Origin of the sequence: Paraburkholderia sp. J7, assembly GCF_905220155.1 — a bacterium.
In the GTDB taxonomy this organism is placed as follows: Bacteria; Pseudomonadota; Gammaproteobacteria; order Burkholderiales; family Burkholderiaceae; genus Paraburkholderia.
The window spans coordinates 114,219-170,550 of record NZ_CAJMYZ010000003.1; the positions used below are offsets into that span (position 1 = coordinate 114,219).

Genomic DNA, 56,332 nt, shown 5'->3' on the forward strand with positions numbered 1-56,332 from the left:
CCGCGGGCAACGGCATGCCGGGCAGCTTCGCCATGCCGGTGGGCGTGGCGTGGATGAGACCCGTGGCGTGCTGGAGCACTTCGCGCAAGTCGCCGCCCGCGCTTACGCGGGCCGCCGGGAAGCGCGCCTGCAGTTCGCTGGCGAGCGATTCGGCGCGCGATGCATCCACGTCGAACAGCGTGAGCGCCTGAGCGCCCATCTGCAGCGCTGCGTGCGCGACCGCCGCGCCCGCGCCGCCTGCGCCCAGTTGCACCACCGCTTCGAGCGAGACATCGGGCAGGCCGCGCTGGAACGCGCGCGCGAAACCCGACCAGTCGGTGTTGTGGCCGATGCGCTTGCCGTCGCGGAACAACACCGTGTTCACAGCGCCAAGCGCGCGGGCGTCGTCGGAGAGTTCGTCGAGCAGTTCGATCACGGCCTGCTTGCACGGATACGTGATGTTCAGGCCGTCGAAGCCCATGCGCTCGGCGGCGAGCAACAGCTCGGGGAGCGCGGCGGGCGTGAGCTTCAGCGCTTCGAGGTCGATGCGCCGGTACACATAGTTGATGCCGAGTTCGCGGCCTTCCTGCTCCTGCATTGCGGGCGTGAGCGAGCCGCTAATGCCGGAGCCGATCAGCCCGCAGAGAAATGAATGGGCGGTTGCGCGCGCGCCCAGCGCGTTCGTTTTGCCTGGGTTCTGAGCGCTCATTTCGCCACCTTTTTCGCGAGCAGCGCGGCCATGCGCTCCAGCGCGAGCACATACCCCTGCGTGCCACAGCCGACGATGATCGCCTCTGCAATCGGCGAAACGAAGGAATGGTGCCGGAACGCCTCGCGCTTGTGCACGTTCGAAATATGGACCTCGATCACGGGCTTTGCGATCGCGGAAAGCGCATCGGCGATCGCCACCGACGTATGCGTATAAGCCGCCGGATTGATCACAATGCCATCTACGCGTGTGCGCGCTTCATGAATCCAGTCGATCAACTGATGCTCGGCATTCGACTGGCGAAAATCGATCTCGAGCCCAAGACGCCCCGCCGCCTCGCGGCACAGGTTGGCAACGTCATCTAACGTTTCAGCGCCGTAGATCGCGGGCTCCCGCGTTCCCAGCAGATTCAGGTTCGGCCCGTTCAGGACCAGCACCGAAGGCATTCCCATTACACATACTCCCAAACAGCTGACGACGGGTACGGCGCATACTGAGCAACCGACGCATGCTTCACCGCATGGTCGCAAGTGTGCCGCGAAGCGGTCCAGCGGTCACCTGGGGTTTGCCAGAATTTGTACTAACTAGTTAGTTTGGCGTATCCTTCGGACACTCCAGCGGCAAGTGTGCCTGCGGTGCGCCAGTGAGTTAAACGCCCGCCCCACGCCGCCGCGCCGGACCCTTGTTCAACACCGCAGTTGCAGTCAGCCCGTTCGCCATGCCCATGTCCAAGCCGCTCCACACCCCCTCTCGCGCGCTGCGCCGCTCGATCGCCACGGTGTCGATCAGCGGCACACTCGCCGAAAAGCTCGCCGCCATCCGCGCCGCGGGTTTCGATGCCGTCGAGATCTTCGAAAACGATCTGCTCTATTTCGAAGGCTCCCCCGCCGACGTGCGCCGCATGGCTAGCGACCTCGGGCTCGATATCGTGCTGTACCAGCCGTTCCGCGATTTCGAGGGCGTCGCGCCCGAGCGCCTCGCACGCAACATCGAACGCGTGAAGCGCAAGTTCGACGTGATGCACCAACTGGGCACGGATCGTTTGCTGGTGTGCAGCAATGTCTCGCCCGAAACGATCTGCGACGACGGCCTCGCCGCCGAGCAACTCGGCGCGCTCGCGCAAGCCGCCGGTGAGGCGGGCGTGACGATCTGCTATGAAGCGCTCGCGTGGGGGCGCCACGTGCGCACCTATGGCCACGCGTGGCGGCTCGTCAACACGGTGAATCACGCGAACCTCACGCTCGCGCTGGACAGCTTCCACACGCTTTCTCTCGACGACACGCCCGACGGTATCGCCGCGATTCCGGGCGAACGTATCGGCTTCGTGCAGATCGCCGATGCGCCGAGAATGCAGATGGACGTGCTCGAATGGAGCCGGCACTATCGTTGCTTCCCGGGCCAGGGCGACTTCGCGCTTGCGGATTTCACGGCGCAGGTGGTGAAAAGCGGCTATACGGGCCCGCTCTCGCTCGAAATCTTCAACGACGGCTTTCGCGGTGCGCCGCCCGCCGCCACGGCCGCCGACGGTCATCGCTCGCTGCTGCTGCTCGAATCGCTCACGCGCGAGACGCTGCAAGCGGAGCATGTCGAAGCAAGCGCGCTCTACCATCCGAGCGCCGCGCCCGCGCACGCGCAGTGGCAGTTCCTCGAATTCGCCGTGGACGACACGGCGCGCGCGCACGTGGCGAACTGGCTCGAAACGCTGCATTTCCGCCGCGCGGGCCAGCATCGCTCAAAGGATGTGACGCTCTATCAGCACGGCTCGGCCGCGATCGTGCTGAACGCCGAACCCGACTCGTTCGCCGACGCCTTTTTCCAGCGTCATGGGCTCTCGCTGTGCGCCTCGGCGTTTCGCGTGGACGATGCACGCCAGGCGCTCGAACGCGCCGCGGGCTTCGGCTATCAGCCATTCTCGGGCCGCGTGGGTCCGAACGAACGCGTGGTGCCCGCCGTCCAGGGGCCGGACGGCAGTCTTAACTATTTCGTTAACGAGGAGCCGGGTCAGCCCACGCTCTTCGAAGCCGATTTCGCGCTCACCGATATCGATGGCCCGGTCGAGGTAGGCCCGATCTCGGGCATCGATCATGTGAGCCTTTCGCTGCCGGCCGGCTCGTTCGACTCCTGGGTGTTGTTCCTGAAGTCGGTGTTCGGGCTCGAAGCCACGCCCGCCGTGCTGCTGCCCGATCCGTACGGGCTCGTGCGCAGCCGCGCGCTCATGAGCCGCGACCGCGGGCTGCGCGTCGTGCTCAACGCCTCGGTCGACCAGCACACGGCCGCGGCGGAAACCGTGCGCGCCTACCACGGCACGGGCCTGAACCATGTGGCGTTCAACACGGGCGACATCTTCCGCGCGGTGACCGAGTTCGAGGCGGCCGGCGTGCCGCTCTTGCGCGTGCCCGCGAACTACTACGACGATCTCGACGCGCGCCACGCCCTCGACCCCGAGTTTCTCGACGCGCTGCGCGAGCACAACCTGCTCTACGACCGCGACGAACGCGGCGGCGAGTTCCTGCACGCCTACACGGAAACGCTCGACCAGCGCTTCTTCCTGGAGATCGTGGAGCGGCGCGGCGGCTACGACGGCTACGGCGCGCCCAACGCCGCTGTGCGCCTCGCGGCGCAAGCGCGCCAGCGTGCGCTTGCCGCAAAGGGGGCGCACGAACCGCAAGATTGATGTACACGCAGTCGATTTAGTCACTTCCCGCAGCAGTACGCACGCCGCATCGACCTGCAAACCGGGCGGCGTAGCAAAGAAAACAATAAGCAGTCCAAATCTCACCGGAGACACACGACGATGAAGAAAGCAGGCCTTGGTCTTGGTACGCTTGTCGCGACTGGCGCAGCCCTTGTGGCGAGCCCCGCATTTTCGCAAAGCAGCGTCACACTCTACGGCGCCGTCGACGACGCCATCACTTACGTCAACAACCAGAACGGTCACTCGAACGTCTATCTGCGCCAGGGCAACCTGTATGCGTCGAAGTTCGGCTTGCAGGGCAAGGAGGATCTCGGCGGCGGCACGTTCGCGATCTTCGACCTGCAAAACGGCTTCGACCTCAACAGCGGCGCCCTTTCGTCGAGCGGACTGATCTTCAATCGCCAGGCCTACGTCGGCCTGCAAAACCAGAATCTGGGCACGTTCACGGCCGGCCGACAGTACACGCCGTATTACCTGTTCGTCGGCCCGCTCACGGGTAGCGCCTGGCTCACCGGCGCGACCGGCGCGCACCCCGGCGACATCGACGGTCTCGACACGACCGTGCGCATCAACAATTCGGCCACCTACACCTCGCCGACCTTTTACGGCGTGCAGGCAAGCGCCATGTACGCGCTCGGCGGCATTGCGGGCAGCACCGGCAAGGGTCAGACGTGGAGCGCCGCGCTGCGCTATTCCGCCGGCCCGTTGAGCCTCGCGGCAGCCATCCTGCGCATGGACAACGCGCAGCTGACGAGCGGCTTCGACAGCTCGTCCACCGGCAGCTTCGGCAAGTCCTCACTGAACACGGGCTATGTCTCGGCAAGCGCGGTCCAGCACATCGCGGCGGCCGGCAACTACACGATCGGCAACCTGATCGTCGGCGCCTCGTATTCGAACGTTCAATACATTGCGGGCGGCAAATCGATCTTCCACGACACGGCCATCTTCAACACCTGGGCGGCGCTCGCGGTGTATCGCTTCACGCCGGCCTTCGACGTGGGCGGCGGCTTCGCTTACACGCTGGCCTCGCAGGCCAACGGCATCACGAGCGCGGCGCGCTACCAGCAGTACTCGCTCAAGGAGGCATACCACCTCTCGAAGCGCACCACGCTCTACGCCCTGCAGGCCTACCAGCACGCGGGCGGCCAGACGCTCGGCGCGAACGGCGCGGGCAACATTGTCAACGCGAGCCCGGCCGTGGGCGACTCGCAGAACGCCACGCCCTCGTCCACGCGCTCGCAGTTCGTCGGCATGGCGGGTATCGCGCTGTTGTTCTGATCGGTGTTCCGATGCGTCGCCGGGGGCCGCCCTGCCGCCCCCTCGACGCAGCGGCACGGCGCTGAGTACACTCGCGGGTATCGCCTAAACGAATCCGCGCGAATCTCGCGAACTCACCGTGCCGCCCCTCGTTCCCGCCATCAGCCCACGCCTGCGCAGCAAGCTGCGCACGCTCGCCAAAACCCAGCCCAAGGCCGTTCAGCGCACCTACGACACGCTGCTCTCGCTCGAAGGCTATAGCACGCTCTCAGCGGCGGCGCGCAAGGATATCTTCTCGTCGATCGCGTTTTCCGCGGGCCTATGGTTCCAGTGCCTGCTCGACGGCACGCCGCCCTCCGCCGAAGTCATGGACCAGACTGCGGCGTTCGCGCGCCGCCGCGTGCACCAGAACGTGCCGCTGCGCTCGCTGCTGCGCGCGTTTCGTCTCGGCGCGCGCGAACTTTGGCGCACCTGCACGGAGCTTGCCGAAGCGGACCCGGCGCTCGCGCACGAGTTGCTGTTCGATATTTCGCCTTATCTGCTCGATTACTTCGATGCAATGGCCGAGCACATTGCCGAAGCCTATCTCGACGAGCAGCACCAGCAGGCGCGCTGGCGCGGTTCGCTGCTGCAGCAGCTCTACGACCTCGTGTTCCACGCCCCGGACGACGCCGCGCGCTTTCGCGAGACCGTCGAGGCACTCGGTCTCGACGCCACGCTGCCTCGCATTGCGCTCGCCGTCGATCTGGACTTGCGCGACCACGCACCCTCGGTGCGCGAGGATGCGCTCGATCGTTTCGCGCTCAGCGCCGCGCGTCACTTCGAACTGAAGCCCGACGCGCTCGTGCGCGTGTGGCATCGCGAGCGGCTGGTGTTCTGGCTGCCGTGCGTACGCGGTGATTCGATGACGCGCAACGATCAGCGCGCGGCCGAGCATGCGGCCGCGCTCTCGCGTGCCGAGCCGCGCGTGCGCAGTATCGGCATCGGGCTCATGAATGAAGGGGCGCGCGGCTGGGCGGCCTCGGTGGAAGAAGCGCTGAAGGCCGTGGACTTCGCGCCGCGAGGCAGCAGCGCGAATGACGACAACGACATTGGCGACGAATTCGGCAACGTCCTTCGCGTGCACCGTTTTTCGTCTATCGCCATCGAGGAGAGTGTGCGCAGCAGCGCCAACGTTCTGCGCTACCTCGTTTCGCTGGCCGAGCAACTGGCGACGGAAGCGGACCTGCTCGCCACGCTCGAAGCGTGGTTCGCAAGCGGCCAGCGCCGCAGGCAGACGGCTGAAACATTAGGTGTGCATCCGAATACGCTCGATTACCGGCTTGAGCGTATTGAAACGCTGCTGGGCGCGAAGCTCGACGACGCGCAATGGATTGCCAGGCTCGATATCGCGCTCAAGCTGCGTTCAGCGACGCAAGGATCGGAGCGCGACGGAAAAAAGAAGGAAAAGAAGGGACGATTGGGCGTGAAAAAGGCGAAGAGCGCAGCGCGTTGATTGTCGCGGCGCGCTCCTTTCGCTTTCACACGTTTCACGCCGCCGCGTCGCGCAGCTCCCGCCGCAAGATCTTCCCGACCGTCGACTTCGGCAGCGCCTCCACGAAGCTCACCACGCGCGGCACCTTGTACGCCGCGAGTTGCGCGCGGCAATGCGCGATCACCGCTTCCTCGCTCAGCACCGCTTCACGCGCGGGCACCACGAACACACGTACGGCCTCGCCGCTTCGCTCGTCGGCCACACCCACGCACGCGCATTCGGCCACGCCCGGCATTGCGGTCACGACCGCCTCGATTTCATTCGGATACACGTTGAAGCCCGAGACGAGGATCATGTCCTTCGAGCGATCGACGATGCGCAGGAAGCCTTGCGCGTCGAACACGCCCACGTCGCCGGTGCGAAAGTAGCCATCGTCCGTGAATGCAGCGCGCGTGGCCTCGGGCTGGTTCCAGTAGCCCTGCATCACCTGGGGGCCTTTCGCGCAAATCTCGCCAGGCTCTCCCGGCACTGCCTCGACGCCGTCGTTCATCAGCTTGACGTCGGTGGACGGCACCGGCAGCCCCGTCGTGCCCGTGAAGCGGTCGACGCTCCCCGGGTTGAACGACACCACGGGGCTCGTCTCCGAAAGCCCATAGCCTTCGCGGATGAACCCGCCGGTAATCGCCTGCCAGCGCTCGGACACGGTGGAAATGACCGCCGCGCCGCCGCCGCCCGCGAGCCGCAGCCGCGAAAAATCGACCTCGCCGATGCGCGGATGCGCAACGAGCCCCGCATAGAGCGTATTCACGCCCATGAAGCTCGTGGGCCGCGCGGCCTTGAACACGTCGATCAAGCCATCGAGATTGCGCGCATTCGCAACGAGCCAGTTCTGCGCGCCAATCGAGAAGTAGACGATGAGATTCACCGTCAGCGCGAAGATGTGATAAAGCGGCAGCGCCGTCACGACGACCTCTTCGCCTGGGTTCATGAAGCCCGGCATGAAGGTCTTGAACTGCTCGACATTGGCGACCAGGTTGCGATGCGTGAGCAGCGCGCCCTTGGAAAGCCCGGTCGTGCCGCCCGTGTATTGCAGGAAGAGCGCGTCGTCGCCGCACAGCGTGGGGGCTTCGAACGGCAAGGTTGCACCTTGCTCGAGCGCCGCGGCGAACGAGCCGGGCTGCGGTTCGCGCTCGCTGCCCGCGCAATCGCTTGCGGCCACGCTCAACACGGTTTGCACGGCCGTATTCGCCTTGATCGCCTCGAAGGTCGGCAGCGCGCCGTCGAACACCACGAGCGTTTGCGCGCCGGAATCCACGAGCTGATGCTGAAGCTCGCGCGGCGTATAGAGCGGATTCACGTTCACCTGCACCGCTCCGGCTCGCACGATGCCGATCAGCGCAATGGGGAAAGCGAGCAGGTTTGGCAACATCACGGCGACGCGGTCGCCCTTCTTCACGCCCGCGTGCTGCAAGTACGCCGCGAAATTGCGCGAGAGACGATCGACGTCGGCGTAGCTGAGCGTGGCGTCTCCCGCGCGCAATGCCGGCCGGTGCGCGTGTTCGCGCATCGCTTCGTCGAACATGTGCGCGAGCGACGGATGCAGATCGGGATTGATAGTAGCGGGAATCTCGCCGTAGCTGGCGAGCCAGGGGGCTTTCGACACGTTCGTCTCCATGAATTCGGATCGCGGCTTGTTTGCAGGGTGCCGCGTTTCATGCCCATGCTACGGACTTGCCCGCGCCTGGAGAACTGGGAAAGCGGATAACGTGATTGTGAAAAGTCACAAAAGCGCTCACGAGGGCGCCCCGCGCCGGCACGTGCGACGTCACGTCCGTGTCTGATCTTTGTCAATTGTGCGACACTGCACCGTCTCGTCCGAATCGCCGTTCTGGCGTGCCGGCGCGGCATCGCGCCACGCGCGTTTGCTAACACGCATACGCTGCGTCGAGGCGCTTCCCGAAGCGGATTGACCAGAGCATCGCTTTCATGCCGGACATACCCTTGTCCCCCTCCCGCGCGCCAAGCGCACGCCGCCGCGGCATCGGCGTCGCCGTATTTCTCGCCATCATCGCGGCCGGAGCGATCTATGTCATCGATCATCTCGTCGTCGATTTGCGCGCCGTTCGCGAGAGTTCGGCGCTGCCCTTCGTTCTACTCGGGCTCGCGCTCATCATCGCGCTCGGCTTCGAGTTCGTGAACGGCTTTCACGACACCGCCAACGCCGTCGCCACCGTCATCTATACGAACTCACTCGACCCGCATCTCGCCGTGGTGTGGTCGGGCGCGTGGAATTTCATCGGCGTGCTCGTTTCGAGCGGCGCCGTCGCGTTCGGCATCCTGCAACTGCTGCCGGTGGAGCTCATCCTTCAGGTGGGCAGCGGTGCGGGCTTCGCCATGGTGTTCGCACTCCTGATCGCTGCCATCGTCTGGAATCTCGGCACGTGGTATTTCGGGCTGCCTTCATCCAGTTCGCATACGCTCGTGGGCTCGATCATCGGCGTGGGCATCATGAACCAGTTCATCAGCGGGCCGTCCGGCACGAGCGGCGTGGACTGGGACCAGGCGCTGGGCGTAGGCAAGGCGCTGCTGTTCTCGCCCGTGGCCGGCTTCGTCATGGCCGCGCTGCTGCTCCTCGCGCTCAAGCTCCTCGTGCGCGTGCCCGCGCTGTATGCCGAGCCTAAGTCCAACCAGCCGCCGCCGCTCTGGATCCGCACGCTGCTCATCCTCACCTGCACCGGCGTTTCGTTCGCCCACGGGTCGAACGACGGCCAGAAAGGCATGGGCCTCATCATGTTGATCCTGATCGGCGTCGTGCCTACCGCCTATGCGCTCAACAAGGCCGTTACGCCCGAGGAAACCGCGGCGTTCGTGGTCGTGGCGCGTGAGGCGTCCGCCACGCTCGGCCGCTACGCTAACGGCGCGCCGCCCGACAACCCCCGCGCCGAGGTCGAAGCGTTCGTGCGCACACGCAAGCTCACGCCCGCCACGCTGCCCGCGCTGCGCCAGCTCACCGACACCATCGGCGACCAGGTGGCGCTGTCCGGCTCGATGGCGACGGTGCCCGACACGATCGTCGACAACGTGCGCAACAACATGTATGTCGCGAGCGAAGCGATCCGGCTGATGCAGAAGGCGAAGGCGCCGCCGATGTCACCCGCTGACGCAAAGGTGCTCGAAACCTTCCGCCAGCAGATGGACCACTCGACCAAGTTCATTCCAACATGGGTGAAGGTGGCTGTGGCCGTGGCGCTCGGTCTCGGCACGATGGTGGGCTGGAAGCGCATTGTCGTGACGGTGGGCGAAAAGATCGGCAAGCAGCATCTCACCTACGGCCAGGGCGCCTCGGCGGAGGCCGTGGCCATGATCACCATAGGCATGGCCGACCTCTACGGAATGCCCGTGTCGACCACGCACGTGCTCGCCTCGGGCGTAGCGGGCACGATGGCCGCGAACGGCTCGGGCCTGCAGTGGGGGACCGTGTGCAATCTCGTGCTTGCGTGGGTGCTCACGTTGCCGGCTTCCATTGCGCTGGCTGCTGGCCTTTACTGGATGTTCCGGCAGTTTCTCTGACGTCGGCTTCACGCAGCATTTCGCGCAAACGGAACTTTTGCACCTTGCCTGCGGGCGTGGTCGGCATGGCATCGAGCAGCAATAGCCGTTCGGGCAAATACTGCACGGCGACCTTGTGCGACTTGAGGAATGCGACGAGCGAGGGCAGATCGACAGCCGCGCCAGGCCGCGCCACCACCACGGCACACGCGCGCTCGCCCAGCCGCTCGTCCGCATACGCGACGATCGCCACCTGCGCAACCGCGGGATGACGGTAAAGCAGCGACTCGATCTCGACCACGGGAATGTTCTCGCCGCCGCGAATGATCACGTCCTTGCTGCGCCCGCTGATACGGATATAGCCGCGCTCGTCGATCATCGCGAGGTCGCCGGTGTCGAACCAGCCTTCGGCATCCGTAGCATTCAGGTGCGCGCGCTTGAGATAGCCGCCGAAACCCGAGCATGCGCGCACGAAAAGCCGGCCCGCTACGTTCGGCGGCAGCGCGCGGTCGTTCTCGTCCACGACCTTCACTTCCACGCCAGGCAGCGGCACGCCGTCGGTCGTGGATGCGCGTTCATCGTCGTCGTCCAGACCGGTAAGCGTCACCGCACCGAGTTCCGTCATGCCCCATGCGGAGACGATCTTCGCCCCCAGCGCCAGGCGCGCGCGCTCGACCAGTGCACCAGGTATCGGCGCGCCCGCGCACAAAAACGTGCGCAGCGTCGGCGCACGCGTTCCCGCCTTGATAGCCGCGTTTGCGAGATCTCCGAGGAACGCCGTGGAAGCCATCGTGAACGTCGCTCGCTCCTGTGCGATCAGCGCGAGCGCTGCCTCCGGCTGCCATACGTCCTGCAGGACGGCGCTCGCCCGCAATGCGATCGGCATCATCAGGCCGTACATGAAGCCGGTTTGATGCGCCATCGGCGAAGCCATCAGCACGGCGTCTTCGTGACCGAGACGCATGGCCTGCGCATAAGGCAGGATGTTCGAAAACAGCGTGTTCGCCGTGTGCATCACCCCCTTGGGCTCGCCCGTCGTGCCGGAGGTGTAAAGCAGTTGCGTCACGTCGTCGGGGCCTGGGCGATTGCGCGTGAGGATGGCTTCGGCGTCGCTCGCCTCTTCCCAGCGCGGGCCGCTCAGGAGCGCTTCGAAGCTGTGCCGTGCAGGCTTTCCTTGATCTGTTGCGCCCACAACCACAATGTGCTGCAAGGCCGGCAACTCAGGCTGCAGCGCGTGCAGCATGGCCTCGTAGTCGAAGCCTCGATAGCGCTGCGGAACGATCATCACCCGGCTGGCGCCATGCTTGAGCATGAACGACAGCTCGCGCTCGCGAAAGATCGGCATGAGCGGATTGAGCACTGCGCCGATGCGCGAGCACGCCAGATAGAGCAGCGTGAACTGCCAGCAATTGGGCAGTTGCATGGAGACCACGTCGCCCTTCGTGACGCCAAGCCGCACTAGACCCACGGCAATGCGATCCGCCATGCGCGCCATCTGCGCGTAGGTGAAGCGCGTGGTCTCCCCATCGTCGATTCGCACGGCAGTCAGCGCGATCTTCGCCGGACATACGGCCACACAGGCGTCCAGTTCGTCGTTGATGGTGCGCCCGGGCCACCAGCGCCGTGCCACCTCCCGCGCGCGGCGCGGCCCGATCAGTACCGCGTCGAACTCCATGTACTGCCTCCCGTGGCGTTGAAGGGAACGTCGCAGGCGGCGCGCATCATGCCGGCACCGCGTCGCGGCCCGCGTTCGAGCGCGCGATGATGGTCTTCATGATCTGCGCCGTGCCGTCGCCGATCTGGAAGCCCAGCACGTCGCGCAGACGCTGCTCGAGCGGCCCGCGGTCGTAGCCGCCGTGCCCGAACGAAAGCAGGCATTGGTGCACGACGTCGTAGGCGAGCTTCGGCCCCCACCACTTGCACATGGCGGCCTCCGCCGTGTGGGGCAAACCGCGGTCCTTGAGCCACAGCGTTTGCAGGCACAACAGGCGCGCAGCCTCCACCTGGGTTGCGTATTCGGCAAGCGGATGCGAAACGCCCTGGAACGCAGAAAGCGGCTTGCCGAAAGCTTCGCGCTGCGCAACGTACGCCCAGGTTTCCTCGAGGCTCACGTTCGCCACGGCGAGCACCTGCAGGCCAATGAGCGCGCGCGAAAAGTCGAAACCCTGCATGACCTGAACAAAGCCCTTGCCCTCTTCGCCGAGCAGATGATCCACCGGCACGCGCACGTTCTCGAAGAAGATCGAACCGCGTCCGATCGCGCGCTGCCCGTGACAGTCGAAGCGGTTGCGCGTGACACCCGGCAGATCCATCGGCACGAGAATGGCCGACACGCCGCGCGCGCCGTCTTCCACGCTGCCGGTGCGCGCGAACACCACAGCGGCATCGGCCTGGTCGGCGGCGGAAATCGAGGTTTTCTCGCCGTTGAGAACGTAGTGGTCGCCCACGCGCTCCATCTTCAGGCGCAGGTTCGCGGCGTCGGAGCCGCCGCGCGGCTCCGTGAGCGCGATGGCGAGCAGCGCGTGGCCCTGCGTGAGCCGCTCGAGCCACGGGCGGGCAATTTCGGGCGCGGCGTGCTTCGTGAGAATCTGCCCGTTGAGCGAGGCAAGCAGGTTGACGTACGAGAGGCTCAGGTCGGCCCGCGCAATCTCTTCGTGGATGACACCCGCTGCGAGGCACCCCATGCCCTGGCCGCCATACTGCTCGGGCAATTCCGGCGCGATGAAGCCCATTTCGCCCATTTCGCGCATGAGGCCGCGATCGAGCACGCGCGTAGCGTCGCGTTCGATGAAGCCGGGCGCCACGCGTCCCTGCGCGAAGCGCCGTGCGTGCTCGCCCAGCGCGGCGAGGTCTTCGTCGATATACGGATTCATGGTGTCTCCCGGAAGCAGCTAATTCGATTCGCAATCCTGATCGTCATGAAGACGCCTTTATTTGACGTACTTGCGGAACTCGGGCTTGCGCTTTTCCTGGAATGCACGCACGCCCTCGCGCGATTCTTCCGTGTCGTAGTAGAGCTTCAGTGCGTACATGCCCATGCCCGCTATGCCAGCCTGATGCGCCGTGTCCATATTGAACGAGCGCTTGGCGATCGCAATCGCTGTGGGGCTCTTTTCCATGATCTCGTCGCACCACTTCTGCACTTCCGCGTCGAGCTGATCGTGCGGCACGACCGCATTCACGAGGCCCATGGCCAGCGCTTCGGCAGCGGGATAGCGGCGGCACAGATACCAGATTTCACGCGCTTTTTTCTCGCCCACCACGCGCGCGAGGAACGCGGTGCCGTAGCCCGGATCGACCGAGCCGACCTTCGGGCCCACCTGTCCGAACACGGCCTTTTCCGAAGCAATCGTGAAATCGCAGATCGTGCACAATACGTTGCCGCCGCCCACCGCATAGCCCTGCACGCGGGCGATCACGGGTTTGGGGACGTCGCGAATCACGGCGTGCAGTTCCTCCATCGGCAGGCCGATCGTGCCGCGGCCGTCGTACTGCCCCGAGTGCGCGGACTGGTCGCCGCCCGTGCAGAACGCCTTGTCGCCCGCGCCGGCCAGGACGATCGCACCGATCTCGCGGTCGTAGCCCGCCTTGTTGATCGCGTGAATCAGTTCGTCGCAGGTGCGGCCGCGAAACGCGTTCATCTTCTCGGGCCGGTTGATGGTGATCCATGCCGCGCCGTTGCGCACTTCGTAGAGAATGTCTTCGTAGTTCATGATCGATGTCTTTGCTGATTCGTAGTCGATAGAGAGAGCGTTCGCCGGCATCAGCCCGCCATGGTCAGACCGCCCGATACGCTCAGCACCTGTCCCGTGATGTAGTTCGCGTCGTCGCTCGCAAAGAACACGATCGCGCCGGGCAAATCCTCAGGCTGGCCAATGCGGCCGAGCGGAATGGAACGCTGGAACGCTTCGAGCAGCTTGTCGGGGTTGCCCGCGCCTTCCTTGTATTCGGCGAAGAGCGCGGTGTCGGTCGGACCGGGGCACACCACGTTCACGGTGATGCCGTGGCGCGCATGCTCACGCGCGATGGTCTTCGAAAACGCCACGAGGCCGCCCTTGCATGCCGCATAGACCGCTTCGCCCGACGAACCCACACGCGCGGCGTCCGAGGCGATGTTGATAATGCGCCCGCGCTTGCGCTCGACCATGCCGGGCAGCACCGCGTGATGCATGTGCAGCGCACCCGTGAGATTGATGGCGATGAGCTTTTCCCACTGCACGGGTTCGGTCTTCGTGAACGGGCGGAACACGTCCCAGCCCGCGTTGTTCACGAGCACATCCACGGGGCCGAGCTGCGCTTGCACTTGCTGGAGCGCCGCATCCACTTCCTCGCGGTTCGTGATGTCGCAACGCAGCGCCAGCGCCTCGCCGCTTTTTTCGCGAATCTCCTCCGCTACCTTCAGCGCCGCTTCGAGCGACAGATCCAGCACCGCCACACGCGCGCCCTCGGCGGCAAAGCGCCGGCAGGTCGCCCCGCCGATGCCGCCCCCGCCGCCCGTCACTACGACCGTCTTGCCTTCGAGTTTTCGCACCGCGATCCTCCATTCGGTTGAGCAGTACCATAGACGCCTTCGAAGCCAGCCCTCTTTGAGCCCCGCATCGAATTACGTCAATATGTTGACGTATACTAGGTAACACCCAGATCGAAGACAAGCGCGGAAACACCAGGAGAAACCCTTGCCAAAAACATCAAAAATTCAGAATTCGAGCCGCTTCGATCTTGCCAACCGGCTGTTCTTCCGGCTCTATCAATGCGCAAACATGTTGCACAAAACCGGTACGCGCGCCGTGGAGGCCGAGGGCTTGACCACGCAGCAATGGGCTGTGCTCGGCGCGCTTTCGCGCAAGGAGGCTCAACCCGGCATGAGCGTGGGCGATCTCGCGCGATACTTGATGGTGAGCCGCCAGAATCTCTCGGGCCTGATCAGCCGGATGGAACGCGACGGTCATGTGACGACCCAGGCGGATGCGCGCGATCGCCGCTCGCGCCTCGTCTGCATGACCGAGCCGGGACGCAAGCTATGGGTTGCGCAGGCCACGCCGAAAATCGAGGCGTACTACGAAGCCGTGCTGGACAATTTTTCGTCCGACGACATGACGCACACGCTGCACTATCTGCTGAAGCTGCTCGACAACATGAAGCGCGTTGACGAACGGGAGCGCGCGGCGGACGACGACGAAACGTGAGCCTGCTCCGCTACAATCAGACGACACGCGCAAGGAGAAAGCCACATGAAAATGGACGCATTTCGCTTCGGCACCACCGACTGGTCGAGCGTCGAGCCCACGCAACACAAAGGGGAAACGGGCATGGCCAGCTGGCGCACGCGCTTTTTCGGCGACGAAGCCAACCCGATCCGCGTGCGCATGGTCGAATACTCGCCCGGCTACCTCGCGGACCACTGGTGCAAGAAGGGGCACATTCTGTTCTGCCTCGAAGGCGAACTCGAAACGACGCTCGACGACGGGCGCAAGTTCGTCCTCACGCACGGCATGAGCTATCAGGTGGGGGACAACGCCGAGGCGCACCAGTCGTACACGCGCACGGGCGCGAAGCTTTTCGTCGTCGATTGAAAGCGGCCGGCGCGCGCCGCTTCAGCGCGGCGCGCCGAGATCGGCATCGAGCCGCTTGCGCAGGTCGCGCACCACGCGTGCGGCCGGCACGAGCCACCACGTAGGAGCCGCCACGGAGAAGTCATACGCGAGCGCCGTTTGCGCGGCGCCAGTCGTGTGCGCCCGGCACCGGAACGCCACCACCTGGCGGCGCGTGCCGGTTTGCGAGCCAGGCGAGAAACGCATGACCGCACGCAGCGCGAATTGCGTATCGTCGGGCGCGGCGTCGTACGATTCGATGCTCCACTCGGCGCCGTAGTGCGCCTCGTGACGCAACGCCGCGCTCACGCGGCGGCGCGTTTCGTCGCCGGGCAGCGCCACGGGGTGCTCGCACCCGGCACGCCCCGCGCGGTACAGCGTGCGCTGCGACCAGCCCCAGCCGAACGTGAGCACCACGCCGCCCGCCACGAGCGCCCAACGCAGAACATGGGCAAGCCAGCGGCCAAGCTCGAAGCGCGCGATGGGCGCGAGCAGCAAGCCCACGATCCAATGCGCGATCACGAAGATCACAATGCACGCGAACACGCTCGCGGCGAGCGTCAGCAGCCAGCCTCGCGAAGGGTCGTCGAGTTTCGCAAACAGGAAATCGCGCACGCCTGAACGCGCCTGCACGTCAACGGCTTGAGGCTCGGCTGCGTCCTGCGGCTCGCCTGGTTGCCCAGCCTCCGCTTCGTCGCGCAATGCCGTGAGCTCACCGTGCAACGAGTCGCGTTCGGTGCGCATGCGCTGGATCTCGTCGAGGGTACGCGTGCGCTCGGCGCGCAGCCCGTCCAGCTCGGCGCGCACGCGTTCGCGCTGTGCCAGCAGTGCCTGCATCTGCGCGTGCAACTCTTCAGCCTGCGCGACGCTCAGCGCGGCGCGGCTCACCGGCGCCGCGTGATGCACGGACCAGTAGGCCTCAAGCAACTCGCGCGCCTCCTTGACGCGCTTGAACTGGTCGTCGGCCCAGCGCATCGAGGCGGCCGTGGGGTGCCGCCATTTGTCGGGATGCAGGATCTGCGCGAGATGGCGATAGTGATGCTTGATGTCCGCCTCGCTCGCCCCAGGCTCCAGATCGAGCCGATAGTAGAGGCGGTCGTAATCCACGGGTCGGTAATCGCGGCCTGGCATGACCTGTATGTATTCCTTAGTGGATGGGTTGGCAGGCGGCGCAACGCCTGCCTGTTCAAGTTAGCGTAATGCGCCCGGTCCGGCAAGGAAAGCGCTGCGGCGCGCGCCTGCACGGTTTCAGTGCGGCCGCCCCGCCAGCAGGCGGCTCAACGTAGCGAACGCGATGGCCGGCAGTTCGTGCAGCTTGCGCACGACCACGGCGTTCGGATAAAACGCCTCGACCGCGTCGTCCAGTATGCCGATGCCGACCAGCTCGATGCCCTGGTCCGTCACCGCCTGCACGCGCGCGAGCAGGTCGGTGCGCAACACGGCCGGGTCGCCGTCGCTGGTCGAAGGATAGCCGTCCGAGAGCACGAAAAGCAGCCGCCTGCGCGCCCTGCGCTGCGCGAGCCGCGCCGCCGCCCAGGCGAGCGCTTCGCCGTCGGGGTTCTCGTGGCCGCACTCGATGGCCGCGAGCCCGCTCAAGTCGCGCGAGTCGAAGCGCTTGAACACGCGCAGATCCAGCCGCTCGACGAAGCGGTTATAGACCCGCAGATTGGCGCCGGCCGCGCGCTCACGCTCATAGCGCGCGCGCATTGCCGGCGCTTCGATCGAACTGTAGCCGAGCACTTCCGAATCGAAAGCGAGTTGCGTGAGCGCGTCGGCGAGTGCCGCCGCGCACAGGCGCGCCAGTTCGATCTTGCGGCCCGCCATCGAGCCGCTCAGGTCGAGCAGCAGCGTGACCACCGTGTCGCGGCCACTCGCTTGTCGCGCCACGCGAAACGGCGTGCGGTAGCCGCGCGAGGCAGCGAGACGCGCGAGCGCGGCGCGGTCGATCTCGCCGCGCTCCTGCTCGCGCTTCCAGTGCGTGAGTTCGTCGGCCTTGAGCACGCGCTCGAGCTGCGCCTTGAGCGCGCCGGTCTCCGCGCGCGCCAAAGCGCGCAGCTTGCGCCAGGCGGTGGCGTCGCCGCGGCCCGTGAGGTCGGTGACGACGTCGAATGCGGTGGTCAGCGGGATCGACAGGCGTGGACGCATGTGCGCGGGGCCGCGATTGGCGGCGGCGTGCGGCGCGTCCGCCTCGGAAAGCGATGCACCGGCAGCGGAATCGGACTCCGTGCTCGCGCGCGCCGAAGCACCGCCGTCACGCTCGCGGGCGTTTTCTGGCTGCGCGGCGCCGCCCGGCGCTTCGACTTCGTCTTGCGCACCGAATTCATCCATCGCCTGCGCGAGCCGGGCCGCTTCGTCGTCGAGGCCTTCGGCCGACCCCGCCGTCTGCATCATGTTGTTCGCGCCGCGCGATGCGAGCGAACGCACACCCGCCACGATCGCCGCGGCTGCACGCAGGCTCGCTTGCGTCGACTGGCTCGCACGAGCCGCGTCGAGCGGACCGTCGATCGCGCGCAGCGCGGCGGCGAGCGCTGCGGCGTCGCGCTCCAGCACGCCCGGCGCTTCGCCCCACAGCGTGCGCTCGATCGCCCAAGCCAGGCGCTCGCGCCATGCCAGTTTCGGCCAGCGCCGCGCGATGTCGTCGCTGCGCTGCGCGCGCCAGCTTTGCGAGTAGCGTCGCGCGCCAGGGAACGTTCGCGCGAGCTGCGCGAGCACGCGACGGTCCTCGATCGCCTGCGCAATACGCCCCGTCACGCCGGCTTGCGGCGCGTCGAGACGCGCCGCCTGGCTGTAGCGATGGCGCGCAGCCAGCAAGTCGAGCGCGCCGAGCAGTGCGGCTTCATTTGCGGCTTCATTTGCGGCTTCATTTGCGGCTTCATTTGCGGCTTCATTTGCGGCTTCATTCGCGCCTTCGCTCGCGAGGCGCGCGGGCAGAACGAAGCGTTCGCCTTCCACGCGCGGCTCGCCCGCGCCGAACGTCACGCTCACGCGCGTGTCGCCGGTCAGCACGCGCGCAAGACGCCCGAGCGCGCCTTCGGGATCGGCGCCCGCCGTCAAGCCTTTCGTTTCGTCCCGCAAGCTGGACACAAACGCCTCCGCACTCACGCGTCGAAGATCACGTGATGACGAATGATGCTGCGTATGAGCGCTGCATCGTCCGCGCTCACCTTCGCGTAGATTGCCGGTCCCGCCGCGCGCTCTACATCGCCCGTGCGCAGCATGAGTTCGGCCCAGTCGATCAGGCGCCGCGTCGAAAACGCGCTCGCGAGGTCCTCGCGGGCGAACGCCGCGCGGCAGTCGGCGGCGACGGCAGCGAGTGTCTGCGCGAGCGGCCGCGTGAGCACCGGCAGCGTGCGCAGCAATACTTCGGTTTCCTCTTCAAGCGAGAGATAGTCGAACAGGTACACGCGCCAGCGGTCGAGAAACGCCTCGTTGAGCAGGTTCGCGCCCTGGTACAGATGGCGGTACGCGCTCATCGCGCCTGCGGCATTCGCGGTGGCGAAGAGGCGAAACGACGGATGCGGCTCGACAATCTCGTTGCCGCGCTCCTTGAGCAGCAGGCGGCCGTTCGGTTCCAGCACGGCGGTGAGCACGGCAAGAATGGACGGCTCGGCAAAGTCGAGTTCGTCGATGATGAGCCAGTAGCCCTCGCGCATGGCCACGGGCAGCACGCCGTCCACCCAGATCGTCTCGCCGCCCTTCACGGTCCAGAAACCCACGAAGTCGCCAATCGTGGTCTGGCCATTCATGTTCGCGCGCAGCACGCCATAATTCGCGCGCGCGGCCACCTGCTCGATGAAGCTCGTTTTGCCCGAGCCCGTGTGGCCGATCAGCATGACACGGCGATTTTCTACGATGTCCTGAACGATGTCGTCGCCGCGTCCGGTGAAAAGATAAGCCGCGTTCACGCGCGGCACCAATGCGTTCGGCTCGCCGCGCGGCAGATCAACGGTGCCGATGCGTACGGTGGGCGCTTCAACTTGTGCACGGGTTTGAGCGGCTCTCGCCTCACGCGCCGCTTCGACGGCTTGCCGCAAGGCTGCCGAAAACGTGCCGCCCGCTTGTGCGGCTCGCGCTTCATCGGCGCGCTGCGCTTCGGAAACGAAGCCCTCGCGACGCCACTTGAGCAGCTTCGCTTCGAGATTGTCGAGGTCGATTTCGGTGTCGATATCGACCTTGTCGTCCTCGCCCTGGCCGTGCTCGATGCGGTACATATGCGCGCGTGCGGAAGGCGAAACGCGCCACCATTCGCGCGCGCGGCCGGCGCCGCGGGTGTAGAAGCCGAGCGGGTCTTCTTCTTGCAGTGCGGGATCGGATGCGTTCATGGGCAGTCAATACAGGGCGCTGGCGCGCGGTCCGGAAATTCGTCTCATATTACCGGTGCGTGTCGCAGTGCGCAAAAGCGCGGCAATCAGGAACACGCGAGAACCACGCCCGTGCTTCCAGCACACGTCGAGCCATGCTAGCGTGACGACCGCCATACGAGGCAAGCACGCCTCCCCTGTCACCCGGAGACTCCCATGCCCCAAGCCGCGCCGCCCGAACTCGACGACGAGCCCGGACGCGGCCGTTCGCTCGCGCGCCACTACCCGCGCGGGCTGCAGATCGAGCCGCACACGCATACCTGGGCGCAGGTGCTCTACGCTGTCTCCGGCGTCATGTGGGTCGAGGTGGAGCGCGAAGCGCTCGTCGTGCCGCCGCAGCGCGCCGTGTGGCTGCCGCCCGGCACGCAGCACGCCATTCATATGCTGAGCGCCGTCGAGATGCGCAATCTCTATCTGCACGAGTGCGACAGCCGGCACCTGAGCGAGCGCTGCGAAGTGTTCGAGGTCAACGGCCTGCTGCGCGAACTCATCACGAGCCTCGCGGAACGCGCGCGCGAAGACGACGCCTGGCTCGACGCGGCCTATCGCCTCGCGTCGATCGAGCTTGCCCACGCGCCGCGCTCCACGCTGCGCATTCCGCTGCCCGACGCATCCGACCGCCGCCTCGCCACCCTGTGCCGCGCAGTAATCGACAACCCGTCGGCCGATATCGGCTTCGAGCAACATGCGGCGTGGGTGGGCGCAAGCGTGCGCACGCTCTCGCGGCTCTTCACGCGCGAGCTAGGCATGGGGTTTGCGGAGTGGCGCCGCCAGGTGCAGCTCGCACTCGCGGTATCGCGCCTTGCGGAAGGCGAGCCTGTGAGCGCCGTGGCGCGCATGCTGGGCTATCTGCCCAGCAGCTTCAGCGACATGTTCCGCCGCGAACTGGGTGTGCCGCCCAGCGAGTTCCGGCCCACCGGCACACTGGGCGGCACGGCGGGCTTCGCAGAGGAAAGCGCGGCGCAGTGACGCGCGCGCGTGCGCATACCGCAGATCAATGCGGCGGCAGATCGCCCACTAGCGGAAACATGTCGGGCGTATAGCCCATATTGAAGTAACCGGCCCGTGCATACGTGGCGATGCGTTCGAGGTGCTCGGTTTCGCGCGAGGCATCGCGCGGTTCGGGCTCGTCGCCCTGCGGCGCGGGCGGGCTGTTCGCACGGCCGCGCCGCGCAAACCACGCCGGCATCGACAACTTCGACATTGCGGACTCCTTGCAAGGCGTTGACCCCTTCCAATCTAGACAGTCATCGGCGCACACGCAAACAAGCATTTCTGCGTTGCATTGCACACCGCGACCGGTGCTCCCCGATCACCGGATGCGCTCGCTGTAACCGCCTGAAAACCTTACAAATAACTAACGTTTCGAAATTGGCGCACGAGTTGGTTAGACTGCGAGTCTTGGCCTTCGCTGCATGGCAGGGCCTGGCTTCGACGGCATAACAATCATGAGAATGCGTATGCAGCAACTCGACAGTCACCGGCAGCAATTCGCGGCAGACAAGCCGTTGAACGCGCCGATACGGCTTCTCCACACCGCCTCGCGCGGTGGTCCGACCTCATGGAGGCAGGCATGAGCGACGTCCCGCAGACGCAACCCGCGCCCCAGCCACCCCCGCCGCCCGCCCCCCCGCCGCAGGCGCCGAAGCGCCGCCGGCTCGGCCCGCTCATTCTCGCGATTGTCGTGATCTTGCTGATCGTGCTCGTGGTCGTGCACATCATGCGCAACAAGAAGACGGAGCACGGCGCCGCGCCGCAGGTCGTGACCGTGGCCGCCGCCACGCTCGGGCCCATGCCCGTGACGCTCAACGCGCTCGGCACCGTCACGCCTGTCGCCACGGTCACGGTTTTGCCGCAAATCAGCGGCTACCTCACCGAGGTGGGCTACAAGGAAGGCCAGGATGTCGTGAAGGGGCAGTTCCTCGCGCAGATCGACCCGCGCCAGTACGAGATCAGCAAGGAACAAGCCATCGCGCAGCTCGCCAAGGACCACGCCCTGCTCGCCCAGGCGCGCGCCGACCTCGTGCGCTACACGCAGTTGAACGAGAAGCGCTCGATCGCTGAACAGACGTACAGCGACCAGCGGTTCCTCGTCATGCAGTACGAGGCCGCGGTAAAGGCCGATCAGGCCAACGTGAGGCTCTTCGAACTCGATCTGATCTATTGCCGCATCACCGCGCCGGTGTCGGGGCGCGTGGGCCTGCGGCTCGTCGATCCGGGCAACTACGTGACCTCGTCCAGTTCCACGGGCATTGCCGTCATCACGACGATGAAGCCCACCACCGTCCAGTTCGCGATTCCGCAAACCTCGCTTGGCAGCGTGCTCGAGCGCGTCAACGCTGGCGCGAAGCTGCCGATCAGCGTGTACAGCAGCGACAACACGCGGAAAATCGCCACCGGCACGCTCTTCGCGCTCAGCAACCAGATGGCCACGGCCACCGGCACGGTTACGCTGCGCGCAAGCGTACCCAACGACGACGAGGCGCTCTTTCCGAACGAGTTCGTCAATGTGAGGCTGCTCGTCGACACGCTGCAGAACGCCGTGCTCGTGCCCACGCCCGCCGTGCAGACCGGCGCGCCCGGCGACTATGTGTACCTCGTGAACGCCGACAACACCGTGTCGGTCCACAAGGTCACGCTCGGGCCGAGCGACGGCCGCTATACCGTGATCTCCGCGGGCCTGCAGCAGGGTCAGCACGTCGTGACCGACGGCCTCGACCGCCTCAACGACGGCGCGAAGATCCAGCCAGCAGGACCGCGGCCCGCCACGCACGCCGGCGCAGCAGGTGCTGCGAGCGGCGCGAGCGCGCCGCATCACGGCAGCGCACCCGCAGCATCGAGCGCCCCCGGCGCCACGGCGCCGAACGCCTCCGACGCGAGCGCCGCAGCCTCGCAAGCTGGTTAAGCCCCGGACCCAGCGCCGATGAATATTTCGCGTCTCTTCATCCTGCGGCCGGTCGCGACTTCGCTCCTGATGATCGCGATGGTGCTGATCGGCCTCGTCGCGATGAAGTTCCTGCCGGTTTCCTCGCTGCCCGCGGTGGACTACCCCACCATCCAGGTGCAGACGTTCTATCCGGGCGCGAGCCCGAACGTGATGGCGACCACCGTCACGGCGCCGCTCGAAGTGCAGCTCGGTGAGATCCCCGGCCTGCAGCAAATGATCTCGTACAGCTCCGAGGGCGCCTCGGTCATCACGCTGCAATTCGACCTCTCGCTGAGCCTGGACGTTGCCGAGCAGAACGTGCAGCAGGCCATCAATGCGGCGAACAGCTTCCTGCCGAGCGGTCTGCCCGCACCGCCGACCTACGCCAAGGTCAACCCGGCCGACCAGCCCATCCTCACGCTTGCGATCACGTCGAAGTCGATGTCGCTCACGCAGTTGCAGGACGCGGCCAACAACCGTCTTGCCACAAAAATTTCCGAAGTGCCGGGCGTGGGCCTCGTCACCACCGCGGGCGGCAACGTTCCCGCCGTGCGCGTGGAGGCCGACCCCCAAAAGCTCGCCGCCTACGGCCTGAATCTCGACGACCTGCGCACGCTGCTCGCCAACGTCAACGTGAGCAATCCGAAGGGCAACTTCGACGGCCCCGAGCTCAACTACACGATCAATTCGAACGACCAGATTTCGGACCCGAAGGACTACGAAGACACGGTCGTCGCCTATCAGAACGGCTCGCCCGTGTTCATGCGCGACGTGGCGCGCGTGTCCACGGCGGCGCAGGACGTGGAGCGCGGCGCCTGGTACAACAAGGCACCCGCCATCGTGCTGAACGTGCAGCGTCAGCCGGGCGCGAACGTGATCGCAACCGTCAACCAGATCATGCGGCAGTTGCCGCAGCTCGAAGCGTCGCTGCCCGCGGGCATGCAGGTCACGGTGGTGTCGAACAGCGTAGGCGTGATCCGCGCTTCAGTGAGCGACGCGGCCTTCGAACTCGTGCTCGCCGTGGCGCTCGTGGTGGCCGTGATCTTCGTGTTCCTGCGCAACCTGCCCGCCACCATCATTCCGAGCATTTCGGTGCCGGTCTCGCTGATCGGCACGCTCGCGCTCATGTACGAGCTAGGCTACTCGATCGACAACCTCTCGCTCATGGCGCTCATCATCGCCACGGGCTTCGTGGTGGACGACTCGATCGTGATGATCGAGAACATCGTGCGCTACCTGGAAGAAGGCGACAAGCCGTTGCAGGCGGCGCTCAAAGGCGCAGGGCAGATCGGCTTCACGATTCTTTCGCTGACCATTTCGCTCATTGCCGTGCTGATTCCGCTGCTCTTCATGGGCGGCGTGATCGGGCGCCTCTTCAGCGAGTTCGCAGTGACGCTCGCGGTGACCATCGTGCTGTCGGCCGTGGTCTCGCTCACCGTCGTGCCGATGATGTGCGCGCGCATTTTGCGCGCCCAGGCCGAGCGGCACCCCAGCCGCTTCGAGCGCATCAGCGAAGGGCTCTTCAACAAGACGCTGAACGCCTACGAACGCGGCCTGCGCTGGGTGCTCGACCACCAGGTGCTCACGCTCGTTGTTTTCGCGGTGACCGTCGCGCTCACCGGCCTGCTCTATGTGGTCATCCCCAAGGGGCTTTTTCCGGTGCAGGACGTGGGCGTGCTGCAGGGCATCAGCGTGGCCGACAACTCCATCTCCTACCAGGCGATGGTGCAGCGCCAGTCCGCGCTCGCCGAGGAAATTCTCAAGGACCCCGATGTGGTTTCGCTCACCTCGTACGTGGGCATCGACGGCATCAACAACACGCTCAACAACGGGCGCTTCCTCATCAACCTGAAGCCGCACGACGACCGCTCCGAAACCGCCGACGAGATCGGGCGGCGCATCCAGCAGTCGGTCGCGAACGTGCCGGGCGTGCGCCTTTACGTGCAGCCCGAGCAGGACCTCACGCTCGACACGACGGTCTCGCGCAACCAGTACAACTTCGTGCTGCGCGGACCGAACCAGGAGGCGTTCGACCAGTACGTGCCCGCGCTCATCGCGCGCATGAAGCAGATCACGTCGATTCGCGACGTCACGAGCGACCTCAACACGGACGGCCTTTCCGTGAACGTCGAAGTGAACCGCCAGCTCGCGGCGCGCTACGGCATCACGGCGGCGACCATCGACAATGCGCTTTACGACGCGCTGGGCCAGCGCATCGTTTCGACCATCTTCCAGCAGTCGGACCAGTACCGCGTGATTCTGGTCGCGAAGCCCGAGTCGCTGCCCACGGTCGAATCGCTTGGCGACCTGTATCTGCCGAGCCAGACGAGCAGCGAGGGTCAGGTGCCGCTCAAGGGCATTGCGAAGATCAGCATCACGCGCTCGCCGCTCATGATCAGCCACCTCGCGCAGTTCCCGTCGGTCACGATCTCGTTCAATCTCGCCGATGGCGCCTCGCTTTCCGCCGCCGTGCGCGACGTGCGCAAAGCCGAGGCCGCCGTGAATCTGCCGCCCTCGATCACCTCGTCGTTCCAGGGCGCGGCGCAGGCGTTCGAGGATTCGCTTTCCAGCGAGGTGTATCTGCTGATCGCGGCGCTCGTGGCTGTCTATATCGTGCTGGGCGTGCTCTACGAGAGCTATGTGCACCCGGTCACGATCCTCTCGACGCTGCCCTCGGCCGGCATTGGCGCGCTGCTCGCGCTGATGATCGCGGGCAAGGACCTGGACGTGATCGGTATTATCGGCATCGTGCTCCTGATCGGCATCGTCAAGAAAAACGCCATCATGATGGTGGACTTCGCGCTCGAAGCGGAGCGCGTGCACGGCAAGCCGGCGCGCGAGGCGATTTTCGAAGCGTCGCTGCTGCGTTTCCGGCCCATTCTCATGACCACGCTCGCGGCCATGCTCGGCGCGCTGCCCATGCTGCTCGGCAGCGGCACGGGCTCGGAGCTGCGCCGACCGCTCGGTCTTGCGATCATCGGCGGGCTCACGCTTTCGCAGTTGCTCACGCTCTTCACGACGCCCGTGATCTATCTGTACTTCGACCGGCTCGCCGAGCGATTCGGGCGCAAGCGCAAGCCGGAAACCGACGCAGACAGTGACGCAGAAGGCGGCTCTGGCAACGGCGCGCCACCCGCGCCCGAGGGCACGCCGTGAACCTCTCGGCGCTCTTCATCCGGCGGCCGGTCGCGACGTCGCTACTCGCGATCGCGATCCTCATTTCGGGGATGCTCGCCTTTTTCCGGCTGCCGGTCGCGCCGCTGCCCAACATCGCCTATCCGGTGATCGTGGTGCAGGCCAACATGGCGGGCGCGAGCCCGGACATCATGGCGTCGACCGTTGCCGAGCCGCTGGAGCGGCGCCTCGGCACCATCGCCGACGTGAGCCAGCTCACGTCAATCAGCAACACGGGTTCGTCGCTCATCGTGGTCGTGTTCGGCCTGAACCGCGACATCAACGGCGCGGCGCGCGACGTGGAGGCCGCCATCCAGGCCGCGCGCGCCGACCTGCCCACCACCTTGCGCAGCAACCCGACCTACCGCCAGTACAACCCCGCGAGCGCGCCGATCATGGTGCTCGCGCTCACGTCGGACACGCTCACCAAGGCGCAGCTCTACGATTCCGCCGATTCGGTCATCATGCAGCAGCTCTCGCAGGTGGACGGCGTGGGCCAGATCACGCTGGGCGGCGGCGCGCTGCCCTCCGTGCGCGTGGAACTGGAGCCCAGCAAGCTCAACAGCTACGGCATCGGGCTCGAAGACGTGCGCGCGTCCATTGGCGCGGCCAACGCCAACAGCGCGAAAGGCCATATCGACCAGGGCAACCAGCGCTACACGGTGCTCTCGAACGACCAGATCAGCAACGCCGCACCGTTTCGCGACGTCGTGATCGCTTATCGCAACGGCGCGCCCGTGTTCCTTCGCGACGTAGCCTCGGTCATCGACTCCAACGAAAACATCCGCAACGCGGGCCTCTACAACGGCAAGTCGGCCGTGCTCGTGATCGTCTACCCGATGCCCGGCAGCAACGTCGTGAAGACGGTACAGCAGATTCGCGCGCGCCTGCCCTCCATCGAAGCCGCGCTGCCCGCCACGATCAAGGTGGACGTGGCGGTCGACCGCTCCGAGTCGGTGCGCGCCTCCGTGGCCGACACCGAGCGCACACTCTTCATCGCCGTGCTGCTCGTGATCGGCGTGGTGTTCGTGTTCCTGCTTTCGCCGCGCGCCACGCTCATTCCGGCGGTGGCGCTGCCGCTTTCCATCGTGGGTACGTTCGGGCCCATGTATCTGCTCGGCTACAGCATCGACAACCTCTCGCTCATGGCGCTCACCATCGGCACCGGCTTCGTGGTGGACGACGCCGTGGTGGTGCTGGAGAACATCGTGCGCCACGTCGAGGCCGGCATGGAGCCGAAGGAAGCGGCGCTCAAAGGCGCGGGCGAAGTGGGCTTCACGGTGCTCTCCATGAGCCTTTCGCTCATCGCCGTGTTCCTGCCCATTCTGCTCATGCCCGGCATCGTGGGCCTGCTCTTTCACGAGTTCGCGATGACACTCTCCATCGCGATCCTCATCTCGCTCGTGATCTCGCTCACCGTCACGCCCACCATGTGCGCCTACGTGCTCAAGCGCGAAGCGCTGCACCACAAGCCCTCGCGCGCGGCCGTGTGGATCGACGCGCAGTTCGAGCGTTTCAAACAGTTCTACTCGCGCACGCTCGACGTCGCGCTCAATCACGCGCGGCTCACGATTTTCGTCTTGTTCGCGCTGCTGGTCGGCAACGTGTTTCTCGCGCGGCTGCTTTCCGGCACGTTCTTCCCCGAGCAGGACACCGGCATTCTGATCGGGCAGATCATCGCGGACCAGAGCATTTCGTTCACGGCGATGGAGAAGAAGCTCGCGCAGCTGCAGGCCATCGTGAAGGCCGACCCCGCCGTGCAGTCGGTGGCGGGCTTCACGGGCGGGCGCGCGCTCAATACGGCCACCGTGTTCGTCGAACTGAAGCCGATTGCCGAGCGGCGCCTGACGGCCACCGAGGTCGTGAACCGTCTGCGCCCCAAGCTCAATGCCGTTTCCGGCGCACGCCTTTTCATGCAGGCGCAGCAGGACCTGCAGATCGGCGGGCGGCAGTCGGCGGCCGAGTATCAGTACACGCTGACGAGCGACGACGCCGACGCCCTCTTCACCTGGGTGCCGCGTCTCGTGGACGAGCTGAACAAGCACCGCGCCCAGATGACGGATGTGAACTCGGACCTGCAGCAAAACGGTCTGGAGGCCTACATGACGGTGCAGCGCTCGACCGCCAAGCGCTACGGGTTCGATCCAAACCAGGTGGACAACGTGCTCTACGACGCCTTCGGCCAGCGCACCGTTTCGACCATTTACAACGCGATCAACCAGTACTTCGTCGTGATGGAAGTGGCGCCGCAATACTGGCAGTTTCCGCAGTCGTTCCAGGACATCTGGCTGAGCACGGCGGCAGGCAACGCGAGCGGCGCTGCGCAAACGCAGATGCCGTCGAGCGTCATCTCGGGCGTCACGCCATTCACGGCCGTGACCACGACCAGCTCGACGAGCAGCAACACCAACGAGCGCAACGCCAATGCGGTGGCCAACCAGCAGAACAACGCGATTGCCAACAGCAAGGGCGGCAGCTCGAGCGGCAGCGCGGACAGCACGGCCGCCGAAACCATGGTGCCGCTCATGGCGCTCATGGACTGGAAAACGCGCCATACGGCCACGCAGGTCAATCACCAGGGCACCGAAGTGGCGGGCACGATTTCGTTCAACCTGCCCCAGGGCGGCTCGCTTTCCGAGGCCAGCAACATCATCGAGCAGGCCGAGCGCAATATCGGCATGCCCGCCTCCATTCACGGCGCGTTCGCAGGCGCGGCGCAAGCCTACGCGCAGTCCATGGGCGTCGTGCCGCTGCTCATACTCGCTGCGCTCGCCGTGGTGTATATCGTGCTGGGCGTGCTGTACGAAAACACCATCCACCCGCTCACGATCCTCTCCACGCTGCCTTCGGCCGGCATTGGCGCGATCCTCGCCATGCTGATCTTCGGCACGCCGTTCTCGGTGATCGCGATGATCGGCATCATCCTGCTCATTGGCATCGTGAAGAAAAACGGCATCATGATGGTCGACGTCGCCATCCAGTTGCAGCGCAACGAAGGCATGGAAGCGCGCAAAGCGATTCACGAAGCCGCCGTGGTGCGGCTGCGCCCGATCATGATGACGACCTTCGCCGCCGTGCTCGGCGCGGCGCCGCTCGCCATCGGCATCGGCCAGGGTGCTTCGCTGCGCCAGCCGCTCGGCGTGACGGTCATGGGCGGCCTGATCCTGAGCCAGGTCTTTACCCTGTACACCACGCCGGTGATTTACCTGTTCCTCGACCGCCTGCGCGCACGCCTTGCGCGCTGGGCCGCGCGCCTGCCGTGGAATCGCCAGGCCGATGAGAGCGCATCATGATGAAGACTTGCCTTGCCCCATCGAATCCATCGTTCATGCGAATGCTGACCTCCGCCGCCCGTTGCGCGGCCACGCGCGCACTGCCGCTCGCGCCTCTCAGCGCCGCGCTGCTGCTCGCCGGCTGCATGGTCGGGCCGGATTACCACCGGCCCGAGGTTGCCGTGCCCGCCACCTGGAAAGCGCTGCCCGGCTGGACCCAGGCCGAGCCCGAAGCCGCGCAGGGTCCCAAGGGCGACTGGTGGACCGCCTTCCAGGACCCGCTGCTCGATGAGCTGGAGCCGCTCGTCGTGGTATCGAACCAGACCGTGCGGCAAAGCTACGCGAACTACCAGGAAGCGCTTGCCGAAGTGCGAGTGGCGCGTGCGAGCCTCTTTCCGACCATCGGCATTACCGGCTCGCTTGCGCGCGAGCGCTCCTCCACGGGCACGCTCAGCAGCGTGAGCAGCATCACCTCCACGCCGAGCGGTGCGCGCATCGTCAACGGCGGCACGCTCGAAGCCAACGCGAGCTGGGACATTGACCTCTGGGGCCAGGTGCGCCGCCAGATCGAGGAACAGTCGGCCACAGCGCAGGCGAGCGAGGCCACGCTGGCCAACGCTACGTTATCCGAACAAATTGCGCTGGCGAACGCCGTGATCAATCTGCGTATCACCGACGCCGATATCGACCTGCTCACGCATACCGTGCAGGCATACACGGACTTCCTGCGTGTGGTGGCCAACCAGGACCAGGCGGGCACCGTCCCGCCGTCCGACCTCGTGTCCGCGCGCACGCAGCTCGAATCCGCTCGCGCGAGCCTGATCGCGCTGGGCGTGGCGCGCGCGCAATACGAGCACGCCATTGCGGTGCTAGTGGGCCGCAACCCCGAAGAGGTCGATATACCGCACAGCACGCAGCTTCCCGCGCTACCTGCCATTCCGGCCGGCGTGCCCTCCACGCTGCTGCAGCGCCGGCCCGACATTGCGACCGCCGAGCGCCAGATGGCGTCGGCCAACGCGGCGATCGGCGTGGCGGTGGCCGCGTACTACCCGTCGATCTCGCTCACCGCGCTCGACGGCTTCACGCAATCGCCGCTTTCGGGCCTGCTGCACATAAGCAACTACGTATGGTCGCTTGGCGCGAGCGCGACCCAGACGATCTTCGACGGCGGGCAGCGTAGCGGCCAGGTGGCAGCGGCGCGAGCGAGCTATGACGCGGCGGTGGCGAACTATCGCGGCACGGTGCTGACGGCGTTCCAGGGGGTGGAAAACGATCTCTCGGGCCTGCGCATCCTTGCGCAGCAGGCCGAAGTGCTCGACGCCGCCGTACGCGACGCCATACACGGCGCGCAGATCACGCAAAACGAATACGAGGCGGGAACCGTGGACTACACGACGGTCGCCACGGCGCTCGCCACCCAGGTGACCAATCAGCAGAGCGCGCTCAACGTGCAGCAGCAGCGGCTGCTCGATACGGCATCGCTGATCGGCGACCTGGGCGGCGGTTGGTCCGGCGAATTGCACGATGCGCAGCATCCGGCGCGGGCGGCGACGTCGGCTTCCGGCGCTGCAGCGCCGGCTGCGAGCGCGAGTGGTCCTGCGAACGTGGAGGCGAGCCGGACGCAGGGCGCCGTTCAGAGCCCCTGATCTCAGTCCGTGATCTCACGCCTGAGCGAAAGAACCCGCGCTACGTGCGCGGCTCCGTGTCCGAAGCGGCTGTCACAGGCATGGCGGAGGCTGGCAGCCCGAACACGGCATCGAAGATCAGGTTGTAGACGTAGTTGTAGACGAGGAAGAACACCGAGAGCCCGATATCCATCGCGAACGCCTCGATCAGCGGGACTTGCAGCGTGAGCGCGATCATCGGCACGAGAAACACGATGAGCCCGCCCTCGAAGCCGACCGCATGCGCAATGCGGCGCGCAACACTGCGGCCGCGTTTCGTCTGGCGCGCTTCCCAGCGCTCGAACAACAGGTTGAAGACGAAGTTCCAGCCGACCGCGATCAGCGACGAAATCACCGCCGCGGCGCCCGCGCGATTCATGCCGCTGCCCGAGAGCGAGGCGAAGCTGGAGCCGGTAATCAGAATCGCGATGCCTTCGAACAACGCGACGTATACGATGCGGCGTTTGATACCCTGCATGGACGAATGCTCCCGATGCGGCTCCCGTGTCGATCGCCGCGCCTGTTGCGAGTGCGGCGAAACCCTTCGCGAATCAACCCAGGTCGGTAAATACCGAAGCCGCAGACAAACGCGACTTCGGCAGCTTCGCGTTGAAGTCGTCGGTGCTGCGGTAGCCGAGACCGATCACCACGAGCGCGGTGAGGCCCTGCTCGCGCAGTCCCAGCTCTTCGTCGAGCGCCTTCGCGTCGAAGCCTTCCATCGGGCAGGCGTCGATCTCGAGCGTCGATGCGCCGATCAGCAGCGTGCCGAGCGCGAGATACGCCTGCTTCTCCATCCACGCGGGCAGGTCGTTGCGCTCGCGATGCAGGTTCACGTAGAACGAGCGCGTCTTCTCCTGACCGGCCTTCGCTTCGGCATTGGCGAAGCGGCCGTCCGCCTCTTCCTGCGCGAGCACTTCGGCGAGGTGGGCTTCGTCCATGTCGGTGCGCACGCACAGCACCACGACGTGCGAAGCGCGCGTGACCTTCGGTTCGTTGTATGCGAAACCTTCCATGCCGCGAGCGATACGCGCGCGCGCAGCGTCGCTTTCCGCCAGCACGAAGTGCCACGGCTGCGAGTTCACCGACGAGGGGCTGAAGCGGATCAGCTCCTTGAGTTCCGCGATGACAGCGGCGGGAATCTTGCGGGCGGGATCGAACGCCTTGGTGGCGTGGCGGGCTTTCGCGTAGCGGGTGAGGTTCAAGCGGTTTTCTCCTTCGTGTGCGGTCGGCCGAGGCAGCGCCCGGCAAGGCCGACATCGTACCAGCATCGCGCGCCGGCCGCGGACGCGGTCTGCGCGCGAGGCGCGCCTGCGCTATGCTTGACGGTTGACATTGCCGCGGCGGCCCGTGAGCCACGCGCCGAGGCCCGCAAGGAGAACACCGATCATGCGCCAGGCCATCCATCATCTGCCGGTGAACACGCGTACGCGCGGGCTCGTCGAAATCAGCCATGAAGTGCGCGCGTTCGTGCGCGAACAGCGCATCGCCACCGGCTTGCTCACCCTCTTTTGCCGCCACACGTCGGCCTCGCTCGTGATCCAGGAAAACGCCGATCCCTCGGTGCGCCGCGATCTCGAACGCTTTTTCGAGCAGCTCGCACCCGAAGATCCAGCGCGTTACGAGCACGACACCGAAGGCCCCGACGACATGCCCGCGCACTTGCGCACGGCGCTCACGCACACGCAGCTCTCGATTCCGGTCGAGCACGGCAATCCCGTGCTGGGCACGTGGCAGGGCATCTATGTGTTCGAACATCGGCGCGCGGCGCACACGCGCGACATCGTGCTGCATCTGATCGGCGAATGAGCCCGCGGGTGCATACACACCAATCCCGTACGCAAGCGCTATGCTTGCGTCTTTCGTTCAACCGACTCACCAAAGGTTGCCCCAAATGAAACAGTCCGCCGGTTCCATGATTTCCTTTACCCGCCCTGACGGCCAGTCGCTCCAGGGTTATCTCGCCAAGCCGGAGAAGGCCGAAGGCGCACCCGCCATCGTCGTGATCCAGGAGTGGTGGGGTTTGAACGACCAGATCCGCGGCGTGGCCGACCGGCTCGCGCAGGCGGGCTACCTCGCGCTCGTGCCCGACCTCTATCGCGGCAAGAGCACGGTCGAGCAGGAAGAAGCCCACCATCTGATGACGGGCCTCGACTTCGCGGACGCGGCCTCGCAGGACGTGTACGGCGCGGTCACCTACCTGAAAACGCTCACGGACCGCGTGGGCGTGACGGGCTACTGCATGGGCGGCGCGCTCACGCTGCTCGCGGCCACCATGGTCCCGGGCCTTTCGGGCGCCGTGGTGTGGTATGGCTTTCCGCCGCTCGACTACATCGATGCGAGCAAGATCACCGCGCCGATCCTCGGCCACTTCGCGACCCAGGACCAGGCGTTCAACATCGAAACCGTGGCGGAGCTCGAAACGAAGCTCAAGAACGCCAACGTCGACGTCGAATTCCATCGCTATCTCGCCCACCACGCGTTCGCGAACGAGACCGCCGTGGGCCCGACCCGCATCGCCATCACGCAGTACGACCCGGTCTGGGCGCAGCTCGCGTGGGACCGCTCGCTGACGTTCTGGGGCCGCACGCTGTGGCCGCAAGGCGCGGCGCGCTGAAGCGCTGACAGCGGCCCGCGCCGGCGCGCGGATCTGTCGTAGAATCGGCGTCGTCCCGCCTCGCGCGGCCGACGCCGATTTGCATTGCAGCGCCTTCGTCCCTCTCACGCTCTCGCGGAGACTTCATGACGCCGCTCATCCTCCAGCGCCCTGCGCTGCTCTTCATCGTGCTGATCCTGGTCCTGCCGCTCGCCGCCGGGCTCGGCTCAAAAGTGCTGCACCGATGCTTCCCGCTCGCCGAGGAAGCGCGCGAGAACTACAAGATCGTGCAGGGCGCGACACTCACGCTGCTCGCGCTGCTGATCGGCTTCACGCTCTCGATGGCCGTGAACCGCTACGACCAGCGCAAGAACCTGGAGGAAGACGAAGCCAACGCGATCGGCACGGAGTACCTGCGCGCCGAACTGCTTGGCGGCGAGGCGGCTGCCCAGACCAAGGCGCTGCTCGCGCGCTACCTTCAGGCGCGCATCCAGTTCTATGTCGTGCACGACGCTGCCGCACTCGATCAGGTCAACCGCAACACCAGCGAGCTCCAGACGCAACTCTGGGCGATCGTGCGCGATGCCGCGAAGGCGCAGCCGAATCCGGTCATGGCGCTCGTGGTCGGCGGCATGAACGACGTCATCAACTCACAGGGCTATACGCAGGCCGCGTGGGTCAATCGCATTCCCGTCGCCGCCTGGGCGCTGATGATCGTGATCGCCATCTTCAGCAACCTGATGCAGGGTTACGGCGCGTCCGGCCAGGTCGGCCGGCGCGTGCTGCTGCTCGTGCTGCCCATTACGGTGACGCTGTCGCTCACGCTCATCGCCGATATCGACAGCCCGCGCGGCGGCTTGATTCGCGTCGCGCCGATCAATCTGTTGAGCCTTGCGCAATCTCTGCCTGCGAATCCTTGAGCGCCGCTTCGCGGCGCCGCATGATCGCGCCCGTCCCCATCCAGCCATGAAAGTCATCCGTTCGAAAACCTTCACCGCCAGCCGCCCCTGGGGCGCGCTCGACATCGCCAACATGAGCGGCACCACCGTGCGCCTGCATTGGACCGACCAGCCGTACAAATGGCACGTCAACGACGGCGAGGAGGTGTTCGCCGTGCTCGACGGCGTGGTCGACATGCATTACCGCGAAGGCGGCGCGGAGCACGTCGCGGTGCTCGAAGCCGGCGACGTGTTCTTCGCGGGCGTGGGCTGCGAGCATGTCGCGCACCCGCGCGGGGAGGCACGCATTCTCGTGGTGGAGCGTGAAGGCAGCGTGTAAGCCGCGCCTTGCGGCGAAAAGACGGCACGCGCCGTTTCCACTACACTTGGCGGCCTGACTCCACTCCCTCCATCGGCCCCTGGCGCGTCTAACACGGCTCGCGCCCCGGCGCCGAAGGGCTTTCAGGACTGCAAGGACCTCGCATGAACGACCTTTCCGCATTTCCCATCACGCGCAAGTGGCCAGCGCTTCATCCCGAGCGCATTCAGCTCTATTCGCTGCCCACGCCCAATGGCGTCAAGGTCTCGATCATGCTGGAGGAAAGCGGCCTGCCCTACGAGCCGCATCTCGTGCGCTTCGACGCGAACGACCAGATGTCGCCGGAATTCCTCTCGCTGAGCCCCAATAACAAGATTCCCGCGATCCTCGATCCGAACGGGCCGGGCGGCGAGCCGCTCGCGCTCTTCGAGTCGGGCGCGATCCTCATCTATCTCGCCGACAAGTGCGGCCGCTTCCTCGCCCGCGAAGGCGCGGCGCGCTACGAAACGATCCAGTGGGTCATGTTCCAGATGGGCGGCATTGGCCCGATGTTCGGCCAGGTGGGCTTCTTCCACAAATTCGCGGGCAAGGAATACGAGGACAAGCGTCCGCGCGACCGCTACGTCGCCGAATCGCGGCGCCTGCTCGCCGTGCTCGACCAGCGCCTCGAGGGCCGCAAGTGGATCATGGGCGACGAGTACACCATCGCCGACATTGCCACATTTGGTTGGGTGCGCAACCTTGTTGGCTTCTACGAGGCGGGCGACCTCGTGGGTTACACCGATTTCAAGAACGTCGCACGCGTGCTCGCGGCGTTCATCGCGCGGCCAGCAGTCGAGCGCGGGCTCAACATTCCGCCGCGCGGCTAAGGCAAGTCGTGCGCGAGCGGCGTCATTGCGGCGCCGCTTTCACGCGTGCGGCGACCGAGTCGGCCACTTCGGCCGCCGCGCGGTCCACGTTCTTGCGGTCATCGGCGCGCGCCAGCACGAATTTGGCCGCCGCCACATACGGATTGAGCGCGATGGCCGCGCCGGCGCCCGGCTTCGCGTGGCTCGATTCGCTGTCGATCACCTGATAAAGCGGCTGCGGCGCCTGGGTGGCAAGGTTGTCCACTGCTACCGCCAGCTCGATCTGGCTTGCGCCCGAGCCGAAGCCCACCACCGCGCGCCGCAAGCTGTTGCCTTCGTCCACGCTCAGGAATACGCCGCGCACGAGCCAGCCCTGCGCGGGCAGCGGCGCGCCACTGGGCAGGCGGCGCGCGTCGAGCCCCTTCGCGCGCAGGTCGTTCACCAGCGCATTGGCCATTTTTGCGACGTCCTGATCGGCGCGCTGCTGCGGGTCGCGGTGACGCAGCAACGGTCGGGGCAATAGCCCGCCCACGTGCTCGCGCGCATTCTCCACAGGGTTCGAATCCTGTTTGACGTTGGCCGCGTCGAGTTCGAAATCCGTCACGTACACGACCGGCGCGCCAGGCGCAGGTCCTGGTGCCGCGGGCGCGCCCAGTACTTGCGCCGAAGCAAGCGGCGCGAACGCACACAGCCACAGCGTCGCAACCAGGTTCCAGTGACGTCGCATCTTCATGGCATGCTCCCGTAGATTGGCCATCAAACGTCGATCAGCCCGAGCCGCGTGAGGTCACGCGCGAGCGAATCGGTTTCGACGAAGTGACACGCCTGCAGACCCGCGTCGAGCGCGCCCGTGACGTTCGCTTCGCTGTCGTCGATGAAAAGCGTTTCCTGTGGCTGGGCGCCGATCTGCGCCACACAGCCAAGATAAGTCTGCGCAGCCGGCTTGACGGCGCCGAACGTCGCCGACGAATAGATTTGCGAGCCGAAAAGCTGCGCGACCGGCGGATTCAGATAATCGAGGTGATGCGTGACGAGCGAACAGTTGTTGGTCAGCACAGCGATGCGGCATCGCGCGGCCACGCGCTGCGCCAGTGCGAGCGCCGCCTCGTTCGGCGTGATCGAAGCGCGTCGCGAAGCGAGCCACACGTCGCGGGCCACCTCGCAGCCGAGCATGGCGCCGAGCGCTTGCAGATAAGCGTCGGGATCGATCTCGCCGGCGTCGGCACGCGCTTCGAGGCCCGAGCCCCAGATCGCGTGGCGCACGGTTGCAGGCGGCGCGCCGGTGGCGGCCGCGAGGCTCGCCACGCGCGCGTCGCGATCGTAGTGGGACAGCACGCCTTCCATGTCGAAGAGGACTACGCCGATCGCCGTCATCTGCCGCTCCCGCGATGAAATGTCCAATTGCGGTCCCTAACCCCGTCCGCTGCCGATCATACCGCCGGGCTGGCACAAGCGCGGCATACCATGATCGCGCCCTGAAACCGTCGATGGATTTTGGGTAAACTGGACCACATGGACACCTGCCGGTACTGCGGAAAATTGCGCGACGAATGGGATTGCCACGGGCCAGCGTGCCGCCAGGCGATCGCGCAGGCGCTGCGCCGCCAGCGCAAGGGGCTGCCGATGGTGGCGAACGTGATCCGCAACGAAATTCCCGCCGACGCCACCACAGGCCAGATCATCACTGTGCTTTCGCGCCAGCGGCAGCGCGCGCGGCGCGGCAACGAGGAACGGCGCGAGCGCAAGGCGCTCGATATTCCTGAAGGGGAGTGAGGCACGCCTAAGGCCCGCTAGAGCCCTTAGCCCCCGCTCTCATCCCCGCTCGCAGGCACGGAAATGCCGATGCGCGCGAACGTTTCCTCCAGATGATTCACGCACACGCGCACTTTCGCAGACTGCGCGAGCCGCGCCGGGTACACGGCCCAGACGTTGGCCGGCTGCGTGACGCCGGGCAGCACGCGCTGCAAGCGCCCGCTTTCCAGCAATGGCGCGACATCCCACATCGAGCGCAGCACGATGCCGCGTCCCGCCAGCGCCCACTGCACGGCCACCTCGCCGTGATTGGTGGAGAGCGGCCCGGCCACCTTCACCGAAACCGTTTCGCCATGCGCGTTCAAGCGCCATACACCGAACGGATGATCGCGTTCCTTGATCGCGAGACACGCATGCTCCGCGAGATCGGCAACCTCTTGGGGCGCGCCGCGCCGCGCGAGATACGCGGGCGCCGCGCATAGCACGCGATAGTTCGTGGCAAGACGCCGCGCGATCAGATGGCCGGCGATCTCGTCGCCGATACGCACGTCGAGGTCGAAGCCCTCGCCCGCCACGTCGACGAGCCGGTCGAACAGTTCGAGCCGCACGCTCAGTTGCGCATACCGCTCGGAAAGACTCGCGAGCGCAGGCGCGACGAAATTGCGGCCAAAGCCGAAGCTGCTCGACACGCGCAATGTGCCGCGCGGAATGCGCCGCGCGGTGGAGACGTCGTCCACGAGCCGCTCGACGTCGTCGAGGATCTTGCCGGCCGATGCATACACGCGCTCGCCCGCCTCGGTCATCGCGACGCGCCGCGTCGAGCGGTGCAACAAACGCGTGCCGAGACGCGCCTCGAGCACGCCCACGCGCTTGCTCACATAAGCCGGCGACGCCGAAAGCGCTTCGGCCGCCGCACTGAAACTCGCCTTGCGCGCGACCATGCAGAACACGCGCAAGTCGTCGAGTTCGGGCGACGCTACAGACTTCGGCGCTTTCGGTGCGTCCGGCATGTGCGTCACAGCGCGGCGGCTACCGCTTCGCCCAGCACAGTCGTGTTCGCCGTGCCACCCATGTCGGGCGTGCGCGGGCCTTCCACCAGCACCTTCTCGATGGCCTGCATGATCGCGTCGTGCGCGGCCTTGTATTGCGCGTCGCCGTTGCCGAGGAAGTCGAGCATCATCGCGCCCGACCAGATCATCGCGATGGGGTTCGCGATCTTCTTGCCGAAGATGTCGGGAGCGGAACCGTGCACCGGCTCGAACAACGAGGGAAACTTGCGCTCGGGGTTCAGGTTCGCCGATGCCGCCAGACCGATCGTGCCCGTGCATGCCGGGCCGAGGTCCGAAAGAATGTCGCCGAAGAGGTTCGATGCGACAACGACGTCGAAGCGATCGGGCTGCAGTACAAAACGCGCGCACAGAATATCGATGTGCTGCTTGTCCCACTTCACGTCGGGATACGTCTGCGCCATGGCCGCCACGCGCTCGTCCCAGTAGGGCATGCTGATCGAGATGCCGTTGGACTTCGTGGCCGCCGTGAGCTGCTTGCGCTTGCGCTGGTTCGCAAGCTCGAACGCGTACTTGAGAATGCGGTCCACGCCGTGACGCGTGAACACCGACTCCTGCAACACGAACTCACGCTCGGTGCCTTCGAACATCTTGCCGCCCACCGAGCTGTACTCGCCCTCGGTGTTCTCGCGCACCACGAGAAAATCGATGTCGCCAGGCTTGCGGTTGGCGAGCGGACACGGCACACCCGGCAACAGACGCACCGGGCGCAGGTTCACGTACTGGTCGAACTCACGGCGGAACTTCAGCAGCGAGCCCCACAGCGAAATGTGATCGGGCACCTTGTCGGGCCAGCCGACCGCGCCGAAATAGATCGCATCGAAGCCCTTGAGCGTTGCGAACCAGTCGTCGGGCATCATCTTGCCGTGCTGCAGGTAGTAGTCGCAGCTTGCCCAGTCGAAATGCGTGAATTCGAGCTTCAGGCCGAACTTCGCGGCCGCCGCCTCGACGACGCGCACGCCCTCGGGCATCACTTCCTGGCCAATGCCGTCACCGGCAATGGCGGCGATTTTGAATGTCTTGCTCATGCTGCGTTCTCCGTTTCTGTCTGTCGCGATGCGCCAGCATGCCTGAAAAACGGCGCGCGACCAGCCCCGCAGGCGTGGATAGATTCAACACGAAACGTGAATAATCGCACGAGTGCGCGCCACGGTCCATGCACGAGCCTGAATTCAGCGTCCGGCGATTTCCTGCCGATGCCCGATCTCGCCTACACTCTCGTTTGGCTCCACCGCGCCTTTCGCTGGACCGGCGCATATCCTGATCGACCGACTTATGTTCTCGCTTTCCGACACCCTTCCCTCCGACAAACCCGCCCTCTATGAATCGCTCGCTGCGCAGGCGCGCTCGCTGATCGAAGGCGAAACCGACGTCATTGCGAACGCGGCAAACTTCGCTTCGCTCGTGTTTCATTCGCTCGAAGGGCTGAATTGGGCGGGCTTCTATTCGTTCGACGGCACCGAGCTCGTGGTCGGTCCGTTCCAGGGCAAGCCGGCGTGCGTGCGCATTCCCATTGGCAAGGGCGTGTGCGGCACCGCAGCGGCCACGCGGCAAACCCAGGTGGTGCCCGACGTGCACGCGTTCGCGGGGCACATTGCGTGTGATTCGGCTTCGCAGTCGGAAATCGTCGTGCCCCTCGTCACGCCGGACGGCGAGCTGATCGGCGTCTGGGATGTGGACAGCCCGCATCTCGCGCGCTTCGACGAAGCGGACGCGAAAGGCATGGAGTTGCTGTGCCGCACGTTCGTCGAGTACGGCATGAAGCGGCGTTAAACGCGGTTAACAACCACGCTCAAGCGCGTTGCGCGATGTCTGCGGCAGCGCGCCGTGGTTGTGCCAGTGCAGCAATGCCAGCAAGGCGAGCACACCGAGAAAGGTCCAGGAGCCGTCCAGCCAGTGCCCCGTCAAAAGAAACGATGCGCTGAGGACAGCGAGACCGAGCGGGCACGCGTTCGACGCCTTTCGAACCATCAAAGTGAGCAGCATCGCAACATAGGCCACGGGCAGCAGGCCGAAGTGATGTTCCCACGCAATCGGCGAGGCTAGCGTGAACGTCACCCCCGCGCACAGGAAATCCAGCAGGCTCGATGCCTCGCCGCGCGGCGGCCTCACGAGCGCTGCCGCGATCAGGATGACCGACGTGGCGAGCGTACCCAGGTAGACGACCGGTTGATACGGCGGGAACCCGTGGACATCGAACACGTTCACGTCACCCTGCGCGAACATCCGGTTGAGCAGACCGTTGAAAGACTGGTTGGCGATAAACGACTCGCCGGTGCGCGACAGTTCGTGCAACACCCGCAGATAGTCCAGATGGTTCTGCCAGCCGAAGGTGGCGACTGCCATGAGGTTGCCAGCCAGCGCCACGACACCCCACGCCAGCACGAAGCGCCACTCGCGCCGCCATGCGCCCCACACGAGGAACAGCGCGAGTTGCGGCTTGATCAGGCAGGCCAGACCAATCAGCATGCCCGCGGCGCTTTTGCGTCCCGCGAGCCAGGCAAGCGCGGCCGCTGAAAAGAGCGCATTGATCCACACCTGGATCTGCCCCAGTTCGAAGGCCTTGCCTGCGGGGTAGTACAGCAAGGTAGCGAGTGCCGCCATGATCCCGAGGTGCACCCGGAACGGGGCGTAGCGATCCTGACGAGCGGCGAGCTTCGCGGCGATCAGCGCATTGACAACACCATTGAACGCGATCACCCACCAGTTGATGTCGTTCAGCATGCCGTTGTTCAGCTTCACATCCATGCGCGCGAGCCAGTCGAACAGCAGCAGACTGCTCGGCGGGTACTGAAACTTGATGTGGTCGAGGAAGAAGAGTTGCTCGTAGAGCCGGCCGCCGGGATGCTGCGAGAACCAGTTCAACGCCGCCAGCATGGGGCCCCACGAATCGCCGTAATCGCCGGGGCGCACGAAATGGATCAGCCATCGAAACGCGTGGCCAAGCGCACCGGGGGTCTGGAAGTCATGCCAACGCCCGTTGCCGAGCCGGATGATCTCGTCGAAGACCGGCGAGACGACGAGCACGAAGAAGCAGAGGTAAATGATCTGGCGACGCACACGCGAATGTTTGCCGGAGGCTTTGTCCAGCGGTTGCAGACGCATATTTGAAATGATGTCCATGGAAGCCTTCGCGCTCAAATAATTAGCTAACAATATACTGTCCATAGATTTACAAATGTGCGACACCCAACTTGCCGGTAAGGTGCTGCGTTGCCTGGCCAACCTATGTTTGTGCGTGCTGCTCCGCCAGCGCGGCGAGCGCTTTTTCCACACGCCGCAGGACTGCGCCCCAGGCGCCGTTCTCGCCCTGGCGAAAAAGCCGCGCCGTTGGATACCACGGCGAATCTTCCCGGTCTCCGAGCCAGCGCCAGCACGCCGCATAGCGCGACAGCACCCACACCGGCTTGCCGAGCGCTCCGGCCAGGTGCGCGATCGAGGTGTCCACGGTAATCACGAGATCGAGATTCGCGACGATCGCGGCGGTATCGGCGAAATCGCGCACGTCGTCCATCGGGTCGAACGGACGCAAGTCAGCGGGAATCCCGGCGAGTTGTGGCCGCGTCGTCGCGCCGAGTTGCAGGCTCACGAATGTCACGCCCGGCGTGCCCAGCAGTGGCATGAACGCGCGTGCGTCGAGCGAGCGGCGCTGGTCGATGGCGTTTGAACTTGCCTCGTCCTCGCGCGGATTGCCGGCCCATACGAGCCCGACCTTCAGGGCCCCAGCGGGCAGCCGCCTGCGCCACGCCTGCGCCTGCGGCGCGAGCGCATGCAGATACGGCACGGGCGCCGGAATCGACGCGACCGTGGTGCCAAAACGCAGCGGCAGGCTCATCGTCAGGCACCAGAAGTCGTGGCGCTCAATACGCCCCTGGCCGTTCAACGGGATCACGCGGTCGGCGCCCGCGAGCGTTTCGAACAACCGCGTGAGCGCCGGCGCGCAGGCAATGCTCACCTGCGCCGCGCCCAGCGCCTTGAGCATCGGCACGTAGCGGCAGAATTGCAGACAGTCGCCGAGGCCCTGTTCCGGCCACACGAGAATCGACTTGCCCGCGAGCGCTTCGCCTTGCCACTGCGGATACGGCACGGGCGGCCGGCCGACGCCGCCCTCGCCTATCGACGGATCGTGGCGCGCTTCGTACAACGGCCAGGCCGCCTCGTACGCGCCCAGACGCAGCAGCGGCAACGCCAGGTTCACGCGCGCCGCCGCGTAGTCGGGACGCAGCGCGAGCGCGCGCTGATACGGCTCAATCGACGCCTCGATCTGGCCGAGTTGCCAGAGCGCGTTACCCAGGTTGTTGTGGACTTCGGCATGCCTGTCGTCCAGCGCGAGCGCCCGGCGGCATGCGGCCTCCGAATCAGGCAGGCGGTTCATCTCCTTGTACAGCAGGCCCAGGTTGTTCCATGCCGCGACGTGATCCGGATACTGCCCGAGCACCGCAAGATACGCGGCTTCGGCCTGCTCGAGGCGGCCCCGACGCCACATCAGCACGCCCTGATTGAGCAGCGCTCCGGCATGATGCGGTTCGATCTCCAGCGCGCGTGAGAGCTCGGCTTCGGCTTCATCGGCGCGGGCATCGTTCATCAGCGCGAGGGCCAGGTTGGCGCGTGCAGGCACGTCGCCGGGGTGGATCGACAGTACTCGCTGGTACGCGTGGCAGGCGGCGGTGAAATGTCCGCGACGGCACAACCACGCGCCGAGTGCGGCGTACGCCTTGGCCTGCGCCCCGGGCGTGGCGAACGGCGGCGACGCGTGGTGCTGTGCGCCACCGGCGAGCGTGCGGGCCGCCAGATCGAGGGCCCTTGCGTCAGCGGGCTGGGCTTCCAGCACGCGTTCGAGCGCGCCGAGCGCGGCTTCGTGCCGGCCCGCCGTGTGCGCCGTCAACGCGTCAAGCCAGGCGGCGTCTGCGGCCGGTGTGTGAGCTACGGACATGTTCATCGGCGTTCTCATGAGAGGCAAAGCGCTTGTGGCCCGACATCGCTCAATCTATGGACGTCTCATCGTCATGAACATTGGCGAAGTCCGAAAACGCGATATCGGGCCCACTCGCGCCCTTATACTGGCTGCTCTCGTCGCCGCCGTTGCGCGCGGCGCCCTGTCCGATCCTGGCCGAGCGTCCCGCGCAGCCGCATGTGATCTTGCGCGTCGCCACGCTCGACGACGACCCCGGCGCACGCCCCGAGTTCCATATCTGGACCTCGCACGACGTGCCCTGGCTCACCGATGACGGCGAAACGCCGCATCATCCCGAATGGGCAACGTGAGTGCTTCGACACATGCTCAGGAAACCGAATCGTCTTGCGCGTGCGCCTTGACGAAGTCGACGAACGCGCGCAACGGCCCCGGCAGGTGCCGCCGTCCCGGATAGTAGAGAAAGGGCCCTGGAAACGAGACGTCCCAGTCGTCGAGCAAGCGCACGAGCGCGCCGCTTCGGATATGCGGCAGCAACATCTCCTCGAACAGATACACCACGCCTACGCCGTCGAGCGCCATGTTGATCAGCAAGTCGAGCGCGGCGCCGGGACGCACGACGAGCGGCGTGGGCGGGTCGAGGCGCAACACTTCGCCATTGCGCTCGAAATGCCACAGCGGCAGTGCGCCGCCCGCGAACTGCACGCGCAGGCAGGCGTGCCCGAGCAGCTCGCGCGGATGTTCGGGCTGCCCGTGCGCCGCGAGATACGCGGGCGAAGCGGCCGTCGCGAAGCGCTCCACGCGTGGGCCGATGGGAATCGCGATCATGTCCTGCTCGAGCCGCTCGTCGTAGCGGATACCGGCGTCGCAGCCGATCTGCAGCACGTCGACGAAGCCGTCCTCCACCACGACTTCCACGCGGATCTCGGGATACGCGCGGTGAAACGGCGCGAGCACGCCGGGCAGAATGGTGCGCGCCGCGCTTGCGGGCACGTTCAGCTTGAGCGTGCCCGCGGGCTTTTCGCGGTAGCCGTTGAGCACGTCGAGCGCCGCTTCCATCTCGCTGAAGAGCGGCGTGATCGATTCCAGAAGCCGCTGGCCCGCCTCGGTCGGCGCGACGCTGCGCGTGGTGCGGTTCAAAAGGCGCAGCCCGAGCTTCGCCTCCAACCGGCGCACCGCGGCGCTCAGGCTCGACGCCGAGACGCCGCCCACCCGCGCGGCATCGCGAAAGCCACCCGCGCGCGCCACTGAAACGAAAGCGGCCAGATCGTTCATTTCCATCGGCATCGTTCACCCCGCGTTTTTCGAACCCATTGTTCGAAATCATGCACAGCCTGTTCTGATCAGATGGGATTATCGGACAATTCGAACGCGCCCATACTGCGGGCATTCGTCAACCGAGGAGTACGCAATGCCGAACCGCAAACCCGCAAGCACGTATGAACTGGCCGGCCGTCAGGTGAACCGCATGGGCTACGGCGCCATGCAACTGGCCGGGCCCGGCGTGTTCGGGCCCCCGAAGGACCGCGCACAGGCCGTCGCGGTGCTGCGCGAGGCGCTGGCGCTGGGCGTCGATCACATCGACACGAGCGACTTCTACGGCCCGCACGTGACGAACCAGATCATCCGTGAAGCGCTGCACCCTTATGCGCAAAACCTCACGATCGTCACCAAGGTGGGCGCCGTGCGCGACGACAAGGGTGCCTGGCTACCGGCTCTCGAGCCCGCCGACATCGAGCGCGCCGTGCACGACAACCTGCGCAATCTGGGTCTCGAAGCACTCGATGTGGTCAACCTGCGCATCATGGGCGATGTTCACAAGCCCTCCGAAGGGCCCGTGGAAAAGCAGGTCGAAACGCTTGCCCGGTTGCGCGAGCGCGGCCTCGTGCGCAACGTGGGCATGTCCAACGCCACCGCTGCGCAGATCGCGGCGGCGCAGCGGCTCGTGCCCATTGTGTGTGTGCAGAACCACTACAACCTCGTGCACCGCGACGACGACGCGTTGATCGACGCACTGGCCGCGCAGGGCATTGCCTACGTGCCGTTCTTTCCGCTCGGCGGCTTTACGCCGATCCAGTCGTCAGCGCTTGCGTCGATCGCCGCTCGCCTCGAAGTCACGCCGATGGCGCTCGCGCTCGCGTGGCTCCTGCGGCGCTCGCCCAATATTCTGCTGATTCCGGGCACGTCCACGCTTTCGCATCTGCGCGAAAACGTGGCGGCAGCGCAGATCGATCTGGACGGCGAAGTGATCACGGAACTCGATGCGATCGGCAGCAGCGGCGGCGCAGCCGCGCACGCCTGAGCGCCAGGCCGTCACGCCATGTCGGCCGTCTCCAGCTTGTTTGCCAGCGCGTCGCGAATGAGCGCGACCGGCCGCACGAGGCGCCCCGGCAGCGCCCCGTGCACGAGCCACACGTTCAGGCCCGAGCGGAAGTCGGTCGCGTCGATGACCTGCAGCTGGTCGCGCAGCGGACTGCGCGCGAGCGCCTGCGGCGCGGCGAGCCCGACGCCCATACCGCGTGCGACCAGCGAAAGCTGCAGCTCCGAGCCGAACGCCTCGACCGCCACGTTGAACGGCAAACCCGCCATGCCCATGGCGCGGCTCAGCGCCGAGCGCATCCCGCAGCCGTCCTGGTTCAGCACCCACGGGTGATGGGCGAGCGCGGCGAGCGTGGTGGGCTCGTCGGGCAAGCCGAACGAGCGCGCCGCGACGACGAGGGTCGGCGTATAGCCAAGCTGGGTCGCGACGACACTCTCCGGCGGCGCAACGGCGGCGGGCAGCAGGATGACCGCCGCATCGAGCCGTGCGCGCTCGACTTCGTCGAGCAGCCCCGGCGACCAGCCCGCCCTCACGCGCAGCGTGAGCTTCGGAAACTCGCCACGCAATTGATCGACGGGCTGCTCGAGCGCCAGCTCCGAGAGAAACGGCGGCACACCGAGCTTGAGCTCGCCAGTGGGTTCGGTCTCCGGCGAAGCGACCGACATCAGGTCGTCGACCGCTCTCAGGACCGAGCGCGCGAGGCTGTACACCTCGTTGCCAGCAGCCGTCGGTTTGAGGGGCTTGCTCTGGCGGTCGAGCAACTCGACGCCGAGCGTCGTCTCCAGGTTCTGCACGCGGCGCGTGAGGCCCGGCTGCGTGAGGAACAGCCGCTCCGAAGCCCGCACGAGCGAGCCGCTTTCGACCACCGCCACAAAGGCTTCCAGATCTCGCGTGTTCACAACGACTCCGCATAAAGATTATCGCGATAATTCAATTGTCGCATAACGTGAGGCTCCCTACGATACCTGGACCTGCCACGTTGCGGAGCCAATCGATGGAGCACCCCGCTCAAACCTGTACGCGCGTGATGGCGCACGAAGCCACCCCCGCGAGTCACGGCACGCTCACGCTGCCGATGACGCTGTTCTTCGCCGCCGCTGTCGGCGTGATCGTCGTCAATCTCTCGGCGGCTCAGCCGCTCGCCGGGCTCGTGAGCCATTCGCTGCATCTGCGCCCGCAGTTCGTCGGCGCGGTCGCCATGCTGCCGCAACTCGGCTACGCAGCCGGCCTGTTGCTGCTCGTGCCGCTTTGTGATTTGCTCGAAAACCGGCGCCTGATTTTCCGCACGCTCCTCGCCTGCTCCGCCTTTCTTGCCCTCGCCGCGCTGGCGCGCTCGGGCCCACTCTTTCTCGCCGCCGCGTTCCTCGCGGGAGCGACCTCCAGCGTGATCCAGATGCTCGTGCCGATGGCCGCCTCGATGGCGCCCGAAAGCCATCGCGGGCAGGCGGTAGGCAATGTGATGAGCGGCCTGATGCTGGGCATTCTGCTGTCGCGGCCGCTTGCCAGCCTGATTGCGGGAACGCTGGGCTGGCGTGCGTTCTACGGTATCGAAGCGGCAGCGGATGCCGTGCTCGCCATGGTCCTCTTCCTGCGCACGCCGCGCCGCATGCCGGCGGTGACCGCACACTACGCCGATCTGCTCTATTCGCTCTGGACGTTGCTGCGCACCGAACGCGTTCTGCGGCGCAGCGCTTTCCTCGCGTCGCTCGCGTTGGGGGCGTTCTCGGCGTTCTGGACCGCCGTTGCCCTGCTGCTGTCGCAGCCGCCGTTTTCGCTGGGCATGAACGGCATTGCCGCATTTGCGCTGGCCGGCGCGAGCGGCGCGATCGTCACACCGCTCGCGGGCCGGCTGGGCGACCGTGGCGCGGGGCGCGCGGTGCAATACGCCGCACACGCGACGATGCTCGGCGCGGTCGTGCTGCTGGGTGTGGCGGGCGCGGGCTGGGGCGGCTTTTCGCCCGCCGCGCACCCCGTGCTGGCGCTGGGTCTGCTCGTTGCGGGCGCAGCCGTGCTCGATGCGGGCGTCATCGCCGACCAGACGCTCGGGCGGCGCGCCATCAACCTGCTGAACCCCGCCGCGCGCGGGCGGCTCAACGCGATTTTCGTGGGAATGTTCTTTATCGGCGGCGCGGCCGGCGCGCTCATCGCCGGCGCGGCGTGGGCCTCGGCGCGCTGGAGCGGCGTGTGTTTCGTCGCCCTCGGCTTCACGGTAGCCGTTGTCGCGCTCGGCTTCGTTTATCGCGCGTCGCCAGCCTCTACCCGCTAGCGCGCCCCCGGCGCACCAATGAAAAAGCCGCGGCTCTTCAGCCGCGGCTTTCATGTATCTGAATTGCCACTCGCGTATCCACTCCACGGTCGATCCGTCACGCGCGCGGCAAGGCGCTCACGCCTGCTGATCCGACCCGTCCGCGGACTGCGCGGTGTTGTCGTCGGCAGGCTTTTCTTCTTCCTTCTTTTCGACTAGCTGCTCGACTTCCTTGGCGCCCTCGAAACCGGCAACCGCCGCTGCCGCCTTGGTCAGAAAGCCCGCATTTGGATCGAGCTTCTCGGCGCCTTCCACTGCGGCCACCGCACCGGCAATTTCACCCACCTTGTCCAGAATGCCCATATCACCCCTCCAGTTGAAACCCGCTCCGGGCTGACGAGGCGATGTCTCGCCTCCCGTGCGCCGCACCTTCCATCCAGCGAGCGCGCCGCTTCATTGTGTGCCTGCTGAATGGCCGCATCAATCACTAACTCATTAATCTGACAATGATTAACGATTCCATATACGAACGTATATTGCGACGAGTCAATAGTTTGACTATAGTGAAATTGTCTCCTCCATGTCTCCTCCTGATATGGATTCAGCCCGCAATCGCTGCGGGCTTTTCTTTTTCCCGCGTTGCGCTTTGGTCCGCTGCTCGCCTTGCTCCGGCCTGCGGGCCGCAACCAGGCGCGCGGCGTCCGCTGGCATAATTCACCCTTCGCCGTTTTCCCGCCCACTTACACTTCGCCGCTGCAATGAATCTGCATACCTGGTGGCTGTTCCTCGTCACCGTCTTCGTCGTCTGCGCCATCCCCGGCCCCAACATGTTGCTCATCATGTCCCACGGCGCGCAGTACGGATTGCGCCGCACGAGCGCAACCATGGCCGGCTGCCTTTCCGCACTGGTCCTGATGCTGGCCGTCTCCGCAGCCGGACTCGGCGTGTTCCTGCAGGCGTGGCCGACCATGTTCAACGCGCTTCGATTCATCGGCGCCGCGTACCTCGTCTATCTGGGCATCAAGGCTTGGGGCGCGCCCGTGCCCGAGGCCGCCGCCGACGTTGCCGAGCGTGTGGCCGCGCGCCCCGTGCGCTCGCCGCTTGCGCTCTACCGCAACGGCTTTTTCGTCGGCGGCAGCAACCCGAAGGCGATCCTTTTCGCGGCGGCGCTCCTGCCGCAGTTCATCGACGCGACCCGCCCCGTGCTGCCGCAGTTCGGCGTGCTCGTTGCGACTTTCGCCGTGTGCGAAGTGAGCTGGTATCTCGTTTATGCGGGTTTCGGCACGCGCATCGGCGCAACGCTCAAGAGCCGGCGCGTGGCGAAAGCCTTCAATCGTGTGACGGGCGGGGTGTTTGTCGGCTTCGGCGCGATGATGGCTTTGCTTCGCCAGTAAGGCCGGTCAGGCGGCGCGGCGTCTAGCACGCTTGCGCGACCATCGCGCTTCTCCTACGCTTTTTTCGTCGTCTTTCCGCTTCGAGCCTGCGATGAAGTCCCATCGGCACACCATCTTCACGGCGCTGCTCGCCGCCGCCCTGTTCGGCATCACCACGCCGCTCGCCAAGGCGCTGCTCGGCAGCGTGTCGCCTTTCATGCTCGCGGGGCTCTTCTATCTCGGCAGCGGCTCGGGGCTCGCGGTCGTCCTGCTATTACGCCGACTCTCGGCGCGCCGTGGCGACTCGGCACCCGCACACTATCCGCTGCGCCTCGCCGAATTGCCATGGCTCGCCGGCGCGATCGCCGCGGGCGGCGTGGCGGCTCCCGCCCTGCTCATGCTCGGCCTGAACACGACGCCCGCCGCCACGAGCGCGCTGCTGCTGAACCTGGAAGGCGTGCTGACGGCGCTCATCGCATGGGTCTGTTTTCGCGAAAACTTCGATGCGCAGATTGCGCTAGGCATGCTGGCGATCGTGGCGGGCGGCGTGCTGCTCTCCTGGCCCGGCACGCATGCCGGCGCGGTGTCCGGCGTTGCGGCGGGCATCGCGCCTGGCTCGCTGCTCGTCGCGCTAGCGTGCCTGTGCTGGGCCATCGACAACAACCTCACCCGCAAGGTCTCGACCAATGACGCGATGGTCGTGGCCTGCACCAAAGGGCTCGTGGCCGGTCCGGTGAATATCGCCATTGCGCTCGCCGCGGGTGCGCACTGGCCCGCCTGGCAGGCAACCGGCGGCGCCATGGCCGTGGGGTTCGCGGGCTATGGCGTGAGCCTCGTGCTCTTCGTCGTCTCGCTGCGCCATCTCGGCACCGCGCGCACGGGCGCCTACTTCTCCGTGGCGCCGCTCTTCGGCGTGGCGCTTTCCTTGCTGCTGTGGCCGGAGCGCCCGGCGCTCGCTTTCTGGCTCGCGCTTGCGCTAATGGCGTTTGGCGTCTGGCTGCATGTGCGCGAGCGGCATGACCACACGCACACGCACGAGCCGCTCGAACACACCCACGCTCACCGGCACGATGAACACCATCAGCACGAGCACGATTTCGCGTGGGACGGCACGGAGCCGCACACGCATGCGCACCGTCACGCGCCGATCACGCATAGCCACGCGCACTACCCCGACGTGCACCATCGGCACGCGCATTGACGACGGGACGAGTCGCCGCCGCATCCTCTGAAAGCGACGTCAAGATTTCCCAGGACCACCGCGCTTTGCGCGCGCACGATGCACTCGTCATAAAAACGAAGGAGGCAAGTGCCATGGCTACCGTGTACCGGGACATTCTCGTTGAAGCCGCGGCGGATGACGTATGGGCCGCGCTGCGCGATCCCGCCAACGTCGCACACGTATTCGCCGGCGTGCTGACCGAGGCGCGCATGGAAAACGACATACGCTGGGTCACGTTTGCCAACGGCACGGTGATCGAAGAACGCGTGATAGGCGTCGACGACGCGCACATGCGCCTCGCCTACACCGTGGGCGGCGGACGATTCGAGCATCATCACGCGACGCTCCAGGTGATGCCGGATTCGCCGCAACGTTGCCGCGTGGTCTGGATCAGCGACTTCAAGCCCGACGAGCGGATCCAGATGGTCGAGCCGCTCACGGATGCGGGTTGCGAGGCGCTCAGGCGCAATCTCGGCCGGCGATAGGAGTGGCCGCCGGGTAGCCGTCGTGGCGGCCACGGCGCGCGCCTGGACGTTTCCTCCGCGCGCCCAGGAGACGGGTGTCATTCACGCCAATGGCGGATGTTTTCCAGTTGCGCTGGCCAAATTCGAGCGCGGTGGCTGGGTTCGACAGTTAGTTGCGTAAATGAAAATTCGCCAAGCTTGTGCGAGTCCGGTCCAGCCGCGGCGCGGCGGCGAAACGGACTGTGCGACGGCGCCCATACCGGCACGCCATTTGCGCTCAGAATAGTGTCAGATGATTCGACAACGGGAGCGGCAATGCGGGCAGGAAAATTAACGTTGGCTGTGCAATGCATGACGGTCTGCGCAGGCCTTGCGGGAACACCGGCTTCACACGCCGCAGGCACCTTCGACGGCAATTGGAACGTGACGCTCACCTGCCCCAAAGGTGCCGCGGGCACATCCGGCTACCGCTATCAATTTCCGGCCGAAATCCAGGAAAACGTCCTGCACGGTGAGCACGGCGAAAGAGATGCGGGTGGCTGGCTCACGCTGGACGGCAAGCTCGAACCCGACGGGTCGGCCACCCTCGTTGCCCAGGGTCTGACCGCACCATCGCCCTACGCGATGGGCCACGCCAACGCCAAAGCGCCCTATTCGTACGAAGTCAGCGCACAGTTCGACGCGACTTCAGGCAGCGGTTCGCGCACGACGGCGCGCAAATGCGACTTTGTGTTCGTAAAAGAATGACTGGCGCGGACGGCCGGCGGCGCGCACGAACCGGCGCCAGAAAAGAAAAAGCCCGCTTCAGAGAGCGGGCTGAATCCATATCAGGAGGAGACATGGAGGAGACGAGTGAAGTATAGGGTTTTCCCCTAAGCTGCGCAACTGTTTTTTTCACGGTTTTGCTGCAGCCTGTTTCGGCCCTTAATCGGCGTGCTTTTCTCTCTGAACCGCGCCGAAATGAAACGCAAGAAAAAGCCCCATGACGAGCGCGCCGGCCAGCACCGCGACGAGGTCTTCACGCGTGACAGGCTGTTCGAGCGGGCGCATGCCAAGCGCCACCGCGATCGCGATATTCACGAAGCCCCAAACCACGTTCACAACGGGCGACGAGTCGCCTCGCCCTCGCGGACGCGCGAAGGGCGTGGGAAAAGGCAGCCCCTGCAGGCCGGAAGCCAGATGCGGGATCGCGTTGCAAAAGAACGCACCGGCGAAAAAGAGCCAAACGTACGGCATGTCGTAACCTCGAACGGACCAACGGGAAGGGGCCGCGGGATGGCGGCATCAGCGGCGAGCGCCGCCTGAAATGCGAGGATATCCTCACAAATAATAGTAGAGAATCGCCTCGCATAAGTCAATTAATCCGGTTCGGCTGGAATGATTCCGCACGGCTAGATGCTTCTCGCTCGGCTAAAATCCCGCGTGCTAATATGCGAGGGATTCCTCTCATATCCTCGCATTAGAAGATTTCGTCATGACGCCTCCCACGCCTGTTGCGCAACCCGCGCGGCCAACTGAACCCAAACGCGAAAGGGGCCGCCAGCGGGTGGCCGCGATCATGGACGCCGCCGTCACCGTATTCACCGAGAAGGGTTACGACGCAGCCACCATGACCGAAATCGCGGCGCGCTCGTCCACGGCTACGGGCTCGCTGTACCGCTTCTTCCCCACCAAGGAGGCGCTGGCCGAGGCGCTGTTGCTGCGCTACGCGCAGCAGGCAAAGAACGGACTCGCCGAACTCGAGCAACAGGTCCCGGAAATGACACTCGAGGCCGTAGCCGATGCGCTCGTCGACTTCGTGCTGCTGTTGCAGTCGCAACGCAGCTTTGCCGTCGCTCTCGTCGACGCCCGCAGCGGCAGCGACGACCACCGCAAGCGTTTTCGCGAGGCGATGCGCTCAGGCGTGGCCGCCATCCTGGGCCGCGCGATCGCGCATCTCAAGCCGGCCAGGGCAAAAGTCATGGCAATCGTGCTGATCCACATGCTCAAGGGCGTCGCGAACATCGCCAACGAAGAACCCTCGGCGCGGGCCGTGCTGATGGCCGAGCTTCGCGATCTCGTGCGCCTGTATCTCGTTTCCGCTGCGCAGCGCGCTGACGGCAAATAGCCCGCTGACGCAGGAAAAACGGCGTCAGGCGCACATGATCTTTGTGCGCTACCATCGCTGCATGTCCGAACAACCGCTACCCGCCGCTGCCGGGCCGCTCTCCCAAAGCGCTTACGCCACCGCATTGGCGGGTGTGATCGCACTGCTCGCGTGGGGAGCGCTTGCCGCGCAAACCGACATTACGATTGAGCGCATGGTGCTGCGCGGGTTCGATACGTTCGAGGCCATCGGCCGGCTTTCGGCCTACCTGACCAATCTCACGGTGTTGCTCGTCGCGCTCACCTTCACCTGCATCGCGCTGCGCCTGCGTGCGTGGCCGGCACGCTTCTTCAGTGCTCCAGGCACAGTGAGCGCGGTAACGGTGTACATTGTCTTCGTTGGCATTGCTTACAATCTGTTGCTGCGTCATCTCTGGACGCCGCACGGCTATCGCGCGCTGCTCAACGAAAGCCTGCACACCCTGATTCCGCTGTTATGCGCGGCGTATTGGCTGCTGTTCGTGCCGCGCCTCACCCTTGGTGCTCGCGATCGCCTCGCCTGGCTCGTCTATCCGCTGGGCTATCTCGCCATCACCTTCTGGCGCGGCAGCGAGACGGACTTCTATCCTTATCCGTTCATCGACGTCGGGCAGCTCGGCTATGCGCACGTGCTCGTCAACAGCGCCTTGCTGCTCGCCGCCTTCATGGTGCTGATGGCGCTCTTCGTAGCGATCAACGCGAGAAGGCGCCCTGCCATCGTGGCAAACAACGGGCTCGGCTCAACGGACTTGCGGCGCCCCGACTAACTTGCCGTTTCTCGATCAAATCCATGCCTGTCTATATCGCCCTTCTGCGCGCCGTGAATGTCGGCGGAACCGGTAAGCTCCCGATGCCCGAACTTCGCGACATGTGCGAAGCGCTCGGGTTCACGCACGTGCGCACTTATATCGCGAGCGGCAACGTGGTGTTCGAGAGCCGGCTGGCCGAAGCATCGGTGAAAAAGAAGCTCGAGCAGAGCCTGGAGGCTTATGCCGGCAAGTCCGTTGGCGTTGTGGTGCGCACGGCCACGGAATTCGCCGCGGTGCTGCAAGGCAATCCGTTTCCGGCTGCCGCGCCCGATCGCACGGTCGCCATCTTTCTCGACATACCGCCGCCCGCGGACGCACTCGACCATGTGAGCGGCCAGAACGCAGAAGAATTGCGCCTGGGTGAGCGCGAGATCTATGTGTTTTACAAGGACGGCATCGGGCGCTCGAAGCTCAAAATCGCTGCGGCGAAGGCTGGAACGGCGCGCAACATGAATACCGTGGCGAAGCTTCTGGAAATGGCGCAAGCATGAGCGCCACCTGAATCGCGGTGCGGGCCGCTCTTCAACAACCCAAAGAAAAATCCATGATTACCTGCTACCTGCGTTACGTCATCGATCCATACCGGCTCGAAGAATTCGAAACGTACGCCAAAATGTGGATTCCGCTCGTCGAAAAATTCGGCGGCACGCATCACGGCTACTTTCTGCCCTCCGAAGGCGCCAACAATATCGCGCTCGCGCTCTTTTCGTTTCCAAGCCTCGCGGCCTATGAAACGTACCGCGCCGATTCGATGCAAGACGCCGAGTGCCAGGCCGCGTTTCGTTATGCCGCCGATACGCGTTGTATCGTGAGCTACGAGCGCAGCTTTTTCAGGCCGGTGTTGTCATAACCGGCATTGCACAAGCGCTACGCATCACCCCCTGCCCGCCGCCGTAGCCAACGCCGCCTGCTGCACCTCCCCACTCGCCTGCCCCGGATCGCCCTTGCTCGTATCGTGCAAGCGATCCGGAATGAAAAGCGCCATCACGCCGCTCAGGAAAAACACCGCGCCAACCACAAGAAAGCCCATGCCGATCGAAAACTGCGTTGCGATATAACCGATCACAACAGGCGCCGCGCCCGAACAAAAACGCCCCACGTTATACGAGCCGCCAACAGCCGTGCCGCGAATACGCGTTTCGAAGCTCTCCGACATGAACGTGCCGATCGTGCCCAACGGCACGCCATAGAGAAAGCCGAACACGAGCATCAGCCACGCGATGTTTTCGCGGGTGTGCAATAGCACGATGACGGGCAGAAAGACGGCCGCGCCGATACAGCCGAGCACGTACACGCCGCGCCGGCTCCAGCGGTCGCCCAGCCAACCCGCCACGATCTTGCCGATGAACGCAACGACCCACGTCGCGGTCATGTACCCCGTCATCGCGCTGAATTTGATGTGCAATTCGCTCTCCAGATACGTGGGCAGCCAGTTGTTCAGGCCGTAGAACCCGGAGAGCGCAAACACGGAAGCAAGCGACCAGAAGATGAACATCCTGCGCGCCTGGCGGTCCGCGAAAATCAATGCGTAGCGGTTGTCGTGCCAGCGGCGGCCGCTTGGGCGCGACGCGGCCTCGCTCATGCGCCAGCTCGGCGGCTCGGGCACGAAGAAGTGAATCGCCACCGCGAGCACCACGGGCGCAGCCGCCATGTAAAACAGCATGCGCCAGCCATATTGCGGCAGGATCCAGGTGCTGAGGGCGATCACGGTGATATAGCCCGCCGAAATCGCTGTTTGCAGCACGCCAAGTATCAGCGAGCGCCGCGCCATGGGCACGTACTCGGCCACGAGCGTGCTCACCAGCACCATGCAGCCAATACCCATCGAGCTGATGAAGCGCACCACTGCGAATTCGAGGAAGCTGTGCGTGAGACCGAGCAGGCCCGCGCCCACCGAGAACAGCATCATCGCCCAGACCACCACGCGCACACGACCGAACGAGTCGCTCGCCCAGCCGCCCAGAATGCCGCCAATCGCCATGCCGAGCAGCGTCAGGCTGCCGAGCGCGCCCGCTTCGACATTGGTCAAGCCGAATTCAGTCTTGATGCGCGTGAGCGTGAGGCCGTACATCATGACGTCCGCGCCGTCCACCAGCAGCGCGAGATAGCCGAGCGCGAAGACGAGCAGCCAACGGTTGGCGTTTCCTGCGGATGTCGTTGTGTTCATCAACAAAGGTCCTGCAATCAAAGGCTTGAATGGGCTGCAAAAGACATGCCGTGCGCAACTAGCGCAGGCGCGAGAAACGCGCCCAGCAGCAGGCCCGTTTCTTCGTGCTGCGAGGTGTACCAGCCCTCCACGTGTGTCAGGTTCATCGTGCCGACACAGCGGCCATCATAGGCAACCGGTATGTTCAGAATCGAGCCGAGGCCCATCGCCGTCATCACCGCGTGATCGTCGAAGGCTTCACGCAGGCCTTGCGGCGTCGTGGCGCGAAACGGTTCGAGGTCCGAAAGAATGCGTTGCGCCCACGGCGTGCCGCTTTTCTTCTTGCGTCCGCCCGGCGGGTACACGTCCGGCATGTTCGTGAACAGGCGCTCCACCTCCTGCTTCCCGGCGTCGTAGGCCATGATGGTGAAGAGGCGAAAACCGATCGCTTCGGCGGCGACGGCACACACTTCGCGAAAAATCGCCTCCGGTTGCCCCGGCTGACGAGTCACGCGCGAAAGGTGCGTGAGATCGGCGAGTTCGCGCTGC

The 56,332-nt window shown here is 65.7% G+C and carries 54 protein-coding genes (2 of these 54 only partly in view); 29 read left to right on the forward strand and 25 right to left on the reverse strand.

Features of this window, described 5'->3' with window-relative positions:
• On the reverse strand, positions 1-688 hold the 5' portion of the coding sequence (locus tag U5A58_RS06005) for a shikimate dehydrogenase (protein WP_321960709.1). 224 nt of this gene lie to the left of the window's left edge; the window shows 688 of its 912 coding nt (coding positions 1-688); its start codon is at positions 686-688; its stop codon lies beyond the left edge, outside the window.
• Complete coding sequence (gene aroQ / locus U5A58_RS06010; protein WP_321960710.1) at positions 685-1,140, reverse strand: type II 3-dehydroquinate dehydratase; 456 nt, start codon at positions 1,138-1,140, stop codon at positions 685-687. Before aroQ ends, U5A58_RS06005 begins: the two co-directional genes overlap by 4 nt.
• A 305-nt stretch (positions 1,141-1,445) precedes the next feature.
• On the opposite strand from aroQ, the gene U5A58_RS06015 reads away from it, so the two are divergent.
• The 3 genes from U5A58_RS06015 to U5A58_RS06025 all read left to right on the forward strand — a co-directional run bounded on the left by U5A58_RS06015 (position 1,446) and on the right by U5A58_RS06025 (position 6,135).
• Complete coding sequence (locus tag U5A58_RS06015) at positions 1,446-3,362, forward strand: bifunctional sugar phosphate isomerase/epimerase/4-hydroxyphenylpyruvate dioxygenase family protein (RefSeq protein ID WP_321960950.1); 1,917 nt, start codon at positions 1,446-1,448, stop codon at positions 3,360-3,362.
• 120 nt (positions 3,363-3,482) lie between these two features.
• Positions 3,483-4,661, forward strand: coding sequence for a porin (locus U5A58_RS06020; protein WP_321937266.1), 1,179 nt, complete (start codon positions 3,483-3,485; stop codon positions 4,659-4,661).
• Positions 4,662-4,779: 118 nt separating this feature from the next.
• Positions 4,780-6,135, forward strand: coding sequence for a PucR family transcriptional regulator (locus U5A58_RS06025; protein WP_321960711.1), 1,356 nt, complete (start codon positions 4,780-4,782; stop codon positions 6,133-6,135).
• A gap of 34 nt (positions 6,136-6,169) precedes the next feature.
• Here the strand turns inward: U5A58_RS06025 and U5A58_RS06030 are convergent, their stop codons facing one another.
• Positions 6,170-7,777, reverse strand: a complete 1,608-nt coding sequence (locus U5A58_RS06030; protein ID WP_321960712.1) for an AMP-binding protein — start codon at positions 7,775-7,777, stop codon at positions 6,170-6,172.
• Between the two features lie 323 nt (positions 7,778-8,100).
• On the opposite strand from U5A58_RS06030, the gene U5A58_RS06035 reads away from it, so the two are divergent.
• Positions 8,101-9,684, forward strand: a complete 1,584-nt coding sequence (locus tag U5A58_RS06035; RefSeq protein WP_321960713.1) for an inorganic phosphate transporter — start codon at positions 8,101-8,103, stop codon at positions 9,682-9,684.
• On the opposite strand, the gene aliA is transcribed toward U5A58_RS06035, so the two are convergent.
• From aliA to badH, 4 genes are read right to left on the reverse strand one after another with little or no spacing between them, the layout of a single operon-like run.
• A complete protein-coding gene (aliA, locus tag U5A58_RS06040; RefSeq protein ID WP_321960714.1) occupies positions 9,620-11,338 on the reverse strand; it encodes a cyclohexanecarboxylate-CoA ligase in 1,719 nt (572 codons plus the stop codon). The genes U5A58_RS06035 and aliA overlap by 65 nt on opposite strands.
• A 46-nt stretch (positions 11,339-11,384) precedes the next feature.
• Complete coding sequence (gene aliB / locus U5A58_RS06045; RefSeq protein WP_321960715.1) at positions 11,385-12,536, reverse strand: cyclohexanecarboxyl-CoA dehydrogenase; 1,152 nt, start codon at positions 12,534-12,536, stop codon at positions 11,385-11,387.
• Between the two features lie 57 nt (positions 12,537-12,593).
• Positions 12,594-13,376: a 2-ketocyclohexanecarboxyl-CoA hydrolase gene (gene badI / locus U5A58_RS06050; RefSeq protein WP_321915519.1), complete on the reverse strand. Its 783-nt coding sequence runs from the start codon at positions 13,374-13,376 to the stop codon at positions 12,594-12,596.
• Positions 13,377-13,426: 50 nt separating this feature from the next.
• Entirely contained in the window at positions 13,427-14,194 is a 768-nt protein-coding gene (gene badH / locus U5A58_RS06055) for a 2-hydroxycyclohexanecarboxyl-CoA dehydrogenase (protein WP_321960716.1), read from the reverse strand.
• A 229-nt stretch (positions 14,195-14,423) separates the two neighbouring features.
• Between badH and U5A58_RS06060 the strand changes: the two genes are divergently transcribed.
• Positions 14,424-14,849, forward strand: coding sequence for a MarR family transcriptional regulator (locus U5A58_RS06060; protein WP_321937259.1), 426 nt, complete (start codon positions 14,424-14,426; stop codon positions 14,847-14,849).
• Positions 14,850-14,894: 45 nt separating this feature from the next.
• A complete protein-coding gene (locus U5A58_RS06065) occupies positions 14,895-15,236 on the forward strand; it encodes a DHCW motif cupin fold protein (protein ID WP_321960717.1) in 342 nt (113 codons plus the stop codon).
• Positions 15,237-15,257: 21 nt separating this feature from the next.
• On the opposite strand, the gene U5A58_RS06070 is transcribed toward U5A58_RS06065, so the two are convergent.
• From U5A58_RS06070 to U5A58_RS06080, 3 genes are all read right to left on the reverse strand, one after another.
• A complete protein-coding gene (locus tag U5A58_RS06070; RefSeq protein WP_321960718.1) occupies positions 15,258-16,385 on the reverse strand; it encodes a DnaJ domain-containing protein in 1,128 nt (375 codons plus the stop codon).
• 117 nt (positions 16,386-16,502) lie between these two features.
• Entirely contained in the window at positions 16,503-18,338 is a 1,836-nt protein-coding gene (locus tag U5A58_RS06075) for a cobaltochelatase CobT-related protein (RefSeq protein ID WP_321960719.1), read from the reverse strand.
• Positions 18,339-18,352: 14 nt separating this feature from the next.
• Complete coding sequence (locus U5A58_RS06080; RefSeq protein ID WP_321960720.1) at positions 18,353-19,576, reverse strand: AAA family ATPase; 1,224 nt, start codon at positions 19,574-19,576, stop codon at positions 18,353-18,355.
• A gap of 195 nt (positions 19,577-19,771) precedes the next feature.
• Between U5A58_RS06080 and U5A58_RS06085 the strand changes: the two genes are divergently transcribed.
• Positions 19,772-20,584 (forward strand): helix-turn-helix transcriptional regulator, encoded by an 813-nt coding sequence (locus U5A58_RS06085; protein WP_321915513.1) that lies wholly within the window; start codon positions 19,772-19,774, stop codon positions 20,582-20,584.
• A gap of 25 nt (positions 20,585-20,609) precedes the next feature.
• Here the strand turns inward: U5A58_RS06085 and U5A58_RS06090 are convergent, their stop codons facing one another.
• Positions 20,610-20,819, reverse strand: a complete 210-nt coding sequence (locus U5A58_RS06090) for a hypothetical protein (RefSeq protein ID WP_321960721.1) — start codon at positions 20,817-20,819, stop codon at positions 20,610-20,612.
• Positions 20,820-21,188: 369 nt separating this feature from the next.
• Here U5A58_RS06090 and U5A58_RS06095 point away from each other — a divergent pair, with 369 nt between their 5' ends.
• The 4 genes from U5A58_RS06095 to U5A58_RS06110 are packed head-to-tail and all read left to right on the forward strand — an operon-like array spanning position 21,189 to position 30,633.
• Positions 21,189-22,520, forward strand: coding sequence for an efflux RND transporter periplasmic adaptor subunit (locus U5A58_RS06095; protein ID WP_321960722.1), 1,332 nt, complete (start codon positions 21,189-21,191; stop codon positions 22,518-22,520).
• Between the two features lie 18 nt (positions 22,521-22,538).
• Positions 22,539-25,697 (forward strand): efflux RND transporter permease subunit, encoded by a 3,159-nt coding sequence (locus U5A58_RS06100; protein WP_321915510.1) that lies wholly within the window; start codon positions 22,539-22,541, stop codon positions 25,695-25,697.
• The gene (locus tag U5A58_RS06105) at positions 25,694-29,008 is read left to right on the forward strand and encodes an efflux RND transporter permease subunit (protein WP_321960723.1); all 3,315 of its coding nucleotides are present in this window, start codon (positions 25,694-25,696) and stop codon (positions 29,006-29,008) included. The genes U5A58_RS06100 and U5A58_RS06105 overlap by 4 nt, the downstream gene beginning before the upstream one ends.
• A gap of 35 nt (positions 29,009-29,043) precedes the next feature.
• Positions 29,044-30,633 (forward strand): efflux transporter outer membrane subunit, encoded by a 1,590-nt coding sequence (locus U5A58_RS06110; RefSeq protein ID WP_415774175.1) that lies wholly within the window; start codon positions 29,044-29,046, stop codon positions 30,631-30,633.
• Positions 30,634-30,673: 40 nt separating this feature from the next.
• Here U5A58_RS06110 and U5A58_RS06115 read toward each other — a convergent pair whose 3' ends face one another.
• Together U5A58_RS06115 and nfsB are read right to left on the reverse strand one after the other, a co-directional pair.
• Entirely contained in the window at positions 30,674-31,129 is a 456-nt protein-coding gene (locus tag U5A58_RS06115; protein WP_321960724.1) for a PACE efflux transporter, read from the reverse strand.
• A 73-nt stretch (positions 31,130-31,202) separates the two neighbouring features.
• A complete protein-coding gene (gene nfsB, locus U5A58_RS06120) occupies positions 31,203-31,853 on the reverse strand; it encodes an oxygen-insensitive NAD(P)H nitroreductase (protein WP_321960725.1) in 651 nt (216 codons plus the stop codon).
• Positions 31,854-32,037: 184 nt separating this feature from the next.
• On the opposite strand from nfsB, the gene U5A58_RS06125 reads away from it, so the two are divergent.
• The 5 genes from U5A58_RS06125 (at position 32,038) to U5A58_RS06145 (ending at position 35,370) form a co-directional block, all read left to right on the forward strand.
• The gene (locus tag U5A58_RS06125; RefSeq protein WP_321915506.1) at positions 32,038-32,457 is read left to right on the forward strand and encodes a secondary thiamine-phosphate synthase enzyme YjbQ; all 420 of its coding nucleotides are present in this window, start codon (positions 32,038-32,040) and stop codon (positions 32,455-32,457) included.
• An 85-nt stretch (positions 32,458-32,542) separates the two neighbouring features.
• On the forward strand, positions 32,543-33,265 hold the full coding sequence (locus U5A58_RS06130) for a dienelactone hydrolase family protein (RefSeq protein ID WP_321960726.1): 723 nt from the start codon (positions 32,543-32,545) through the stop codon (positions 33,263-33,265).
• Between the two features lie 125 nt (positions 33,266-33,390).
• Positions 33,391-34,164 carry a hypothetical protein gene (locus U5A58_RS06135; RefSeq protein WP_321960727.1) on the forward strand — a complete coding sequence of 258 codons (774 nt, stop codon included), beginning with the start codon at positions 33,391-33,393 and terminating at the stop codon, positions 34,162-34,164.
• Between the two features lie 46 nt (positions 34,165-34,210).
• Positions 34,211-34,522, forward strand: a complete 312-nt coding sequence (locus U5A58_RS06140; RefSeq protein WP_158762796.1) for a cupin — start codon at positions 34,211-34,213, stop codon at positions 34,520-34,522.
• A gap of 143 nt (positions 34,523-34,665) precedes the next feature.
• Positions 34,666-35,370: a glutathione S-transferase N-terminal domain-containing protein gene (locus tag U5A58_RS06145; protein ID WP_321960728.1), complete on the forward strand. Its 705-nt coding sequence runs from the start codon at positions 34,666-34,668 to the stop codon at positions 35,368-35,370.
• Positions 35,371-35,392: 22 nt separating this feature from the next.
• Here the strand turns inward: U5A58_RS06145 and U5A58_RS06150 are convergent, their stop codons facing one another.
• Both U5A58_RS06150 and U5A58_RS06155 read right to left on the reverse strand, forming a co-directional pair.
• A complete protein-coding gene (locus tag U5A58_RS06150) occupies positions 35,393-36,082 on the reverse strand; it encodes a DUF4410 domain-containing protein (protein WP_321960729.1) in 690 nt (229 codons plus the stop codon).
• A gap of 23 nt (positions 36,083-36,105) precedes the next feature.
• Entirely contained in the window at positions 36,106-36,723 is a 618-nt protein-coding gene (locus U5A58_RS06155) for an HAD family phosphatase (RefSeq protein ID WP_321960730.1), read from the reverse strand.
• Between the two features lie 138 nt (positions 36,724-36,861).
• On the opposite strand from U5A58_RS06155, the gene U5A58_RS06160 reads away from it, so the two are divergent.
• On the forward strand, positions 36,862-37,122 hold the full coding sequence (locus tag U5A58_RS06160; RefSeq protein ID WP_158762800.1) for a hypothetical protein: 261 nt from the start codon (positions 36,862-36,864) through the stop codon (positions 37,120-37,122).
• A 26-nt stretch (positions 37,123-37,148) separates the two neighbouring features.
• Here U5A58_RS06160 and U5A58_RS06165 read toward each other — a convergent pair whose 3' ends face one another.
• The gene (locus tag U5A58_RS06165; RefSeq protein WP_321960731.1) at positions 37,149-38,111 is read right to left on the reverse strand and encodes a LysR substrate-binding domain-containing protein; all 963 of its coding nucleotides are present in this window, start codon (positions 38,109-38,111) and stop codon (positions 37,149-37,151) included.
• Between the two features lie 5 nt (positions 38,112-38,116).
• Complete coding sequence (locus U5A58_RS06170) at positions 38,117-39,196, reverse strand: tartrate dehydrogenase (RefSeq protein ID WP_321960732.1); 1,080 nt, start codon at positions 39,194-39,196, stop codon at positions 38,117-38,119.
• Positions 39,197-39,443: 247 nt separating this feature from the next.
• On the opposite strand from U5A58_RS06170, the gene U5A58_RS06175 reads away from it, so the two are divergent.
• Positions 39,444-39,941, forward strand: a complete 498-nt coding sequence (locus U5A58_RS06175) for a GAF domain-containing protein (protein WP_415774176.1) — start codon at positions 39,444-39,446, stop codon at positions 39,939-39,941.
• 6 nt (positions 39,942-39,947) lie between these two features.
• On the opposite strand, the gene U5A58_RS06180 is transcribed toward U5A58_RS06175, so the two are convergent.
• Positions 39,948-41,357, reverse strand: coding sequence for a glycosyltransferase family 87 protein (locus U5A58_RS06180; RefSeq protein ID WP_321960733.1), 1,410 nt, complete (start codon positions 41,355-41,357; stop codon positions 39,948-39,950).
• 37 nt (positions 41,358-41,394) lie between these two features.
• The gene (locus U5A58_RS06185; RefSeq protein ID WP_321960734.1) at positions 41,395-43,107 is read right to left on the reverse strand and encodes a tetratricopeptide repeat protein; all 1,713 of its coding nucleotides are present in this window, start codon (positions 43,105-43,107) and stop codon (positions 41,395-41,397) included.
• 74 nt (positions 43,108-43,181) lie between these two features.
• Between U5A58_RS06185 and U5A58_RS06190 the strand changes: the two genes are divergently transcribed.
• Positions 43,182-43,433 (forward strand): hypothetical protein, encoded by a 252-nt coding sequence (locus U5A58_RS06190; protein ID WP_321960735.1) that lies wholly within the window; start codon positions 43,182-43,184, stop codon positions 43,431-43,433.
• Positions 43,434-43,449: 16 nt separating this feature from the next.
• Here U5A58_RS06190 and U5A58_RS06195 read toward each other — a convergent pair whose 3' ends face one another.
• Positions 43,450-44,361 carry a LysR family transcriptional regulator gene (locus U5A58_RS06195; RefSeq protein ID WP_321960736.1) on the reverse strand — a complete coding sequence of 304 codons (912 nt, stop codon included), beginning with the start codon at positions 44,359-44,361 and terminating at the stop codon, positions 43,450-43,452.
• A 130-nt stretch (positions 44,362-44,491) separates the two neighbouring features.
• Between U5A58_RS06195 and U5A58_RS06200 the strand changes: the two genes are divergently transcribed.
• Entirely contained in the window at positions 44,492-45,382 is an 891-nt protein-coding gene (locus tag U5A58_RS06200; protein WP_321960737.1) for an aldo/keto reductase family oxidoreductase, read from the forward strand.
• Between the two features lie 11 nt (positions 45,383-45,393).
• Here the strand turns inward: U5A58_RS06200 and U5A58_RS06205 are convergent, their stop codons facing one another.
• A complete protein-coding gene (locus U5A58_RS06205; protein ID WP_321936503.1) occupies positions 45,394-46,299 on the reverse strand; it encodes a LysR family transcriptional regulator in 906 nt (301 codons plus the stop codon).
• Positions 46,300-46,394: 95 nt separating this feature from the next.
• On the opposite strand from U5A58_RS06205, the gene U5A58_RS06210 reads away from it, so the two are divergent.
• The gene (locus U5A58_RS06210; protein WP_415774177.1) at positions 46,395-47,666 is read left to right on the forward strand and encodes an MFS transporter; all 1,272 of its coding nucleotides are present in this window, start codon (positions 46,395-46,397) and stop codon (positions 47,664-47,666) included.
• Positions 47,667-47,783: 117 nt separating this feature from the next.
• On the opposite strand, the gene U5A58_RS06215 is transcribed toward U5A58_RS06210, so the two are convergent.
• Positions 47,784-48,008 (reverse strand): hypothetical protein, encoded by a 225-nt coding sequence (locus U5A58_RS06215; protein WP_321909886.1) that lies wholly within the window; start codon positions 48,006-48,008, stop codon positions 47,784-47,786.
• A 395-nt stretch (positions 48,009-48,403) separates the two neighbouring features.
• Here U5A58_RS06215 and U5A58_RS06220 point away from each other — a divergent pair, with 395 nt between their 5' ends.
• The 4 genes from U5A58_RS06220 (at position 48,404) to U5A58_RS06235 (ending at position 51,451) form a co-directional block, all read left to right on the forward strand.
• Positions 48,404-49,039, forward strand: a complete 636-nt coding sequence (locus U5A58_RS06220; RefSeq protein WP_233888711.1) for a LysE family translocator — start codon at positions 48,404-48,406, stop codon at positions 49,037-49,039.
• Positions 49,040-49,130: 91 nt separating this feature from the next.
• Positions 49,131-50,219 (forward strand): DMT family transporter, encoded by a 1,089-nt coding sequence (locus U5A58_RS06225; protein WP_321960738.1) that lies wholly within the window; start codon positions 49,131-49,133, stop codon positions 50,217-50,219.
• A 113-nt stretch (positions 50,220-50,332) separates the two neighbouring features.
• The gene (locus U5A58_RS06230) at positions 50,333-50,725 is read left to right on the forward strand and encodes an SRPBCC family protein (protein ID WP_321960739.1); all 393 of its coding nucleotides are present in this window, start codon (positions 50,333-50,335) and stop codon (positions 50,723-50,725) included.
• A gap of 294 nt (positions 50,726-51,019) precedes the next feature.
• Positions 51,020-51,451: a hypothetical protein gene (locus U5A58_RS06235; protein WP_321960740.1), complete on the forward strand. Its 432-nt coding sequence runs from the start codon at positions 51,020-51,022 to the stop codon at positions 51,449-51,451.
• Positions 51,452-51,628: 177 nt separating this feature from the next.
• On the opposite strand, the gene U5A58_RS06240 is transcribed toward U5A58_RS06235, so the two are convergent.
• Entirely contained in the window at positions 51,629-51,940 is a 312-nt protein-coding gene (locus U5A58_RS06240; RefSeq protein ID WP_321960741.1) for a hypothetical protein, read from the reverse strand.
• A 238-nt stretch (positions 51,941-52,178) separates the two neighbouring features.
• Between U5A58_RS06240 and U5A58_RS06245 the strand changes: the two genes are divergently transcribed.
• From U5A58_RS06245 to U5A58_RS06260, 4 genes are all read left to right on the forward strand, one after another.
• Positions 52,179-52,811, forward strand: a complete 633-nt coding sequence (locus tag U5A58_RS06245) for a TetR/AcrR family transcriptional regulator (RefSeq protein WP_321960742.1) — start codon at positions 52,179-52,181, stop codon at positions 52,809-52,811.
• 61 nt (positions 52,812-52,872) lie between these two features.
• Positions 52,873-53,595 (forward strand): Pr6Pr family membrane protein, encoded by a 723-nt coding sequence (locus U5A58_RS06250; RefSeq protein ID WP_321960743.1) that lies wholly within the window; start codon positions 52,873-52,875, stop codon positions 53,593-53,595.
• A 23-nt stretch (positions 53,596-53,618) separates the two neighbouring features.
• Entirely contained in the window at positions 53,619-54,128 is a 510-nt protein-coding gene (locus tag U5A58_RS06255) for a DUF1697 domain-containing protein (RefSeq protein ID WP_321960744.1), read from the forward strand.
• A 53-nt stretch (positions 54,129-54,181) separates the two neighbouring features.
• A complete protein-coding gene (locus U5A58_RS06260) occupies positions 54,182-54,487 on the forward strand; it encodes an NIPSNAP family protein (protein WP_321910005.1) in 306 nt (101 codons plus the stop codon).
• 24 nt (positions 54,488-54,511) lie between these two features.
• On the opposite strand, the gene U5A58_RS06265 is transcribed toward U5A58_RS06260, so the two are convergent.
• Positions 54,512-55,804, reverse strand: coding sequence for an MFS transporter (locus U5A58_RS06265; protein ID WP_321960745.1), 1,293 nt, complete (start codon positions 55,802-55,804; stop codon positions 54,512-54,514).
• Positions 55,805-55,821: 17 nt separating this feature from the next.
• A protein-coding gene (locus U5A58_RS06270) for a GAF domain-containing protein (protein ID WP_321960746.1) crosses the window boundary here: on the reverse strand, positions 55,822-56,332 show its 3' portion. It continues 41 nt past the right edge of the window; the window shows 511 of its 552 coding nt (coding positions 42-552); its start codon lies beyond the right edge, outside the window — the gene reads right to left on this strand; it ends in the stop codon at positions 55,822-55,824.

Bases quoted from the DNA above. Each gene is read 5' to 3' on its own strand.
- aroQ (WP_321960710.1), bottom strand. From the start codon at position 1,140: ATGGGAATGCCTTCGGTGCTGGTCCTGAACGGGCCGAACCTGAATCTG.
- U5A58_RS06020 (WP_321937266.1), top strand. From the start codon at position 3,483: ATGAAGAAAGCAGGCCTTGGTCTTGGTACGCTTGTCGCGACTGGCGCA.
- U5A58_RS06035 (WP_321960713.1), top strand. From the start codon at position 8,101: ATGCCGGACATACCCTTGTCCCCCTCCCGCGCGCCAAGCGCACGCCGC.
- aliA (WP_321960714.1), bottom strand. From the start codon at position 11,338: ATGGAGTTCGACGCGGTACTGATCGGGCCGCGCCGCGCGCGGGAGGTG.
- aliB (WP_321960715.1), bottom strand. From the start codon at position 12,536: ATGAATCCGTATATCGACGAAGACCTCGCCGCGCTGGGCGAGCACGCA.
- badI (WP_321915519.1), bottom strand. From the start codon at position 13,376: ATGAACTACGAAGACATTCTCTACGAAGTGCGCAACGGCGCGGCATGG.
- U5A58_RS06060 (WP_321937259.1), top strand. From the start codon at position 14,424: ATGTTGCACAAAACCGGTACGCGCGCCGTGGAGGCCGAGGGCTTGACC.
- U5A58_RS06065 (WP_321960717.1), top strand. From the start codon at position 14,895: ATGAAAATGGACGCATTTCGCTTCGGCACCACCGACTGGTCGAGCGTC.
- U5A58_RS06070 (WP_321960718.1), bottom strand. From the start codon at position 16,385: ATGCCAGGCCGCGATTACCGACCCGTGGATTACGACCGCCTCTACTAT.
- U5A58_RS06080 (WP_321960720.1), bottom strand. From the start codon at position 19,576: ATGAACGCATCCGATCCCGCACTGCAAGAAGAAGACCCGCTCGGCTTC.
- U5A58_RS06085 (WP_321915513.1), top strand. From the start codon at position 19,772: ATGCCCCAAGCCGCGCCGCCCGAACTCGACGACGAGCCCGGACGCGGC.
- U5A58_RS06090 (WP_321960721.1), bottom strand. From the start codon at position 20,819: ATGTCGAAGTTGTCGATGCCGGCGTGGTTTGCGCGGCGCGGCCGTGCG.
- U5A58_RS06095 (WP_321960722.1), top strand. From the start codon at position 21,189: ATGAGCGACGTCCCGCAGACGCAACCCGCGCCCCAGCCACCCCCGCCG.
- U5A58_RS06100 (WP_321915510.1), top strand. From the start codon at position 22,539: ATGAATATTTCGCGTCTCTTCATCCTGCGGCCGGTCGCGACTTCGCTC.
- U5A58_RS06110 (WP_415774175.1), top strand. From the start codon at position 29,044: ATGCGAATGCTGACCTCCGCCGCCCGTTGCGCGGCCACGCGCGCACTG.
- U5A58_RS06115 (WP_321960724.1), bottom strand. From the start codon at position 31,129: ATGCAGGGTATCAAACGCCGCATCGTATACGTCGCGTTGTTCGAAGGC.
- U5A58_RS06125 (WP_321915506.1), top strand. From the start codon at position 32,038: ATGCGCCAGGCCATCCATCATCTGCCGGTGAACACGCGTACGCGCGGG.
- U5A58_RS06130 (WP_321960726.1), top strand. From the start codon at position 32,543: ATGAAACAGTCCGCCGGTTCCATGATTTCCTTTACCCGCCCTGACGGC.
- U5A58_RS06135 (WP_321960727.1), top strand. From the start codon at position 33,391: ATGACGCCGCTCATCCTCCAGCGCCCTGCGCTGCTCTTCATCGTGCTG.
- U5A58_RS06140 (WP_158762796.1), top strand. From the start codon at position 34,211: ATGAAAGTCATCCGTTCGAAAACCTTCACCGCCAGCCGCCCCTGGGGC.
- U5A58_RS06145 (WP_321960728.1), top strand. From the start codon at position 34,666: ATGAACGACCTTTCCGCATTTCCCATCACGCGCAAGTGGCCAGCGCTT.
- U5A58_RS06150 (WP_321960729.1), bottom strand. From the start codon at position 36,082: ATGAAGATGCGACGTCACTGGAACCTGGTTGCGACGCTGTGGCTGTGT.
- U5A58_RS06155 (WP_321960730.1), bottom strand. From the start codon at position 36,723: ATGACGGCGATCGGCGTAGTCCTCTTCGACATGGAAGGCGTGCTGTCC.
- U5A58_RS06160 (WP_158762800.1), top strand. From the start codon at position 36,862: ATGGACACCTGCCGGTACTGCGGAAAATTGCGCGACGAATGGGATTGC.
- U5A58_RS06165 (WP_321960731.1), bottom strand. From the start codon at position 38,111: ATGCCGGACGCACCGAAAGCGCCGAAGTCTGTAGCGTCGCCCGAACTC.
- U5A58_RS06170 (WP_321960732.1), bottom strand. From the start codon at position 39,196: ATGAGCAAGACATTCAAAATCGCCGCCATTGCCGGTGACGGCATTGGC.
- U5A58_RS06175 (WP_415774176.1), top strand. From the start codon at position 39,444: ATGTTCTCGCTTTCCGACACCCTTCCCTCCGACAAACCCGCCCTCTAT.
- U5A58_RS06185 (WP_321960734.1), bottom strand. From the start codon at position 43,107: ATGAACATGTCCGTAGCTCACACACCGGCCGCAGACGCCGCCTGGCTT.
- U5A58_RS06195 (WP_321960736.1), bottom strand. From the start codon at position 44,361: ATGGAAATGAACGATCTGGCCGCTTTCGTTTCAGTGGCGCGCGCGGGT.
- U5A58_RS06200 (WP_321960737.1), top strand. From the start codon at position 44,492: ATGCCGAACCGCAAACCCGCAAGCACGTATGAACTGGCCGGCCGTCAG.
- U5A58_RS06210 (WP_415774177.1), top strand. From the start codon at position 46,395: ATGGAGCACCCCGCTCAAACCTGTACGCGCGTGATGGCGCACGAAGCC.
- U5A58_RS06215 (WP_321909886.1), bottom strand. From the start codon at position 48,008: ATGGGCATTCTGGACAAGGTGGGTGAAATTGCCGGTGCGGTGGCCGCA.
- U5A58_RS06220 (WP_233888711.1), top strand. From the start codon at position 48,404: ATGAATCTGCATACCTGGTGGCTGTTCCTCGTCACCGTCTTCGTCGTC.
- U5A58_RS06225 (WP_321960738.1), top strand. From the start codon at position 49,131: ATGAAGTCCCATCGGCACACCATCTTCACGGCGCTGCTCGCCGCCGCC.
- U5A58_RS06230 (WP_321960739.1), top strand. From the start codon at position 50,333: ATGGCTACCGTGTACCGGGACATTCTCGTTGAAGCCGCGGCGGATGAC.
- U5A58_RS06235 (WP_321960740.1), top strand. From the start codon at position 51,020: ATGCGGGCAGGAAAATTAACGTTGGCTGTGCAATGCATGACGGTCTGC.
- U5A58_RS06240 (WP_321960741.1), bottom strand. From the start codon at position 51,940: ATGCCGTACGTTTGGCTCTTTTTCGCCGGTGCGTTCTTTTGCAACGCG.
- U5A58_RS06245 (WP_321960742.1), top strand. From the start codon at position 52,179: ATGACGCCTCCCACGCCTGTTGCGCAACCCGCGCGGCCAACTGAACCC.
- U5A58_RS06250 (WP_321960743.1), top strand. From the start codon at position 52,873: ATGTCCGAACAACCGCTACCCGCCGCTGCCGGGCCGCTCTCCCAAAGC.
- U5A58_RS06255 (WP_321960744.1), top strand. From the start codon at position 53,619: ATGCCTGTCTATATCGCCCTTCTGCGCGCCGTGAATGTCGGCGGAACC.
- U5A58_RS06260 (WP_321910005.1), top strand. From the start codon at position 54,182: ATGATTACCTGCTACCTGCGTTACGTCATCGATCCATACCGGCTCGAA.
- U5A58_RS06265 (WP_321960745.1), bottom strand. From the start codon at position 55,804: ATGAACACAACGACATCCGCAGGAAACGCCAACCGTTGGCTGCTCGTC.